Source organism: Parablautia muri (assembly GCF_009917485.1).
GTDB classification, from domain to species: Bacteria; Bacillota; Clostridia; order Lachnospirales; family Lachnospiraceae; genus Suilimivivens; species Suilimivivens muri.
The window spans coordinates 57,672-115,342 of record NZ_QZDT01000006.1; the positions used below are offsets into that span (position 1 = coordinate 57,672).

Annotated in this window: 46 protein-coding genes (2 of these 46 cut by a window edge); 5 read left to right on the forward strand and 41 right to left on the reverse strand. The window is 43.1% G+C overall.

What is annotated here, in order from left to right:
* The 27 genes from D5281_RS05865 to D5281_RS05995 form a co-directional block, all read right to left on the reverse strand.
* A protein-coding gene (locus D5281_RS05865; protein ID WP_160559202.1) for an NAD(P)/FAD-dependent oxidoreductase crosses the window boundary here: on the reverse strand, positions 1 to 1,059 show its 5' portion. 561 nt of this gene lie to the left of the window's left edge; only the first 1,059 of its 1,620 coding nucleotides appear in the window; its start codon is at positions 1,057 to 1,059; the stop codon falls past the left edge of the window.
* Positions 1,060 to 1,076: 17 nt separating this feature from the next.
* The gene (locus D5281_RS05870; RefSeq protein ID WP_160559203.1) at positions 1,077 to 2,330 is read right to left on the reverse strand and encodes a BaiN/RdsA family NAD(P)/FAD-dependent oxidoreductase; all 1,254 of its coding nucleotides are present in this window, start codon (positions 2,328 to 2,330) and stop codon (positions 1,077 to 1,079) included.
* A 110-nt stretch (positions 2,331 to 2,440) separates the two neighbouring features.
* Positions 2,441 to 3,202, reverse strand: a complete 762-nt coding sequence (locus tag D5281_RS05875; RefSeq protein WP_160559204.1) for a hypothetical protein — start codon at positions 3,200 to 3,202, stop codon at positions 2,441 to 2,443.
* Positions 3,203 to 3,256: 54 nt separating this feature from the next.
* Entirely contained in the window at positions 3,257 to 4,879 is a 1,623-nt protein-coding gene (locus tag D5281_RS05880; protein WP_160559205.1) for a polysaccharide biosynthesis C-terminal domain-containing protein, read from the reverse strand.
* Between the two features lie 71 nt (positions 4,880 to 4,950).
* Positions 4,951 to 5,463: an rRNA maturation RNase YbeY gene (ybeY, locus tag D5281_RS05885; protein WP_160559206.1), complete on the reverse strand. Its 513-nt coding sequence runs from the start codon at positions 5,461 to 5,463 to the stop codon at positions 4,951 to 4,953.
* Positions 5,447 to 6,682 carry a hypothetical protein gene (locus tag D5281_RS05890; protein WP_160559207.1) on the reverse strand — a complete coding sequence of 412 codons (1,236 nt, stop codon included), beginning with the start codon at positions 6,680 to 6,682 and terminating at the stop codon, positions 5,447 to 5,449. The genes ybeY and D5281_RS05890 overlap by 17 nt, the downstream gene beginning before the upstream one ends.
* The gene (locus D5281_RS05895; RefSeq protein ID WP_160559208.1) at positions 6,666 to 7,712 is read right to left on the reverse strand and encodes a PhoH family protein; all 1,047 of its coding nucleotides are present in this window, start codon (positions 7,710 to 7,712) and stop codon (positions 6,666 to 6,668) included. Before D5281_RS05895 ends, D5281_RS05890 begins: the two co-directional genes overlap by 17 nt.
* Positions 7,713 to 7,728: 16 nt before the next feature.
* Positions 7,729 to 8,979 carry a sporulation protein YqfD gene (locus tag D5281_RS05900; protein ID WP_160559209.1) on the reverse strand — a complete coding sequence of 417 codons (1,251 nt, stop codon included), beginning with the start codon at positions 8,977 to 8,979 and terminating at the stop codon, positions 7,729 to 7,731.
* 127 nt (positions 8,980 to 9,106) lie between these two features.
* The gene (locus tag D5281_RS05905) at positions 9,107 to 9,445 is read right to left on the reverse strand and encodes a YabP/YqfC family sporulation protein (protein WP_277935205.1); all 339 of its coding nucleotides are present in this window, start codon (positions 9,443 to 9,445) and stop codon (positions 9,107 to 9,109) included.
* Positions 9,446 to 9,664: 219 nt separating this feature from the next.
* Positions 9,665 to 10,144, reverse strand: a complete 480-nt coding sequence (rlmH, locus tag D5281_RS05910) for a 23S rRNA (pseudouridine(1915)-N(3))-methyltransferase RlmH (protein WP_160559210.1) — start codon at positions 10,142 to 10,144, stop codon at positions 9,665 to 9,667.
* Positions 10,141 to 10,878 carry a hypothetical protein gene (locus D5281_RS05915; protein WP_160559211.1) on the reverse strand — a complete coding sequence of 246 codons (738 nt, stop codon included), beginning with the start codon at positions 10,876 to 10,878 and terminating at the stop codon, positions 10,141 to 10,143. Before D5281_RS05915 ends, rlmH begins: the two co-directional genes overlap by 4 nt.
* Positions 10,879 to 10,978: 100 nt before the next feature.
* Positions 10,979 to 12,097, reverse strand: a complete 1,119-nt coding sequence (locus tag D5281_RS05920; RefSeq protein WP_160559212.1) for an MORN repeat-containing protein — start codon at positions 12,095 to 12,097, stop codon at positions 10,979 to 10,981.
* A gap of 286 nt (positions 12,098 to 12,383) precedes the next feature.
* The gene (gltA, locus tag D5281_RS05925; RefSeq protein ID WP_334296607.1) at positions 12,384 to 13,772 is read right to left on the reverse strand and encodes an NADPH-dependent glutamate synthase; all 1,389 of its coding nucleotides are present in this window, start codon (positions 13,770 to 13,772) and stop codon (positions 12,384 to 12,386) included.
* Positions 13,769 to 14,656 (reverse strand): sulfide/dihydroorotate dehydrogenase-like FAD/NAD-binding protein, encoded by an 888-nt coding sequence (locus D5281_RS05930; RefSeq protein WP_160559214.1) that lies wholly within the window; start codon positions 14,654 to 14,656, stop codon positions 13,769 to 13,771. The genes gltA and D5281_RS05930 overlap by 4 nt, the downstream gene beginning before the upstream one ends.
* 49 nt (positions 14,657 to 14,705) lie before the next feature.
* Positions 14,706 to 16,241: a chitobiase/beta-hexosaminidase C-terminal domain-containing protein gene (locus tag D5281_RS05935; protein ID WP_160559215.1), complete on the reverse strand. Its 1,536-nt coding sequence runs from the start codon at positions 16,239 to 16,241 to the stop codon at positions 14,706 to 14,708.
* Between the two features lie 20 nt (positions 16,242 to 16,261).
* Positions 16,262 to 17,107 carry a bifunctional methylenetetrahydrofolate dehydrogenase/methenyltetrahydrofolate cyclohydrolase FolD gene (gene folD / locus D5281_RS05940; protein WP_160559216.1) on the reverse strand — a complete coding sequence of 282 codons (846 nt, stop codon included), beginning with the start codon at positions 17,105 to 17,107 and terminating at the stop codon, positions 16,262 to 16,264.
* A 14-nt stretch (positions 17,108 to 17,121) separates the two neighbouring features.
* Positions 17,122 to 18,792, reverse strand: coding sequence for a formate--tetrahydrofolate ligase (locus tag D5281_RS05945; protein ID WP_160559217.1), 1,671 nt, complete (start codon positions 18,790 to 18,792; stop codon positions 17,122 to 17,124).
* Positions 18,793 to 18,871: 79 nt separating this feature from the next.
* Positions 18,872 to 21,568, reverse strand: a complete 2,697-nt coding sequence (locus D5281_RS05950; protein ID WP_160559218.1) for an FtsK/SpoIIIE family DNA translocase — start codon at positions 21,566 to 21,568, stop codon at positions 18,872 to 18,874.
* A gap of 213 nt (positions 21,569 to 21,781) precedes the next feature.
* Positions 21,782 to 22,474, reverse strand: a complete 693-nt coding sequence (locus D5281_RS05955) for a ClpP family protease (RefSeq protein WP_160559219.1) — start codon at positions 22,472 to 22,474, stop codon at positions 21,782 to 21,784.
* A 94-nt stretch (positions 22,475 to 22,568) separates the two neighbouring features.
* On the reverse strand, positions 22,569 to 23,345 hold the full coding sequence (locus D5281_RS05960; RefSeq protein WP_160559220.1) for an ABC transporter permease: 777 nt from the start codon (positions 23,343 to 23,345) through the stop codon (positions 22,569 to 22,571).
* 74 nt (positions 23,346 to 23,419) lie between these two features.
* On the reverse strand, positions 23,420 to 24,148 hold the full coding sequence (locus D5281_RS05965) for a YebC/PmpR family DNA-binding transcriptional regulator (protein ID WP_160559221.1): 729 nt from the start codon (positions 24,146 to 24,148) through the stop codon (positions 23,420 to 23,422).
* Between the two features lie 85 nt (positions 24,149 to 24,233).
* Entirely contained in the window at positions 24,234 to 25,643 is a 1,410-nt protein-coding gene (locus D5281_RS05970) for a hemolysin family protein (RefSeq protein ID WP_160559222.1), read from the reverse strand.
* A gap of 173 nt (positions 25,644 to 25,816) precedes the next feature.
* Positions 25,817 to 26,158 (reverse strand): type II toxin-antitoxin system PemK/MazF family toxin, encoded by a 342-nt coding sequence (locus D5281_RS05975; protein WP_330584863.1) that lies wholly within the window; start codon positions 26,156 to 26,158, stop codon positions 25,817 to 25,819.
* Positions 26,159 to 26,286: 128 nt separating this feature from the next.
* Positions 26,287 to 27,480 carry an alanine racemase gene (gene alr / locus D5281_RS05980; protein WP_160559223.1) on the reverse strand — a complete coding sequence of 398 codons (1,194 nt, stop codon included), beginning with the start codon at positions 27,478 to 27,480 and terminating at the stop codon, positions 26,287 to 26,289.
* A 50-nt stretch (positions 27,481 to 27,530) separates the two neighbouring features.
* Positions 27,531 to 29,054, reverse strand: a complete 1,524-nt coding sequence (locus tag D5281_RS05985; RefSeq protein ID WP_160559224.1) for an NAD(P)H-hydrate dehydratase — start codon at positions 29,052 to 29,054, stop codon at positions 27,531 to 27,533.
* A complete protein-coding gene (locus D5281_RS05990; RefSeq protein WP_160559225.1) occupies positions 29,051 to 29,674 on the reverse strand; it encodes a hypothetical protein in 624 nt (207 codons plus the stop codon). Before D5281_RS05990 ends, D5281_RS05985 begins: the two co-directional genes overlap by 4 nt.
* A 111-nt stretch (positions 29,675 to 29,785) precedes the next feature.
* On the reverse strand, positions 29,786 to 30,460 hold the full coding sequence (locus D5281_RS05995; protein WP_330584864.1) for a redox-sensing transcriptional repressor Rex: 675 nt from the start codon (positions 30,458 to 30,460) through the stop codon (positions 29,786 to 29,788).
* Positions 30,461 to 30,687: 227 nt separating this feature from the next.
* Between D5281_RS05995 and D5281_RS06000 the strand changes: the two genes are divergently transcribed.
* On the forward strand, positions 30,688 to 32,598 hold the full coding sequence (locus D5281_RS06000; RefSeq protein WP_160559342.1) for an ABC-F family ATP-binding cassette domain-containing protein: 1,911 nt from the start codon (positions 30,688 to 30,690) through the stop codon (positions 32,596 to 32,598).
* Between the two features lie 111 nt (positions 32,599 to 32,709).
* On the opposite strand, the gene D5281_RS06005 is transcribed toward D5281_RS06000, so the two are convergent.
* The 9 genes from D5281_RS06005 to D5281_RS06045 form a co-directional block, all read right to left on the reverse strand.
* Complete coding sequence (locus D5281_RS06005; RefSeq protein WP_160559227.1) at positions 32,710 to 33,918, reverse strand: NADP-dependent isocitrate dehydrogenase; 1,209 nt, start codon at positions 33,916 to 33,918, stop codon at positions 32,710 to 32,712.
* 22 nt (positions 33,919 to 33,940) lie between these two features.
* Positions 33,941 to 34,642 (reverse strand): GntR family transcriptional regulator, encoded by a 702-nt coding sequence (locus D5281_RS06010; protein WP_160559229.1) that lies wholly within the window; start codon positions 34,640 to 34,642, stop codon positions 33,941 to 33,943.
* A gap of 52 nt (positions 34,643 to 34,694) precedes the next feature.
* Positions 34,695 to 36,116, reverse strand: coding sequence for a beta/alpha barrel domain-containing protein (locus D5281_RS06015; RefSeq protein WP_160559231.1), 1,422 nt, complete (start codon positions 36,114 to 36,116; stop codon positions 34,695 to 34,697).
* 84 nt (positions 36,117 to 36,200) lie between these two features.
* A complete protein-coding gene (locus D5281_RS06020; protein WP_160559232.1) occupies positions 36,201 to 36,347 on the reverse strand; it encodes a hypothetical protein in 147 nt (48 codons plus the stop codon).
* A gap of 2 nt (positions 36,348 to 36,349) precedes the next feature.
* Positions 36,350 to 37,264 carry a S8 family peptidase gene (locus tag D5281_RS06025; RefSeq protein ID WP_160559233.1) on the reverse strand — a complete coding sequence of 305 codons (915 nt, stop codon included), beginning with the start codon at positions 37,262 to 37,264 and terminating at the stop codon, positions 36,350 to 36,352.
* A 131-nt stretch (positions 37,265 to 37,395) separates the two neighbouring features.
* Entirely contained in the window at positions 37,396 to 40,212 is a 2,817-nt protein-coding gene (locus tag D5281_RS06030) for a leucine-rich repeat domain-containing protein (RefSeq protein WP_160559234.1), read from the reverse strand.
* Positions 40,213 to 40,220: 8 nt separating this feature from the next.
* Positions 40,221 to 45,464, reverse strand: coding sequence for a leucine-rich repeat protein (locus D5281_RS06035; RefSeq protein ID WP_160559235.1), 5,244 nt, complete (start codon positions 45,462 to 45,464; stop codon positions 40,221 to 40,223).
* A 19-nt stretch (positions 45,465 to 45,483) separates the two neighbouring features.
* On the reverse strand, positions 45,484 to 46,755 hold the full coding sequence (srtB, locus tag D5281_RS06040) for a class B sortase (protein ID WP_160559236.1): 1,272 nt from the start codon (positions 46,753 to 46,755) through the stop codon (positions 45,484 to 45,486).
* Between the two features lie 406 nt (positions 46,756 to 47,161).
* Positions 47,162 to 47,374 carry a hypothetical protein gene (locus tag D5281_RS06045; protein WP_160559237.1) on the reverse strand — a complete coding sequence of 71 codons (213 nt, stop codon included), beginning with the start codon at positions 47,372 to 47,374 and terminating at the stop codon, positions 47,162 to 47,164.
* A 195-nt stretch (positions 47,375 to 47,569) separates the two neighbouring features.
* Between D5281_RS06045 and D5281_RS06050 the strand changes: the two genes are divergently transcribed.
* Complete coding sequence (locus D5281_RS06050) at positions 47,570 to 48,229, forward strand: helix-turn-helix domain-containing protein (protein WP_160559239.1); 660 nt, start codon at positions 47,570 to 47,572, stop codon at positions 48,227 to 48,229.
* 277 nt (positions 48,230 to 48,506) lie between these two features.
* Here D5281_RS06050 and D5281_RS06055 read toward each other — a convergent pair whose 3' ends face one another.
* Genes D5281_RS06055 through D5281_RS06065 form a run of 3 tightly spaced genes read right to left on the reverse strand, consistent with a single transcriptional unit; the run spans position 48,507 to position 52,294 of the window.
* The gene (locus tag D5281_RS06055; protein ID WP_160559240.1) at positions 48,507 to 50,084 is read right to left on the reverse strand and encodes a hypothetical protein; all 1,578 of its coding nucleotides are present in this window, start codon (positions 50,082 to 50,084) and stop codon (positions 48,507 to 48,509) included.
* Positions 50,029 to 50,934: a hypothetical protein gene (locus D5281_RS06060; RefSeq protein WP_160559241.1), complete on the reverse strand. Its 906-nt coding sequence runs from the start codon at positions 50,932 to 50,934 to the stop codon at positions 50,029 to 50,031. The genes D5281_RS06055 and D5281_RS06060 overlap by 56 nt, the downstream gene beginning before the upstream one ends.
* Entirely contained in the window at positions 50,876 to 52,294 is a 1,419-nt protein-coding gene (locus D5281_RS06065) for a hypothetical protein (RefSeq protein WP_160559243.1), read from the reverse strand. Before D5281_RS06065 ends, D5281_RS06060 begins: the two co-directional genes overlap by 59 nt.
* Before the next feature lie 322 nt (positions 52,295 to 52,616).
* Here D5281_RS06065 and D5281_RS06070 point away from each other — a divergent pair, with 322 nt between their 5' ends.
* The 3 genes from D5281_RS06070 to D5281_RS06080 all read left to right on the forward strand — a co-directional run bounded on the left by D5281_RS06070 (position 52,617) and on the right by D5281_RS06080 (position 53,926).
* Positions 52,617 to 52,856, forward strand: coding sequence for a chorion class high-cysteine HCB protein 13 (locus D5281_RS06070; protein ID WP_160559244.1), 240 nt, complete (start codon positions 52,617 to 52,619; stop codon positions 52,854 to 52,856).
* A gap of 118 nt (positions 52,857 to 52,974) precedes the next feature.
* Positions 52,975 to 53,667 (forward strand): hypothetical protein, encoded by a 693-nt coding sequence (locus D5281_RS06075; RefSeq protein WP_160559245.1) that lies wholly within the window; start codon positions 52,975 to 52,977, stop codon positions 53,665 to 53,667.
* Positions 53,657 to 53,926, forward strand: a complete 270-nt coding sequence (locus D5281_RS06080; protein WP_160559247.1) for a hypothetical protein — start codon at positions 53,657 to 53,659, stop codon at positions 53,924 to 53,926. Before D5281_RS06075 ends, D5281_RS06080 begins: the two co-directional genes overlap by 11 nt.
* A 151-nt stretch (positions 53,927 to 54,077) precedes the next feature.
* Here the strand turns inward: D5281_RS06080 and leuS are convergent, their stop codons facing one another.
* Together leuS and D5281_RS06090 are read right to left on the reverse strand one after the other, a co-directional pair.
* Positions 54,078 to 56,489 carry a leucine--tRNA ligase gene (gene leuS, locus D5281_RS06085; protein WP_160559248.1) on the reverse strand — a complete coding sequence of 804 codons (2,412 nt, stop codon included), beginning with the start codon at positions 56,487 to 56,489 and terminating at the stop codon, positions 54,078 to 54,080.
* A 207-nt stretch (positions 56,490 to 56,696) separates the two neighbouring features.
* A protein-coding gene (locus tag D5281_RS06090; RefSeq protein WP_160559250.1) for a CvpA family protein crosses the window boundary here: on the reverse strand, positions 56,697 to 57,671 show its 3' portion. It continues 672 nt past the right edge of the window; only the last 975 of its 1,647 coding nucleotides appear in the window; its start codon lies beyond the right edge, outside the window; the stop codon is at positions 56,697 to 56,699.

Sequence of the window (57,671 nt, forward strand, 5' to 3'; positions counted from 1 at the left end):
CATGCCATTCACCGCAAGACGCCCCTGTTGGGATGATGCATTTACCACATATCCCCCGGGACACATACAAAAAGAATAAACGCCCCTGCCATCTTTGGTCCTGGCCGTCACTTTATAAGGCGCATTTCCTAAATCCTTTACTTCCCTGCTGCCATACTGCGCAAGATTCATCAGCTCCTGGGGGTGCTCCACCCGCACTCCCACGGCAAAAGGCTTTGCTTCTAAGGCAATATCTTTTTCATATAGCATCCGGAAAACATCTCTTGCACTGTGTCCTGGCGCAAGAACAACATACTTGGCTTCCAGCCTTTCGCTTCCGTTTATTATAACGCCCGCTACACACCCTTCCCTGCATATAAGGTCTGTCACTTTGGCGCCGAAATGTACCTCACCGCCCATATGTATGATATCCTGACGCATATGTGCTACAATCTTACATAATTCATCCGTGCCGATATGCGGTTTGTGATCATAAAGAATTTCTTCCAAAGCCCCTGCCTCCACAAGCAAGGATAACACCTTTTGGTTTCTTCCATATTTATCCTTCACCAATGTGTTCAGCTTTCCATCTGAAAAGGTACCTGCGCCCCCTTCTCCAAACTGCACATTGGACTCCGGATTCAGTTTGCCGCTCTCCCAAAACTCCTGTACATCTTTCACCCGCTGCTCTACAGCTTCTCCCCGTTCAAGCAATATCGGCCGGAATCCAGCTTTTGCAAGCATATACCCACAAAAAAGCCCTGCCGGGCCGGTTCCTATCACAACCGGCCTTACGTTGCCTTTATAAGAAGTGACAGGAAAACGGTACGGCTTTTCCTTCCATACCGTCACCTGCTTTTTGTCACACCTGCCATAAACCGCCGCCTGGTCTTTTACCTGTATATTTAAAACATAATTAAAATAAAGCTCCGGTTTTTTTCTGGCATCTATGGAACGCCTGACTATGGTAATCTCCGGTTCGGCTTCTCTGTCCTTCCAGCGCAAAAGTTTCTTTACCCGCTCCATAAGCTCCGATGGGTTATGCCCCACCGGAAGCTTTAATTGATTTATTCTTAACATTTTATATTACCATGCCTTCAATCGCCCTCAAATGTGGAGCCTCCTGCCGCATTCCTGCCTGCTATGTAACCGCTGCTCCATGCCCACTGCAGATTGTAGCCGCCGCATTTTCCATCCACGTCTACCATCTCACCTGCAAAATACAGTCCCTTTACGATTTCTGATTCCAGTTCCTGATTCATCTGTCCAAAATCAACTCCTCCAGCGCAAACCTGTGCATTTTCCATTGCATTGACACCGCTTATGTGAATTGGAAAGGCTCTGCTTTTCTTCATAATCTCCCATATCGTTTTATACCCAACCTCCTGGGCCTTCATATCCGGCTTAAGTCCGGCCTGCTTTAACAGTACCATATTAATTTTCTTATTTAAGGTTCCTGTCAGATAATTTTCCACGGTCTTATCCAACAAAACATCATATCTGAGCCTGCTCATATAGGTAAATGCCTTATCGTCCTGATCAGGATAGAAATCTACCAGCACCGATACGTCCTTTCCCTCCTTCATGGCATAGGACACCTGACGACTGAACTGGAAAACCGGAATACCTGAAATTCCATAATCTGTAAACTGCAATTCCCCTTTCTCATCATCCACCTTTTCCCCATTCACCAAAAGGCTGATACCTGCCTGGCATCTTACGCCTGAAAGCGCTTTTATAAATGTCTCGTCACTCTTTAACTGAACCAGTCCGGGAACCACATCCTTCACCTTATGGCCAAGCATTTTTGCCAGCGCATAACCGGTCATTCCATCTCCCTTTTTTAGAGAAGCAGGACTTCCGCAGGCTATAATCACCTTCTCAAAGAAATAGCTGTTTCCTTTCGCATCCTTTAATACAAACAGATTCTCCCCATCCTCATGTTTCAAAGAAACAATCTCCGCTTCCGCAATCAGCTTCACCTTTTCTCTGTCCAGCTCCATGCGCAGAACATCCAAAACAGAGGATGCCTGTTCCGAATATGGATACAGATATCCATTTTTATCTTTCACCATAAGCCCCATATTTTCAAAAAAGGCCACTGCATCCCAGGTAGAAAATATACCAAACATTTTTTGAAGCTTGTCTTTATCCTCACAATAATACTGGTCCATAGAAAATTCCAGATTTCCAAGATTGCATTTTCCATTGCCTGTGGCAAGAATTTTCTTCCCCACTCTTTCGTTTTTTTCAAATAAGGTAACTTCCGCTCCCTGTTTTGCCGCTGTAATAGCCGCTGTCATTCCGGATGCCCCTGCTCCAATTACTGCGATCTTCATTTTGTTCTCCATTATAATCCTCCAAGTTCTTTTGTTTTGTCTCCCCGTTCCTAAAACGCATAAATTTAAGGACGAATTGCATCAAATGCCATTCGATATATTCCTCTGGTTATATAATATAATTAACTTGAGTAAGACTCAAGGAAATTATATAATTCTTTTTCACTCTCCACATATTTCATGCTTAGAATCTCTTTTTGCAGGCTCTCCGGCAAATTTTCTACCAAAATATCCGTATTCATGAAAATATTGGACAGGCTCTTGTCGTATACCACTACATAATGATTCTCATTGATCAGAAAAAAACCATCCTCCCACACTGGAGGTTCATAGCTTTTCCTCACCACCACTCTTGCCGGGGAAAAGGACACAAGCTCCATAAAGGAAAAACCCTCCTCTAAATCTGTCAGGGAGGGATTCTGGTTGTACTCCTGAATCTCCCTTACCAGTTTGTCTCTGTTAAGTCCCATAAACTTATCAGGCGCGGCTTCTTCATCCTCCACAGTCTCCTCCGTAACCGCATTATATTTTAAAATCACATATTGTGTATTTGCTGTCACAATCGGTTCATCCCGAAGCGATACCTCCATTGTTTCCTCTGCAGACTGCCCTACAGTCCCTCCCATGGAATTTCCTATGGCTCCGCCTATGGTTTCTCCATCTCCTGCTATGGATTCTCTTGCGGAATCCTCCGTAAGATCACCTGCATTTTCTCCGGCAGGCATTTTCTCAGAAGCTTCATCTGCAACGGCTTTCATCTGTATATTTTTATTCTCCCTGCCCGGATAAAAATATTCCATAAGCGCCATATTGGATGCAAATCCCAAGGAAAACATGCTGATCGGATAAATAAAAAACAAACTGATACGTTTTACAAATTTCATAGCATATACACCTTTACTATTTTTTATAAACAGTATCAGTCAAAAAATTTAAATTTATACAAAATGTAGCAAATCCGCCAACATCATAAGCAATCTGCCCCCTGCCATTTCCTCTAGTTCTCCACTTTCAAAGGCCCTTAGCACCACCAAAAGCACCATATAGACAGCCGCTCCCACCAAAATGCATATCACAAGCGATGGCACAGCTCCTAATAAGGATAGCAAAACTTTATTTAACAGAAGGGCTGCCAAGCCTGCAACGGCAGATGCAATTAAGGTAACTCCAAAGGTTCTAATCCATTCCTGACGATATTGATAAATACGGCTCACCGCCAAAAAACCCAGCACAGCCGCGGCTCCATAGAAAACAATAAGGGCAATTACAATTGCCAATATCCCCAGCTTTGCGATCTTTAAGAAAAGCAATGCGCTTCCCACGTGCAGAAGCAATGTAATCGCTCCAATTGCAGCTGCAATCTTTGCTTTTCTGCCACAAATGAATATTTCCATAAATGCGGATGCGAAAATCTCAAGCACAATTGCAACACACCAGACCTGCACCCACATAGCTGCCTGTCCATTGTTTCCTTTAAACAGTAAATCCAAAATATTTTCTGCCAGCACTGCCAGAATGACTGCCACAGGTATCGAAATCACGGCACACTGATGCAGCAAAATTCCAAGCCGTTCCTTTGCCAGCAACTGGTCTCCCCTCTCCATGCCTGCCACAATACGCTTCATCGGCGCAAGGCACACCATGTGGATTGCGCCGCACACAATACCGGTTACCACCAGACATCTGCCGTAATACGCTCCCCACTGGGTTATATATGCATCACTTCCGGAGGAAAAAAGTAAATACTGGTCTAATAAAGGCAGCACATGAAAGCCAAAAAAGTATATACCATAAACAAGTCCTGTTCCCATCAGCATGTACAAAATCCGGAAACCTGAATCCTGTCCTCTCTGCACCTCCCGGCCCTCCTGCGCCTGCTTACTTTGATTTCTCCTGAAAATAGAATACAAAATAAGCATATAAAAAAAACTAAGAACCGATGCCGCGAGCAGTCCAATGGACGCCCCCATAGCTCCATATGCCGCCGCGTAATCCTCATTTTGCAGCAACGCAGAAACCTTTACCCCGTATCTATGCAAAATTAACGTTCCAATCAGCCCGCCTAAAAATAGAAATATCATGTGAAGCAGCTCCGAATGCATGGCCGGAAGCTTAGAACCGTTTCCCTGAAAATATCCTTTCAAAACCCCTGTCAACACAGAAAAAAGCATTGCCGGAGCCATCAGCCTTACTGCCATACCGGAAAGAGGCACATGGAAAAGCTTCTCTGCAAGGCTCTGTCCTCCGAGTCCTACTATGAAGGTAAGTATCAGTCCAATGCCGCCCCCTATACACAGCGCGCTTCCTAATACCTTCCCTGCCCCCTTAATCTGTCCTCTCCTTAACCGGTACCGGACCAAAACCGAAACAGCTTCCGATAATCCATAGGAAAGCGCACCTGCCACCGCCAAATAAATTTCATTTGCCACTCCAAAATAAGCAATCCCTTTATCTCCCATCATACGCACTAAAGGAATCCTGAAAATCAATGTTCCTATAAGTGCAATCCATGTAATTGCCGTGTAGTAATCCTTTCTTGGTTTCCTCGCTGGTATCCTCATATATCTCTCCTGCCCTGAGCCTGTCTGAAAGCGCCTTCCTGCCAGGTGCATTTTTCAAACATACTCTTATCTTATGTCTGTTCTCTATCCCTTGTAATCCCTAGCGCTGATAACACCTTTTCCTGCTTTTCCTCCATCACACACGCCTCCTTTTTTGTCATATGGTCATATCCACAAAGATGAAGCATACTGTGCGCCACCAGAAAAGCAAATTCTCTCTTTTTAGAATGCCCGTATTTAAGGGCCTGCTCCGCCACCTTATCTACGGAAATAATAATGTCTCCCAAAAGAAGCTCTCCGCTGTCCGGATCAAAGTAATCCGCTTCCCTCTCCCCCACAATGGAAAAATCCGCCTCTTTTTCAAAGTCAATCATAGGAAAAGAAAGCACATCCGTAGGGGAATCCACCTGTCTGTACTGTCGATTCAATTCATGAATGCCCACATTGTCTGTCAACAGGAGATTTACCTGCGCTTCATAGGGACAGTTTTCTTCCGAAAGTACCTGCTCCATGATAAGGCTAAGTATTTTTTTTATATCAAATTCAAACGTAACATCTGTTTCATTTTCAACGCAGGAAGTCATAATAATTTTTTTCCTCTGCCAGTATATTTTTTATTTCTTCAATCTCTTTAAAGGATATATTGCTGGAAGCAATCAGACCGCTCTCCATTTTTTTATCCAGTATAGCACTGATGATTTGATGATAGTTCAATTCAATTTTAGCATCCTTAGAGAACAAATAGCTGATAGAGGACGCCACCGTATCACAGAAAAAAAGTACCACCGCTTCTTTTGATACAATTTTTTCCCGCTCATCCAAATATTCCTGCAGGATTTCCTGGACCTCCTTAGGAAAATTGTTTGCCAGCAAAATATCCTTTACTCTCTCCCAGCTGTTTTCTCCTCTGATGATACCAATCCTGTGATAATAACCGCATGCCTTGGCCAGCGCATCGTCCAGATTCAGACTTTTCGCTGCCTTTTCACACAAATATGCTGTATGAACCGCATGGAAATATTCATCCTTTGAATTTGCCATCAGTTCCAGCAAAAGCGGATGCTCAGGGTCATTTATGTCTGCATACCAATCCCGCTCCCGGTTCATAACAAAAATACGGAAAACTTTCAGCAGAATCATCAGCAAGATAAAATTAACCAGAATATTGATCTCCGGTATAAAAAACATCTGAAAGGAAAATACCTCATTGGCAAATAATACCTCCTGCAGAGAAAGGCATGTCATCTGTATCAGCAGGGAAATAAGCGTTGGCGTCCAGATTTTAAAAGCCTCGTCCAATACCGAAAATACCGCAATTCCAACCAGACCGCTGATAAAATAAATGAAAAACAGCCCGTCTTCTCCGCCTTGCAGTAATACCGATATCATCAGCAGGGTACATCCTGCACAAATCCCTGTCATCTGATTGCTAAAGAGCATAAGCCCAATAAAAATGACCTGATAGGGCCATCCTCCGGCTGGCAGCAGCGGAAATAGTACGCTTCCAATCAAAGAAATCAGGTATAAAAAGAAAAATCTGTTTATATGCCCTGCCCTGTCATATAAAAATTCTTTATCCTCTCTGCACTTTCCCAATAAAAACCATACAATTCCTGCACCCACGCCGGACATAACCGCAATACTGGCAATCTCATCAACCGGCTTTTGATACAAAAATGCGGCCAATACGCTTCCTGCAATTGTCAGAAAAAATATGCTTATTTGAAAGACTGTTTCGCTCTGTTCTTTTTTTGATTCTGAAAGCATCCAGTCATTTTGTTCTCTCTTACTGTTTCTTGCCATAGCCTGTCCCTTTGCCCCTGCGTTTATTTCTTTCACTTCCTTTGTTCACGGAGTAATCTACTAGACGATTCCTGGGATTACTTTCGTAATCCTCATATGCCTTCACAATCTTCTGAACCAAAGGATGCCTTACCACATCGCGGCTTGTCATTTTGCAAAATGCAATTCCTTCGATATTGTGGAGCACTTTAAGAGCCACATCAAGGCCGGATGCCACGCCGGGCGCCAAGTCCTTCTGCGAAGCGTCCCCGGTTATCATTACCTTAGAACCAAAACCAATTCTTGTGAGAAACATTTTCATCTGGGCCGGGGTGGTATTCTGCGCCTCGTCCAAAATAATATATGCGTTGTCAAGGGTACGCCCTCTCATATAAGCAAGAGGTGCCACCTCAATCAATCCCTTCTCCATATTTTTCATAAAGGTTTCCGCCCCCATAATCTGATGCAGCGCATCGTATAAGGGCCTTAGATAAGGGTCAACCTTACTTTGCAAATCTCCAGGAAGAAATCCCAGCTTTTCACCTGCTTCAATGGCCGGCCTTGTCAGTATGATTCTCTCCACTTCCTGATCTTTAAACGCAGTTATGGCCATAGCCATAGCCAGGTAGGTTTTCCCTGTACCGGCAGGGCCTAAACCAAATACAATCATATTGTCCCTGATTGCATCCACATACTGCTTCTGCCCTAAGGTCTTAGCCTTTACCGGCTTGCCCGACACCGTATGGCAGATACAGTCTTTATCTATTTCCAATAAAACATCATCATTTTCTTCCATACTCATTGCAATTGCATAATCCACGTTCTGTTCCTGGATTATATTTCCCCTCATTGAAAATTCCGTCAGCTCACGTATGATCGCTTTTGCCTTATTCACATGAGCTTTACTGCCGCTGATGCGCACCTCGCCATTCCGGTCCGCAATAGATACCTGAAGCTGCCGCTCCAGCTTCTTGATATGACTGTCAAACTGCCCGAAAATATTTTGCTCATCTTCCATTGGCACTTGCACTATTTCAGAGATTTCTTCCATGCATTACTCCTAATCATTATTCCTGATTTTCCTCCGGCACCGTATCTTCCTCCATCTGCATGAGTGTGGTTTTTCTTTCTGTCCCTGTCTTTTCCACTGCCAGAAAATCCACCTGCATCTTCCATACACCGGAAACTTTATTTATTGTAACATTTTTTTCTATAATTTGAACCCCCTTTTCCTGTAAACTTTCTAAAAATTTTTGTATTTTATCTTCAAACAGCCTTTTTACTTCATCCTTTTCATATATTTTTTCTTCTGTGACGTATTCCCTGACGTAATCGCATCCAAAATATAAGGGCAGATAATAATTTTCAAACACCTTAAGCTGGCTTTTTTCCTCCACAACATCAAATTCCCCATATTCCCCTCCAAAAGCAGGTATACTCAGCTTTTTCGTTCCCAACATGACAAAGGGGCGCTTTTTTTCCTTTCCCGTATACTGCTTTTGCTCATATTTTTCATCAAGATCCTCTGTCAGCCGATAAACACACCTTAACATAATGTCTGCATCTGCCCTGCAATATTCATACCTTCTTATCGTTCCATCCTCGTTCATAATCGGAACGCCACCCTCCACAAGCACATCGCCTTCCTGAACCATGGTTCCGGCGCTTACCTTTGGAACGCCGCTTCGCGTTACAATACTGACAATTTCCCCTTCCTTTCCGGCCACCAGATCAAGCCCTTCTCCTTCTTCCATTTCCTGGGGCACCTGTTCCTGCACCGAAATCAAATCATTCTCCTTTACCTGAATCAACAGTCTTGTGCCCTCTATCCGGGCGGATGTCCAAGTAACAATATCAAACTCACTTCTGATGCTCTTTTCCAGCTGTTCAATCACTACTTCATCCTTTTTCATTCCCACCTGAAATCCATTTTCATTTAAGAAATCCTGAAAAATATCTGTGGTCACATAATAGTTTCCTTCCACCTCAATGGCCCAGATATATCTTGACATCCACATCCAAAAGAAAAGACTCCCCAAAAGCCCAAAAAGAAAAATCCTGCGTCTCCACATCCGCAGAGAAAGAAAGGGTAGTCCATAACGCTTTGCTATGACTACCCTTGTACCTGTTTTCCTCGTAATACCCTTAATCTGGTAAAATCCCTTAAGGCTGATTTTCATTGTATAATATTCACCATGATTTTCTATATCCCAAAGAAATATGTTATGGTTACTGCAAAGATTCATAAATCTTTCCGGAGAAAAGCCACAAACCCTTATGAGCAGGTAACCCTTCATAAAACGAATGACTTCTATCATACTAATCCCTCATTCTTGCCAGTGCCCTCAAATTCGGGCGTAAGCACAAATTTGTTGATTGAAAAATCGAAGATTTTTCAATCTAACCTCCACGTTTCCAAAAGCCCCATACTTCCAGCAACCTTTGTTATGCCAAATAATGGACCGCTTCCACGCATCCGCTTATCTTCATATCCTCATTCGTATAATAAACAATGTTCAACCGTTTTCCACAAATCTTTATTTTACAGGTCTTTCCCTGAAGCAAAATAACCTGGCTGGTATATTCTATAATCCCTTTATAATTCTCCACAAACACATCCGCGTTACCCGTTATGGTAACGATAGATGCTCCCAGCAGAGAATCCTTGGGAAGATGCAGGGATTCCACCACCAGCTCCTTACCTGAAGTGCGTTCATCTTCTTTCCTTTCATCTCTGGTTCTGTTCCAGTTATTTCTAAATTTTCGATATCCTTTTTTCATCATAATCCTCTATGTTTCCATAGCCTTCCAATTTGGGCGTAAGCGCCGGCAACACAAATCCTGACGGAGAATGCCTGTATTTTGAACATTCTCTGAAACATTTCGCAACTCTTAGGCGGCGTTTTTCGTCCCCTTAGCGTTTCTTAATGTTTTCTCCACACTACTATATGATGAAAAAATAACTACTATACCTATTTTATAATCCCAATGATAACCGGATCCTTATTTATGGTAGGGCTCTCCCTTATTAATCCGATAACCTCTGTATATCTGCTCAAGTAAAATAACTCTCATTAATTGATGTGGAAAAGTCATATTGGAAAAGCTTATCGCCTGATTTGCCGCTTTTGATACGCTCTTATGAAGCCCAAGGGAACCGCCTATCACAAACGTAATATGGCTTTTCCCCTGAACTGCCAATTGGTTTAATTGATTTGCAAAAGATACCGAATCCGGATTTTTTCCCTGAATTTCCAGCGTAAAAACATAGGCATCCTCTTTTATGAATTTCAAAATACGGGCTGCTTCCTTTTCTTTGATAAGTTCCTCCTCGGCCGAGCCTATATGATCAGGCGTCTTTTCATCCGCCACCTCTATCATCTCCAGTCTGCAGTATCTGCCAAGGCGCTTTACATATTCCGAAACAGCCTTTCTGTAAAAGTCTTCTTTTATTTTACCAACACAAATAAGGGTGATTTTCATTCCCCGTCTTCCTCAAAAATACCTGAATAGGTTTCCTCTATCAATCTGTCCAGATATCCCTCGTCCAAATTTAAAAACTGCTTTTTAATTGCTTTTTTTATGTAATCAAAACGTTGAAAATATTTCAATTCCTCCTGCTGGCCCTCTAACCCTAATATCTCATCGATGGTATCCCTTTTCAGGTTTTCTATGCACCAGTTTTGAACTTCTTTTGTCAAATTATTTTCACTGGTGGCCTTTTTCTTCAATACCTTAAAGTTCTTCATGGAGATGATTCCCATGATAAGAAACAAAACAAATAAAACCCCCATTACCCCGGTTATCATATATTTGTTTATGAGAGATACCTTGATGTCAATTATCCCCAAAAAGAATAAAATGACCAGAATAATACCCAGGCCCCCTACAATCAGCAGTGTATAGGCCGAAGTTCTATTTTCTTCTGCTTTTTCCTCATTATTGATGTAAACCGGACGATACTGGTATGGTTCATCCTCCTCGTCAAAAGAAAATGGTTCATCCTCTGCTTCCCCCGAAACTTTTTCGGAATGCACTGTATCATCTTCCTTTCTATTCATCGAATTTTCCATCAAGGCAGATCTTTCACTTCCAAAAAGCTCAAAAGTATCATCCTCTTTCTGCTCTTTCAGCTCGTCCACCAGTTCACAGCCACAATCTGCACATACCGTTATCCCTGATACATATTCGCTTTTGCACTTTGGGCACCATCCCATAACCTATACCTCCTTTAACCCCTTCGTTTATTTTACTACGGATTGGCATAGGTTTCCACTACTTTATCCAAATTATATCTCTCATTCGGGCCGAAAAAGGTTAGCTTGCCGTAGGGGTTTTTGACTCAGGAACGATTAAACAGGGCACACCTATTCCCACATTTTTCTTTGGATGGAGCCAGACATAATTGTTGGGGTCTTGTATCTCCACGTACACGGTTCTGTTTCCTTTTTTGTCCTTGTTTTCATTTTGGTAAACCCATGTACCATGATCAGCTTCTGCATTCCATTCTTTGATACTGTTATCCTCATAAATTGTAATGATATAAAATTCTCCATTTACAAGCCCTGCATCATAGCTTCCAATACGGTTTGTCACATATCCATCATTGCCTGTAATAAGATTCATGTCATAGTCATAATGCTCGGAGCCTTCTCCCTGTGGAAGGTCGTTCACCCATTCCCCCGTATAATGGTGATAGGTGTATAAATCATTTGAATTTGTGGTTTGATGAATATGAAAATGCATCCAGGTTCCCTTTCCGCTTCTCATACCATTTGCCCAATCGCCATAATAATACTGGTTATCTGCATATACGGCAACCCCTTTTCCATTGGGTTGCCCATTTCCATTGGTGTCACCATAGTAATAAAAGTTTTTGGTACCCTTAAGGCTCCAGGACATAGCAAGGTAATGATCTAAATAGACAAGGTCATTTATTGCTTTTTGATTGTTGTCGCTCCAATAAGCCATCATATCCTTAAGCTGTTCCGGGGTATGGAACGAAACTTTACTGTAATCCTTCTGCGCCTTCATAGCCTCCTGGTAAGGCGTGGGAGAGGCGCCGGCGCTTATGTCTTCTTCGCCTGCATCATTTCCATGATTTTCCCCATTATCATCCCCATCTTGCTGCGTCTGCCCAGCCGGCATATTCTCGCCGGACCTGTCCTGATCAGAATCGTCTTTTTGATTTACTACGGAGGAGGAAGATGTCTGCTGCGAAGATTCCTCTGTCCGGGCTTCCTGATTTTCATCGGTGTATTCCATGATATTCTTCTGTAAATCATCAAGGTCATCCCCTTTCTTCTTTATACTATTGACAATCAGTGTAATAGCAAGAATGATAATAATCAGGATAAAGGGAAGCACCGTCACCAAAATCTTTGCTCTGTCAACACCCGAATATTCATTGTCATCTTCCTCAAATAACTTTTTCATACGAATCCCCCATTCTTGCCAGCAATCCGCAAGCATTGCCTGCGGTACCGGACCATATGTAAAATCGTCTTTCTCTTTTTGCTTATGATATGACTATACCGTAAACAATTTAATTTCCCCTATAAAATTTATTAATATTTTCTTATTTTATACTTCAAATGCAAAACTTTCCGCAAAACAGGCTTTACCGGCGGAAAAAGGTGTAAAGTCATGTTCTACAGACTTTACACCTCTTATCGTCATTTTATTTTTACGGGGTTTTTGACTTTATCCTTCACACGGCCTGTTAGGCTTTTGTCAAATAAGCATCAATTCCCTTTGCTCCTGCGCGTCCCGCGCCCATTGCAAGAATAACAGTGGCAGCGCCGGTGACAGCGTCCCCTCCTGCATAAACTCCTTCTTTTGTGGTCTTGCCAAATTCTTCATCTGCAATAATACATTTCCACTTATTCACCTCTAATCCTTCCGTGGTAGAAGAAATAAGAGGATTGGGGGATGTTCCGAGGGACATGATGACCGTGTCCACTTCTATCTCAAATTCAGAACCCGGAACTTCAATAGGACGTCTGCGCCCTGATGCATCCGGCTCTCCTAATTCCATTTTGATACACTTAATTCCGTGTACCCAGCCCTTTTCGTCTGCAAGAATTTCCACCGGATTGGTGAGAAGGTTAAATATAATTCCCTCCTCCTTTGCATGGTGCACTTCTTCCACACGGGCTGGTAGTTCTTCCTCGCTTCTTCTGTATACAATATGTACCTCTGCACCCAGACGCAGGGCAGTTCTCGCAGCGTCCATGGCCACATTTCCGCCGCCTACTACCGCTACCTTTTTGCCCCGCATAATCGGTGTTGCGGATTCTTCATCAAACGCTTTCATCAGATTGCTTCTGGTCAGATATTCATTGGCGGAAAAAACGCCGTTTGCCTGTTCGCCGGGGATTCCCATGAACTTTGGAAGTCCCGCACCAGAGCCGATAAACACGGCGTCAAAGCCTTCCTCTCCTAAAAGCTCATCAATGGTAACAGATTTCCCCACTACCACGTTTGTCTCAATTTTTACCCCAAGAGATTTCACATTTTCAATTTCCTTCGTCACCACCTTTGACTTGGGAAGACGGAATTCCGGAATACCATATACCAAAACACCGCCCGGTTCATGGAGAGCCTCAAAAATGGTCACATCATAGCCCATCTTTGCAAGGTCCCCCGCACAGGTAAGTCCGGCCGGCCCGGAACCGATTACGGCTACCTTCTTTCCGTTTTTACGCTCTGCTCCCTGCGGCTTAATTCCATTTTCGCCTGCCCAGTCTGCAGCAAAACGTTCCAACTTGCCTATGGAAATTGGCTCGCCCTTAATACCTCTGATACATTTTCCTTCGCATTGACTCTCCTGAGGACAGACACGTCCGCAGACTGCCGGAAGGGAGGAAGACGCACTGATTACCTGATAAGCCGCCTCTATATCTCCTTCCTTTATCTTTTCAATAAAGCCCGGAATATCAATGGACACCGGACAGCCCTTGATGCACTGTGCATTTTTACAGTTAATGCATCTTGCCGCTTCCTCCATTGCTTCCTCTTTCTTATATCCTAAGCAGACCTCCTCAAAGTTGGCCGCCCGCTCCTTTGCATCCTGCTCTCTTACCGGAACTTTTTTTAATACATCCATTATTTGTCACCTCCGCAATTTCCACATCCGCCATGATGGGTATCCCCTTCCTTCGCTTTGAGGAATGCTCTGCCTTCTTCTGTCTTGTAAATCTGCTGACGCTGCATTGCTTCATCAAAATTCACCTGATGTCCGTCAAATTCAGGGCCGTCCACACAGGCAAATTTCACCTTGCCGCCTACCGTCACACGGCATGCACCGCACATTCCTGTTCCGTCCACCATGATAGGATTCAGGCTGACAATGGTGGGCAGTTCTAATTCTTTTGTGAGCTTGCAGACAAATTTCATCATAATCATAGGGCCGATTGCAACACAGACATCATAACGCTTTCCTTCTCCCACCAGATCGCTGATGGTCTGTGTCACCATACCGCTTCTCCCATAAGAGCCGTCATCTGTGGTTATGTACAAATTGCCGGCTACCGCTTTCATTTCTTCTTCTAAAATAAGCAGCTCTTTGGTTTTGGCGCCCACAATCACATCTGCATCAATCCCTCTCTCATGAAGCCATTTTACCTGAGGATATACAGGTGCCGTACCCACACCGCCTGCCACAAACAACATTTTTTTCTGCTTTAAGGTTTCTAAGTCTTCCGACACAAACTCGGAAGGACAGCCCAGGGGCCCTACGAAATCATGAAATGCATCCCCTGCTTTTAAGGCTGCCATCATCTGTGTCCCTGCCCCTACAATCTGAAATACAATGGTTACCGTTCCCTTTTCTCTGTCATAATCACAAATTGTCAGCGGAATACGCTCCGCATCCTTATCCGCCCTGACAATCACAAACTGTCCGGGCTTACACGCTTTTGCCACTCGTTTTGCTTCCACTACCATATAATAAATACTGGCAGCAAGCTCTTTTACTTCTAAAATCTTGTACATTTCTGATTCCTTTCCTGCATTGATTGATAATTTATTTTCCTATCATATTTTATTGTAAAGAAATAAGCCCCATCTGCCCATTTTCATCGTAAATCAGACGATTGGGCGCCCCTGTATAAACCTCCACAGCATACATACGCTCTGTTTTGGTTCGAACGCCATTATCACCGTCAACATATTCACTCAAAACATAATAATAACCCAAATTGGGGATTTCCACAATAGTATCATACTGAAATACATATTTTCCCTTAATTTCCGTAGAATGCCCCTGTAAATCCGTAAGCACCTTCCTTGCATAAAGGGCCTGCACCACATTGTCTATGGCCTTCCCCACAGTTACATCCGTTTTCAGGGTAAAATCAAAGCTTCTGCTTACCACTTCGCTGGAAACCCCTTCCTCTGAGATTGTCACAAATTTAAAGTTTGACCTTCCAAGAGGCATTGTTATAGGCCCTGTATATTGCAGACTGTCTTTCCCAGGGTTGCTGCCATCCATTGTATAATAGACTGTTCCTGTCTCAGTGCCGCCCACCTCAATCATGGTGGGAACATCATAATCTCCGCTTGCCAAAAATACCTCCGGCGGATCCGGCGCTGTCAGGTTAATCATATACCAGCTTCTGACAACATCGCTTTTAACCCCATAGTCATTCACAAACACTGCCGCCACCTGATATTCCCCCGACTCTAAAAATAAGGGCGCGGTATAAACATCGCTTTTTTCATCCGGATTGCTGCCATCTAAAGTATAGTAAATCTTACCCGCAGTATTCGCGCTCATCTTTAGCAAAATTACCTCATCGTAATTTCCTGACGCGTACCCAAACTCTGGTGCAAAAGCCAAGTATTTTTGGAAATGATTCACAATATCCGCATTCTCACAAAAAGAAAGCAGCTTCGCTATATCCTCATATCTTTCCTCCTCGTCAAAGATCGCAATTATATTTTCATAAGCCCTTTCCTCATCCTCAAAGGTAAGATGCCTATTTCGGATTGACTTAATCAGCACATCAACTGCCTTCTGCTTCTCTCCTATTTGATCATAATAGCCTGCTTCCAATAAAACAATTTCAAAGGAATCGCCCTCCAGCATCCTGGCCTTCTCCAAAAAAGCAATTGCTTCTTCGTAATCGCCTCTTAGTGCAGATGCTCTGGCCTGTTCTATTTGATAGTTTGCCGAAAACCTGTGATACAGTGCCACTGTCACGAAAACGGCCGCCAGAGTGATTACAATAAAACTGATAAGGCTTAATGCAAACCGGCCTTTTCTCTGTTCTTTTTCAAAAAAAATCTGGGATAATTTATTTTTTTGCAGGTCCCGGTCGTTCTCATCCTGTTTATCCTTTTGAGGAACACTGTCACTTTGATGCATTGCATCATTTTGATGGATAGTATCATCATCATCCACCGTTTCTTTAACGGAGGCAGTTCCTTCTATTTCTTCAGCAACTGTGGATAAGACTTCCGTGATACTATTTTCAATTTCCGGCTCAAAGTCGGGTACCATCTGAATTTCTGCCCCGCACTTTTCGCAATACAAATGGCCTTCCGCCATTTCACATCCACAATTGTAACACCTCATATTTTTTTAATCCTCAAATCTCAGGCACGAAGTCCAATCGACTCAACACAATTATAAAGAAGCATCGCCACCGTCATAGGGCCTACTCCTCCCGGAACCGGCGTAATTGCACTGCATATCGGAGCCACATCATCAAAATCCACATCTCCGCACAGCTTATTATTTTCATCTCTGTTTATACCCACATCAATTACCACTGCCCCTTCTTTCACATAGTCCCTGGTAATCATTTTAGGCCGGCCTACTGCCGCAATCAGAATATCTGCTCTGCCTGTCACTTCTTTTAAATTCTTTGTCCGCGAATGGGCAATGGTAACGGTGGCATTTTCCCGCAAAAGCAAAATTGACATAGGCTTACCTACAATATTACTCCTGCCAAGTACCACGCATTCCTTTCCTTCTATTTCAATACCGCTTCTTTTCAGGAGCTGAATCACACCTGCCGGTGTACAGGATACAAAACCCGGCTGACTAATGCACAGCGCCCCTACGCTCTGGGGGTGAAAGCCATCCACATCCTTTTTCGGGTCAATTGCCTGAATCACCGTATCTTCATCAATATGGGACGGCAATGGAAGCTGTACCAGAATACCGTTTACATCCTCCCTCTCATTTAATTCCTGAATCAGGGCAAGCAGCTCCTCCTGTTTTGTCTCCTCCGAAAGTTCATAAGACAAGGAACCAATTCCTATGTATTCACAGCCTTTCTTCTTATTCCGCACGTAAACAGCAGACGCAGGATTTTCTCCCACCTGAATAACTGCCAGATGAATCTGTATCCCTTTTTCCTTAAGCTCCTCAACCTTTTTCTTAAGTTCATCTTTTATCGCAAGAGAAATTACTTTCCCATCTATTATCGCCGCCATATAGCTTCTCCTTTCTAAAACAGGCCGGTAATCACACCATCTTCATTTACATCAATGGAAAATGCCACCGGCTTTTTGGGAAGACCCGGCATCGTCATAACTGCCCCCGTAAGAACCACCACAAAACCGGCCCCTGCTGAAACATAAACCTCCCTGACATCCATTTTAAAATGTTCGGGACGCCCTAAAAGCGCCGGATTATCAGAAAGGGAATACTGCGTTTTGGCCATACAAACAGGTAAATTCCCGAACCCCAGCTTTTCAAGTCTTTGCAGCTGGGTTTTCGCCTGGGCAGAATAATGAACGCCCTCCGCTCCATAAATTTCCCCTGCAACCTTCTCTATTTTTTCTTCCAGGCTTAATGTATCTTCATACAATACCCGAAAGCTGCTTTCTTTCTTTTCTAATGTATCCAAAACCACATTAGCAAGCGCTATACCGCCTTCACCGCCCTTTTCCCAAACCTGCGAAAGGGCAAAGGCGCAGCCTCTCTTTTCGCAGAACTGCTTCACATAAGCCACTTCTTCTTCCGTATCGGTCACAAAGCTGTTCAGCGTCACTACCACAGGTACCCCGTACTTTTGCAGATTTTCCATATGCTTTTCCAAGTTGACAATTCCCGCCTTAAGGGCAGATAAATTTTCTTTGTTAAGCTCTGTCTTGGGAACACCGCCATTATATTTCAGAGCCCGAATCGTGGCGACAAGCACTACCGCATCCGGCTTAAGGCCTCCAATTCTGCATTTGATATCAAAAAATTTCTCAGCCCCAAGATCGGCTCCAAAGCCTGCCTCCGTCACCACATAATCCGCCATTTTCAGGGCCGCCTTTGTTGCCCTTAAGGAATTACAGCCGTGGGCGATATTGGCAAAAGGCCCTCCATGGACAAGCGCCGGTGTATGCTCCAATGTCTGAATTAAATTAGGCTTCATGGCATCCTTAAGAAGCGCCGCCATAGCCCCTACCGCATTTAAGTCTGCAGCTGTTACCGGATCTCCCTGGTCGTTATAGGCAACTACCATTCTTCCCAGTCTATCCTTTAAATCCTTTAAATCGCAGGCAAGACAAAGCACAGCCATAATTTCGGAAGCCACCGTAATGACAAAATGATCCTCCCGCACGGTTCCGTCTGCCTTTGCGCCAAGCCCCACCACCACGTTTCGGAGCACTCTGTCATTCATATCAAGACATCTTTTCCATACCACCTGGCGGGTATCAATGCCAAGCTCATTTCCCTGCTGGATATGATTATCCAGAATTGCTGCTAACAGATTGTTTGCAGAGGTAATTGCATGAAAGTCACCGGTAAAATGCAGATTTAAATCCTCCATAGGAACCACCTGGGCATAACCGCCTCCGGCGGCGCCTCCCTTTATCCCAAAACAGGGGCCTAAAGAAGGCTCTCTAAGGGCAATCACAGCCCTTTTCCCAAGTTTTCCAAAAGCCTGTCCTAGTCCTACGCTGGTAGTGGTTTTCCCCTCCCCTGCCGGAGTTGGATTAATAGCCGTAACCAAAATCAGTTTTCCATCCGGACGGGCAGCGATTTTTTCCAGATACGCATCCGATATTTTTGCCTTGTATTTTCCAAACAATTCCAATTCATCCCCGCTCATGCCAAGAGACTTTGCCACTTCCACAATCGGGTCAAGCTTTGCTTCCTGTGCAATTTGAATATCTGTTTTCATCCTGCTAAACCTCCATCCTTACAATTAACCGCTAATTTTAACCACCCCTGCAACCCGGGGCGTAAGCGCCAACGCTCTGCTATAGCGACTCCTCTATAAACTGTTCGAACTGTTCCTCACTCATAAGTACCTTGCGCGGCTTGGTCCCTTCTTCTTCCCCAACCACGCCGGCCTCACAGAGCTGATCCATAATTCTGGCCGCCCTGTTAAATCCGATTTTGAACATACGCTGCAGCATTCCGATAGATGCCTTATCCTTTTCAATGATAAATCTGGCGGCTTCCACAAAGTACTGATCCCGGTCTGTGCCTTCACCGGATCCGGACGCTCCCCCCAGGCTGCTTCCATAGGTAGAAATTTTTTCCTGCACATCCGTATCATATATATTTCCAAGGGTCTGATTTTTCAGAAACTCTACTACATCCGACACTTCTTTATCCGATACAAAGGCGCCCTGCACTCTGGCAGGCTTACTGTACCCCTGCGGATAAAAAAGCATATCTCCTTTACCCAACAGCTTTTCCGCTCCATTCATATCTAATATGGTACGGGAATCCACGCCGCTTGAAACGCTGAATGCCACGCGGCTGGGCATATTTGCTTTGATAAGTCCCGTAATGACATCTACGGAAGGTCTTTGGGTTGCAATGATTAAGTGAAGCCCTGCCGCTCTCGCCAGCTGGGCCAGACGGCAGATAGATTCCTCCACCTCCCCGGGGCAAACCATCATAAGGTCCGCAAGCTCGTCCACAATAATCACAATCTGAGGCAGCTTCTTTAAATCTCCCGCCTCCCCCTTTTCCTGCATAGATTCTATCTTTTTATTATAGCCCTTTAAATCCCTTACATTAAAATCTGCAAACTTTTGATATCTGTCGTTCATCTCCGCTACGCTCCACTGCAGTGCAGAGGAAGCTTTCTTGGGATCTGTCACCACTGGAATTAGCAGGTGTGGAATACCATTATAGACACTGAGCTCCACTACCTTAGGGTCAACCATAATCAGTTTAACATCTTCCGGATGCGCCTTATATAAAATACTCATAATGAGGGTATTAATACAGACCGATTTACCGGAACCGGTTGCACCGGCAATGAGCATGTGCGGCATTTTGGCGATGTCCGCCACAACCACCTTACCGCCGATGTCCTTCCCCACCGCAAAGGCAAGCTTAGATGGAAAGCTTTGAAACTCCTTGCTTTCCAACAAATCCCGCAGCGCCACCATCATATTTTCCTTGTTAGGCACCTCAATTCCCACAGCCGCTTTCCCCGGAATCGGCGCTTCGATCCGAATATCCGTAGCTGCCAGATTTAATTTAATATCATCGGAAAGACCTACAATCTTACTTACCTTAACTCCCTGCTCCGGCTGTAATTCAAATCTGGTAACAGATGGCCCTTGGCTGATATCCGTGATTGTAACACGTACACCAAAGGTCTGCAAGGTCTGCTGCAGTCTTAAGGCGGTTTCCTTTAATTCTTTTGCGGAATCGCCTCCCTTTCCTTTCCCTTTTACCAGCTTGTTAAGCGGTGGAAATATGTACTTTTTAGGGATTGGATCTTTTTTGGGCATCTGCAATACTTTATCGCGTTCCCCCTGCCCATCATCTGTTTTGCCCTCAGAACCGCTGTATGAGGAGGGTCTTGCAACAGCAGGTCTTTCTTTTGCTGTGCCTGCCAGTTCCCCTTCCCTGATGTCAGCCGTATTTTGCATGGTTCCCTGAACAGACATATCTGCAGGTGTATATTCGGACATATCCTCAGACTCCTGCGATGCAAACAAATCCGTTATCTCCGCAAGCTCATCGTTCCCATTCTCATACTCCTCCGAATAGGCGCTGTTAATCCGGATTTTATCAAAATCAAAGGCAGGATTTTCTCCTGTGGTCTGTTCTTCGGCTTCTTCCATCTGATCTTCAAAATCAGTCAGATTAATCTCATGGATATCATCCCTTTCCTTTGTCCATTCTTCTTTCGCCGTAAGAGAAGTATCCAACATGACGCCGCTGACCTTTTTATCCATACGCAGAATCTTTTCATTTTCACGTTCCTCAGCCCGAATCCGCTTTTCTTCCTCTCTGCGTTTTCTTCCTTCCTCCTGCTGTTGTCTGCGCTCTTTGGCCCGTTCCCTGCGATAGGCCGCATCCTCTGCGGAACGCTCATAAACCTTCCTGCCGCCGGATTTCACACTCGACACGAAGGATTTATCTGTCAGAACCACAATAGAGATAATCGCTCCCACGGTCAAAATAAGGATTGTACCTGCCAGCCCCAGAAAATGATAACTGAAATAAGCGAGGGAACCGGCTAACACGCCGCCCCCGCTGTGAGCCTGTGCGCAGCTTTTATAAATCTCTCCAATTTCGTACTCCTTCGCTTCCTGCGGCGCTCCTGTAAAAAGCTCAAACACGATTCCCAACAAAAAGAGCATCACAACTCCTGCCACCAGCTTACGGACCGCTATAGAACTGCCGCTGTTTACCATACCAAAGGCAATCATCAAAAACAGGATCGGAGGCATCACATAAGCCGTCAATCCGAAAATTCCAAATTGAACATCGCTGACCGCCTTCCCCATTACCCCTACTATACCAAAATTACATAAAAATAAAAATACAGCTGCCGCAAATAGTACAATCAAAATAATTTCATTACGGAGCGCCACATCCAAAGGCTCCGTCTGCCTGCTGTTTTTTGTTGTTCTTCCTTTAGAAGACCTGCTTTTTGCGCTCTTTTTCCCATTGCCTGCGCTGCTTCTCCTCGTCTGTGCCATACTAATCCCCCATTCTTTCCAACACCCCGCAAATTTGGGCGTAAGCACAAATTTGTTAATTGAAAAATCGGAGATTTTTCAATCTAATCTCCCATACTCCCGATAGACCGCAAATAAAAATCTTATATAGTATAGCATCTTCCTCAAATCTTGTCATCAACAAACATTTTTTCGTCACATATAATTTGTTTTAATAATTATCATGTGATAATTTTATTTTGTTTTCTTGTTCTTTCCTATCAATGTATGCAGTTTTTCCATCGCTTCTTTAATTCCGCCGGTTGCATTTATGATACCTTCCGAAACCGCTTCCTCTCCTACTAAAATCGTCCCCACGTCTTTCGTAAGGACACCTGTTTCCATCATCAATTCTTCCAATCTGCTTTTTGTAATCCTGCAATGATTGCACACAAACCCGGTTATTCTGTTTTGAATCTGTCTGAAATAATCAAAGGTCTGCGGAACCCCAATTACCATCCCATTCATTCTAACCGGATGAATTACCATGGTTCCGGTAGGGACTATATAAGAATAGTCTGTGCTGACGGCAATCGGCACGCCAATGGAATGGCTTCCTCCCAGCACAAGGGACACTGTAGGCTTACTTAAGGATGCTATCATTTCCGCAATAGCCAGTCCCGCTTCCACATCCCCTCCCATGGTATTTAATAAAATCAGGACACCGTCTATATCCTTGCTGTCCTCAATCGCCGCCAGTTCCGGAAGGATATGCTCATATTTCGTGGTTTTTGAGCTGTTATTCAGATTATCGTGGCCTTCCACCTCGCCGATCACAGAAATCAAGTGAATGCTGTGGGATTTTCCATTTTTATCTAGTGTGACCTGTCCGGTCTCCTCAATTCGCTCGTCCCTATGCTTTTCTTCCTCTATCTTTTTTCCTGCCATATGCAAAAACTCCTTATAAAATTATTGTAATTGACTATTAAAAAAAGGACTGTAAAACAGTCCTTCTTAGTATATTACTTCTGAAATTTTTTATTCAGACATCAAAATCATCTCTGTCTTCAACCTGATAATCAAAATCATCTTTTGAGACTTTGAAATCAAATCCCATGTTTTTCTTCACATGCTTAGGCGGAAGCGGAAGCGGATTGTCAAAAAGCTTCACCCTTCTGCCGTCTTCTGTGATCACATAACCTTCTTCTTTCTCTACCGCTTGCTGCAACTGTTCTTGTCCTTCCTGCGTTGTTTCTTTGTTCTTACCGGCTTCTTTATTCTCTGTGGCGGCTTTATCACTTCCTGTCTCAGGCAAACGCTCCATCTTTTTATTCTCGCTGCCAGCTGCCGTCATCTCTGTTACCCTGTGATTTTTTTTCTTGCTGCAAAAAGCGCCTAAAATCACTAGAAACAACGAAAAATGCAGCATATAATAATTTTCAGGCGATACCACAAAAATCGTTGGCATGCTCCATGGAAGAATCATCAAAACACCGCTGAGCAAAAATCCTGCCCTTCTTCCAAGCAGCATACTGGCGCCCGCAAACAATAAGATCAGCCACAGAATCTGGAGCGTGAGCTGGTAAACACCCACTAATTCAATCCGGTCCCCCATAAGCCGAAACAGCCATGAGAGCGTCCATATATAGGCATCGCCAAGCCCTGCCCATGAAACAGTCCCATTTTCCCAGGCTCTTTCCACGGCCTGTTCAAAATACCCGTATGTATCCGCCACTGTTTTTCCTGCATTCCAAAAATATAATACCCTGCTCCCTCCAAGGATGCAGATCCAAAGCAGGTTAAGCAGCCATTTTCTCATTTCAATCCCCCATTTTTGCCGATGACCCGCAAATTTGTGATTGATAAAATCAGCTGTCAAGCTGATTTTTCAATCTATTCATCCCAATTATGATACACCGCCTGCACGTCATCATCCTCGTCCAATAAATCCAATATCTTTTGCAGGCTCTTTACCGCTGCTTCCTCCTTAAGCTCCACATAATTTTGGGGAATCATGGTAACCTCCGCAGAGGCCAGCGGAATTCCTCCATCCTGAAGGGCCTTTAGCATTTCGTCAAAATCATCCGGATCCGTAAGCACCTCAAAGCTGTCCTCCTCCTCGGAAAAATCCTCAGCCCCGGCATCTAAAACCGTCATCATCAGTTCATCTGGATCCCCCTCATATTCTTCCTTGTCAATGATCATCTGCCCCTTTTTGTCAAACATAAAAGACACACATCCCGGTGTTCCTACATTTCCGTTTCCTTTTGTAAATGCATTCCTCACATTGGCCGCCGTTCTGTTCTGGTTATCCGTAAGAGCATCCACAATAATTGCAATACCGCTGGGGCCATAGCCTTCATAGGTAACATATTTATAATTTACGTTCCCGGCATCCCCCGCCGCCTTCTTAATTCCTCTTTCAATCGTATCGTTTGGCATATTGTTAGATTTCGCCTTTGCGATTACCTGCGCTAACTTGGAATTATTGGCCGGGTCCGGGCCGCCCTCTTTCACTGCTACCGCAATCTCCCTGCCAAGAATTGTAAAAATTTTTCCTTTGGCAGCATCATTTTTTTCTTTCTTATGTTTAATATTTGCAAATTTTGAATGTCCTGACATTTTTCCCTCATTTCTGTGCGGCTTTCGCTTCGTTGGGTTCGTGGATGCCGCACCGACACAAACCTTTCAACCGAAAATTTGAATTTCAATCTTTTTCTTTCTTTTCCTGTTTCCTTTCAGTTTCTTCTTCTGTGGACACAACCTTCTCTCCTGCTAATTTCGTCACAAGAACACTCTGTATCATTCTATTTTTTACCTGTAAAATCTTAAAGCAGTATCCGTCCACATCAATGGAAAATTCTTCGTCTTCCTCCGGAATTTTATCCATCTTGGAAATCATAAATCCATTTAAAGTTTCAAACGCACCCTCCTTAAAAGAAATACCCAGCCGTTCTTCCAGTTCTTCAAGAGGTGTTATTCCTTCTATAATATACTCGTTGGCATTTCCTGTCTCCTCGATGTGTTCTTCCTCCTCATCATATTCGTCCATGATATTGCCAACGATTTCCTCTAAAATATCCTCCATAGCCACAAGTCCTGATGTCTGTCCATACTCGTCCACCACAATTACCATCTGGGTCTTTGTATGCTGCATATTTTGGAACAGCACGTCAATATTTTTGGTTTCAGGAACAAACGTAGCATCCCGTACCAGACCCTCTATGTCCCCCACGCTCACCGTCATATCCACCGCCTCCCTGTGGGAACGCATGGCATCCCTTAAATGAAGAATGCCAATGAGGTGGTCTATATTTTCATCGTAAACCGGAAACCGGCTCTTGCTCTCACTGAGCATGTAATCAAGTGCATCTCCCAAGGTCATATTCCGATCAATGGCAAGAATATTGGTCCGGTGGGTCATAATATCTTTGGCTTCCTTGTCGCCTAACTCAAAAATATTGGAAATCATCTCCGCCTCTGTGGCAAGAAGCACTCCCTGCTCATGGCCCTCATTGACCATAGATAAAATTTCTTCCTCTGTGACATCCTCCCCATTTTCCTCACAGCGAATACCAAAAATCCGCAAAATCCCTTTCGCCGTTACAGATACAAGTCCTGTCACCGGGCTGATAATCTTTGTAATATAATAGATAGGATTGATGCAGGCATAGGCCCACTTAGAAGCATACTTAGCTCCCAGCCTCTTGGGTATCATCACCCCAAAGGTTAACAATATGTATAAAAGCACCGCCACCGAAAGGACCAGCGCCACCGCTGAAAGAATCTTTGGAGGCAGCATCATATCTACCACATTTTGCGGCACACCTTTTTCAATCAGGTTTCCGGCCACCCTGCTGAAAACTTGTAGGAAAAAACCTCCCATCATCAGATTAATCAAGGTTACAACCAGCTGGACCGTGCTGATATATTGCTCCGGATTCACGGCAATCGTATATAACCGCTTCGCCTTTTTATTTTTTGTGTCCTTAAATTCTTCGGAAAGCTCCTTTACACTCAACTCCCTGGCTGCCGCGCCAAATCCATAAAAAAGCATATCGATCAGCAGTAACACAAAAAAAATAATATAACTGGCCGTAGGCCCGCCATCATCCATTTTTCCATCTCCTTTTTGTAAGTGCAAATTGCCTCTATGCGAATTGCATATATGTAATTTGCATATATTTACATAAATTTTCAATCTAAACTATACCATCTCCTGTCCTTACCGTCAAGGGCCGGATTTGGCTGTGCTTTTCATGGATGTTTGCCAGGGGCAAAAGCTCTTTACTATGTAACCAGTTCCAGGCTGATCATAAGCCCGTGGTTTACCTGCCCCATAATATCTTCATCCAGATGACACACTTTATCCTTCAATCGTTTTTTATCTATGGTCCTGAGCTGTTCCAGCAAAATCACCGAATCTTTCACCATATCATATCTGCCCGCACTCAGCTCAATGTGGGTAGGCAGCTTTGCCTTATTAAGCTTGGAGGTGATAGCCGCACAGATAACCGTTGGGCTATGTCTGTTTCCCACGTCATTTTGTATAATCAGTACCGGTCTTATTCCTCCCTGTTCTGAGCCCACTACCGGGCGCAAATCCGCATAATAAATATCCCCTCGTCTCACCTTTTCACACACCCTTCATTCCAATAGGATATTTTTGTTAACATAAGGATGGCTAGCGAAGCTTGGCATCCGTTGTTATGTTTCTATCAAGTAGTATAACCGTATTGTCAGAAGGTATTCAGCGGCAGCTAAAAATCCTGGCAGCCATCGCTGATGCTCAAAACCTTTCCTTCTTTTATATAAATCCTTGGTACACGCTTTCCCAGACCACAGGCAAACTCATAATGAAATCTGCCGGATAAATCGCCTAAAAGCTCCATGGTAATCTGCTCCCTGCCATCCCTGCCAATGAGCGTTACCTGCTCTCCTTCAAGCGCCTGTGGGATATCCGTCACATCAATCATAAGCTGATCCATACACACCCTTCCCAAAATGGGCGCCTTTTTCCCACATACCAAAACAAATCCTTTGCCGGAAAGACCTCTGGGGTATCCGTCCCCATAGCCAACCGGCACAGTTGCAATCCGCATCCGCTCCGGGGCCACAAAGGTTCCCCCGTAGCTGACCGCCGTACCTGCCTCAATTTCCTTTACATACACGATAGTGCTGTAAAGGGAAAGCACTGGCATAAGACATACCGTATCCCGCTTCATCTCTCCGGAGGGCCATAGCCCATAAATGGCAATACCGGCCCTGACCAAATCAAAATCAGCTTCCGGCAGCTCTAAAATGCCGGCACTATTAGAGCAGTGCCTGACTGGTATTCTCCGGCCGGTTTCTTCCTCTATCCGCCTTAGGAAATCGCTGAATAGCGCAATCTGCTTTTTGGCCGCCGATTTATCCTCTTCATCCGCCCTTGCCATATGGGTAAAGATACCCTCTACCAAAATTCCTTCTGTCTCCAAAGCCTTCTTTACAAAGTCAAGTCCCTCCCCATCCGCTCTTACGCCAATGCGGCTCATCCCCGTATCTACTTTAATATGTACCCTGGCCTTCTTGAAAGTGCCCTCCCCTGCCAGATCGGATGTGATTTTCGAAAGTGCTTCAAGGGTATCATAGCGAAACACGGTAAACCTAATTTCCTCCCGGATCATTCTTTCATAGCTGCAGGGAAAGGTATGGCCCAGCACCAGAATTGGCTTTTTGATTCTGGCATCACGCAGTATAAACGCCTCCTGCGCCGTGGCAACCGCAAAGCCTGCTATCTCCGTTAACGGCTCTAATTCCCTGGCAATGGGCACCGCTCCGTGTCCATAGCCATCCGCCTTAACCACCGCCATTATTTCAGTCCCTGGAGTGAGATTTGCTTTCATATTTTTCACATTATGTCTGACCGCATCCAAATCAACTTTGGCGCAAATTCTTTGAAATTTGTCTGTCATCTTTACACCCTCCGCATACCGCAATTATTCTCCATACTTCCAGCAGCCCTCTAATTTGGACCATAAAATGTCATCACAAAGGGAAGCTCCTTAACCAGGTCCAATGCGGTCATGCCGTAGCGTCCTTTCTTTCCGGCCGCTTCCTCCCCTGCAAGCCCATGTAAATATACCCCAAGGCAGGCTCCAAAAAAGCAGTCCATCCCCTGGGCAAGCAGTCCGCCAATGATACCCGCAAGCGCATCTCCGCTGCCTGCCGTAGCCATACCATCATTTCCTGAGGTGTTCATATAAATCTCCTCCCTGCCATTTTCCGCTACAAGGGTTACAGCATCCTTTGCCGCCACAACACAATGCAGCCCCTTTGCAAGTGTAAAAATAAGCTTCTCTCTGTCTTCCTTATATACCTCCATATCCATCTTCATAAGGCGTAATAGCTCTCCCGGATGGGGCGTAATCACCAGTTTGCCCTCCCCCCGCTCTGCGGCCAGTTCAAAAAGATCCTGGTGGGCAGCAAGAAGATTCAGCCCATCGGCATCTATCACCATGGGACATCTTTTATCTTTTAATAAATATTCCATCAGTTCCTTAGTCCCATTCCCCATCCCAATGCCTGGCCCGGCTACCACAACATCCGCCCAATCCAGCGAATTTTTTACCTTCTCCATGTGAGGCTTATCTTCAAAGGTATACAGCATTGCTTCCGGAAAAGTCTCTTGCAAAATAATGCGATTGCAGGAGGGGGTTATGATTTTCACCATGCCAGCCCCGGCTCTTAAAATACTCTTTCCGCATAAAACACAAGCGCCGCACATATCATAACTACCTGCCACAAGCAATACCTTTCCGAAAGTCCCCTTATTTCCCCAGGGCTTCCGCTTTGGAAGGAGTCTATGCAAATCCTCTTTCTCATAACAAAAGGCTCCCGGTCTTCCCTTTAAAAAGGAACTTTCCGTAATGCCAATATCTTTCACCATCAATTTCCCTGTATATTCCCTGCCAGGATACAGAAAATGCCCCCTCTTGGCGTAAGCAAATGTCACTGTAAGATTCGCCTGCACCGCCTCTCCCAAAATCCTGCCTGTATCCGCACAGACTCCGGAGGGGATATCCAGCGACAAAAGGAAGGCTCCCTTTTTCCCAAGCCTGTTCATCTCTCTTATCAGCGTAAGATATTCTCCCTCCACATTTCTGGATAAACCAATTCCAAAAAGTGCATCCACTACCATATCATATTCTGCTAATTCTAATTTGCTCTGTATGGAAAACCCCAAATTCTTTAAAATGAAAAGCTGACGCCTTGTTTCCTCAGTCATTTTATCCGGATTTCCCGCCATATAAAAGGCAACCTCCGCGCCTTTTTCGGCAAGAAGTCTTCCAACCGCCAAGCCATCGCCTCCATTATTCCCCATTCCTGCCACCACTAATACCTTCTGCGGCATAAGGTTTCGCTCACTTAAACTCTCTATCACGCTAAGAGCCGCTCTTTCCATCAATACCATAGAAGGGATACCAATTCTTTCAATGGTATCCCCGTCATACATTTTCATTTCATATGCTTTTAAAATATATCTCATTTTTCTTTTTTTCCCGACTGATTCTCTAAATATTTCATGTCAAATATATCAATCACTTCCGCTCCGAAAATATCATGCATGTAGGAATAGAGCTCATGGTTAATCTCCTCCATCTCCTCCTTGCGGATCACATTTTCCTTTAGTTCTTCCCTGACCCGTGCAATCCATTCCGAAAGCTCCGCAATTTCCCGCCCATTTGTTTTCAGCCTGTCGTAGCAAATCTGCATTGTAAGCAGCATCAACTCTTTATTGGCCTTATCGATTTCCCTGGGAACCTCAAAAAGCTCATCCTCATAGCCTGCGATCTTCTCATTGCATTCCTCTAAAAGGCGCTTGTTCTCCTCCGCCTTTTTGATTGCCTTTTCATTGCCGGATGAAGATGCCGTTGCATTCTCCATAATCTCCTGCATCAGCGTTTTCTTAAGCCTTTTGATCTTTTTAATTTCGGTATTTGCGATACTTTGCTTTTTCAGCAATTCGCCGATTTCCTTCTCCAACCGCTGAAGGCGCTTATCCGGCTGCGTTTGTGTAAACAGTCTGTGCCACTTATTATCCAGCGTAAGAGGAGGTATTTTTTTGCCTGCCAGAGCGCTTTTAAATTTGTTGTCTAACTCAGACATTTCCTCACCTCCGTAATTTGAAAAACTCCCTTTTACTTTTATAATACCCCCGCACATAAAAAGCCGTGCCTTAGAATACCGCACCAACGTTTGTTTGGAGGTTTCTTTCTCTTACTTTTCATCCATAAGCTGACTTTCGAAACCTGGCAGCATCTGGTTCTCAGACCTGTTAATATTGTAAGCCAGCTTCATCAGGCTGTCCGACAAATGGACATTCTCCACCTGAATCCCATCCGGCACATCCAGGTCCACATGCGCAAAATTCCAGATGCCTCTGATCCCGGTATGGGATAGCCGCCTGGCCACTTGTGCCGCACTTGCCTTTGGAATGGTAAGTACTGCCATATCTATTTCATTTTCCTTCACAAAATCCTCCAGCTCCTCCATAGGCCTTATTTCCATACTGCGTATCTTTTTCCCATAGAGGGATGGATCGCAGTCAAAAATTCCTTTAAAAAGAAATCCTCTCCTATCAAAATTCGTGTAATTGGCCAGTGCCTGGCCCAGATTTCCCGCCCCAATGATAATCAGTTTATGGGTTTTATCAAGGCCCAAAATTCTGCCGATTTCTTCGTAAAGATATGCAACGTTATAACCATAGCCCTGTTGCCCAAAACCGCCAAAATTGTTAAAGTCCTGACGTATCTGGGACGCTGTCACATTCATGATATCACTTAGCTCCTGGGAAGATATCCTCTCGACCCCTTCGTCCTTAAGCTCCCCCAAAAATCTGAAATACCTTGGCAGACGTCCGATTACGGCCTGTGAAATTTCCTTATTATCCACGAACATTCCTCCGTTAGAAACCAAAAATCAATTCAAGCAAACCTTATAAAATAATATATAACACTGGTAAAATATTGTCAATTCATTGACATTCCCTTTTATCGCCTGTAAACTTATAATGTTACGGTCAAGGCCAGACGGCGGCCCATAACCATAAATCACACAATGTTTGTGCCGCAAGGCGGCATGTAGGAAATTTGGGAAGTAAATATGCAGGGGGTGTAATGATGATTTTATCCTGTCAAAATATATCAAAGGCTTTTAACGCCGAGCCTGTGCTATGCAATGTTTCATTTCATATAGAAGACCATGAAAAGGCCGCCATTGTAGGAATTAACGGGGCCGGGAAAACCACTTTGCTCCGTATTATTGTGGGAGAACAGGCATCGGATACGGGTATTGTCACGCTTTCAAAGGGCAAAACCCTTGGATACCTTGCGCAAAATCAGGTTGTAGACAGTGAAAATACCATTTATGATGAGCTCCTCTTAGTGAAAGCGGATGTGATTGCCATGGAGCATCAAATCCGGCAGATGGAGCATGACATGAAACAGGCAGCCGGCAGCCAGCTTGAAAGCCTTATGGAGGCCTATACCCGTTTAACCCATGCCTTCGAGCTTGCCAATGGCTATGCCTGCCAGAGCGAGGTTACAGGCGTCTTAAAGGGATTGGGCTTTACAGAGGAAGAATTTTCTAAAAAAATATCCACCCTCTCCGGAGGGCAGAAAACCCGCGTGGCATTAGGACGCCTTCTTCTCCTTAACCCTGATCTGATTCTTTTAGATGAGCCTACCAACCATTTGGACTTGCATTCTATTACGTGGCTGGAGACCTATCTTTTAAATTATAAAGGGGCCGTCTTAATTGTGTCCCATGACCGGTATTTCCTTGACCGGATTGCCGGGAAAATTATTGAAATCGATCAGACAAAGGCTACCTCCTTTCTGGGGAATTATTCTGATTATGCCGTCAAAAAAGAGCAGCTTCGCACGGCCGCCCTCCATGCCTACTTAAAGCAGCAGCAGGAAATCAAGCATCAGGAGGCGGTAATTGAAAAATTAAAATCCTTCAACCGGGAAAAGTCTATCAGGCGGGCTGAAAGCCGTGAAAAAATGTTAGATAAGATGGAGGTTTTAGATAAGCCCACTATGGCCCGCGCGGACATTCATATGACCCTTTCCCCCAGAATCACCAGCGGAAAGGATGTGCTGCACATAGAAGCCCTAGCCAAGTCTTTCGGTAAACAGACACTTTTTTCGCAGCTTGATATGGATATAAAGCGGGGAGAGCATGTTGCGATTATCGGCGACAACGGCACTGGCAAGACCACTATCCTTAAGATTATCAACGGCCTGTTAAAAGCCGATGAAGGGACCATAACCTTAGGCAGCAATGTGCAGATTGGTTATTACGATCAGGAACATCATGTACTGCACATGGAAAAAACCCTGTTTGAGGAAATCTCCGATACCTATCCTTACCTGAATAACACAGAAATCAGAAACACTCTGGCAGCTTTTCTCTTTACGGGAGATGATGTCTATAAACAGGTTAAGGATTTAAGCGGCGGCGAGCGGGGGCGCCTTTCTCTGGCTAAGCTGATGCTCTCCGAATCCAATTTCCTGATTTTGGATGAGCCTACCAACCATCTGGACATTACCTCCAAGGAGATTTTGGAGGATGCTTTAAATTCCTATGAAGGAACCTTGCTTTATGTATCCCATGACCGCTATTTTATCAACCGGACAGCCAGCCGCATTTTAGACCTTGAGGCGGGTAAGCTTACCGGATATCTGGGTAATTACGATTATTATCTGGAAAAAAGGGATACCCTTGCCAAATCTCTTTCTTTAGATGATTCATCAATTCCAAAAGAAGATGCGCCTTCCGAAAATAAGCTAAGCTGGCAGGCCCAAAAGGAAATGCAGGCAAGAGCCCGCAAAAAAGAAAACGACCTGAAAAAATGCGAAGAAGCCATCACAGATATAGAGCGGAAACTTTCGGAAATTGAATCTACTATGAGTCTTCCCGAAGTTGCTACCAATGTGGCGCGGCTGCAGGAACTGACAAAGGAGCAGGAAGAAATGAACCAAAAGCTTTCGGCCCTATACGAACAATGGGAAGCACTAGAAGCTTAAGCCTTATACCAACAAACGCTGTTACGCTTTACGAAGCGCAGCAGCGTTTGTTTCATCCACTCATCTGTTATGTAAATCTGAATAAGCCGGCCCATTATAGCCTTTGACTGCTTAAGTTAACGCATCAAAAGTTTCCCTGATTGCCCGGATAAAATCAAGACTGTTTAAAATCACAGGACTTTCGCAGGTGGAAATCAGGGACAGACTTTTGGTCATCTTTCCATCTTCTACCGTCTTAATGCAGGCTTTTTCCAGCTTATCCGCAAAGGCTGTCAATTCAGGTATGTTATCTAATTCTCCCCGCTTACGGATCGCCCCTGTCCAGGCAAAAATAGTTGCGATGGAATTAGTTGAGGTCTCCTCTCCTTTTAAATGCTTGTAATAATGGCGTTGTACCGTTCCATGGGCCGCCTCATATTCGTAAACGCCGTCAGGGGATACCAGAACAGACGTCATCATGGAAAGGTCTCCATAAGCGGTAGCCACCATATCGGACATAACATCGCCGTCATAATTCTTGCAGGCCCATATGAAACCGCCCTCAGAACGGATAACCCGTGCAACTGCATCGTCAATTAAAGTATAAAAATACTCTATGCCCAGTTTTTTAAATTTATCCTTGTATTCTCCCTCATAAATTTCCTGAAAAATGTCCTTAAAGGTATGATCATACTTTTTGGAAATTGTATCCTTTGTGGCAAACCACAAATCCTGCTTTGTATCAATGGCATAATTAAAGCAGGCTCTTGCAAAACTGGAAATGGATTTTTCCGTATTATGGATACCCTGCAGTATCCCTGCCCCGTCAAAATGATGTATCAATTCTCTTGTTACGGTGCCATCCTCCGCCGTAAATACCAGTTCTGCCTTACCCTTACCGGGAACTTTGATCTCCGCATTTTTATATACATCCCCATAAGCGTGACGGGCAATGGTGATTGGCTTTGTCCAGTTTTTCACATAAGGAACAATCCCCTTTATCAAAATAGGTGCACGGAATACCGTACCGTCTAAGATAGCGCGGATGGTACCATTGGGGCTCTTCCACATTTCCTTCAAATCATACTCTGTCATACGGGCAGCGTTAGGCGTGATTGTAGCACATTTTACCGCCACCCCATATTTCTGCGTAGCATGCGCGCTGTCCACCGTTACCTGGTCGTTCGTTTCATTCCTATGTTCCAGTCCAAGATCATAATACTCTGTCTTCAAGTCAATATATGGCAGCAGCAGCTCATCCTTAATCATCTGCCAAAGTATTCTGGTCATTTCATCTCCGTCCATCTCCACAAGGGGAGTCGTCATCTTAATTTTTTCCATTTTTCCTCCATTCCGAACTGTTTTATGTTAGCGACTTGTCCGGGCTAAATATGCCGTACAGACCGTTCTTTACAATATTATCATAGGCATTGACCATGTGGCAAGTAGCGAAACGCTCCGCTTCGTTTGGCTTTCCCGCTTTGATTGCCTCCATAATCTGACGGTGCTCCTCATTAGAGGCCATTCCCCTTTCCTTGGTGGAAAGCGTTTTTTTCCGGATTCTGATTACATACTGATGAAAATCCTGCAAAAGATTTTCAAGCATTTTAGAATCACAGGCCTCGTAAAGAATGTGATGGAATCGGTTGTCCAGCTCCGCCATCTGCTCCATATGCCCTTTGGACGCGTGAAAACTGGCTAAATATATATTTTCCTCCATCTCCTCAAGCTGTTCCTTTGTAATATGCTCCGTTGCCAGCCGCGCGCACATACCTTCCAGAGAAGAACGTATCATATAAATATCCTTCACATCCTTAGCCGTAATGCCAGTCACATAAGCGCCCTTGTTCGGCACAATCTGTATCAGCCCTTCCAGCTCTAACTGCCTGAAAGCTTCTCTGACCGGCGTCCGGCTTACGCCCAGCTCCTCTCCTATTGCAACCTCCTTTAATTCCTCATGTTCTTCATACTTTCCATTTAAAATATCTTCCCGCAGCTTGTGAAATACTCTGCCCCGCAGGGAATACTTGTCTGTCACTTCCTGTTTTAAATCATATTTGCCCATGGCATATACGCTTACCTTTCCTCCATTTCTTTTACAGGCTTCCAGAATCTCTTTACACCTGTTTTTTTAAAGTCATGTGAAGCTGTCTGCAAACATCCTCTATCTGCTCCACCAACTCATCATCCGTCATAACCGTTACACGGCCATCCCCATACTGTTGATCCACCCACTTTTTTACCTCAGCCACAATCGGGCTTGTCTTATCTAGCTGCTCATCTTCCGCCAGCTTAAAATAGGTGTTGATCCAATGGGCGATGCCAGCCAGTCCTGACGTGTTGCTGACCGCACACAACACCGGCCTGTTTAAGAATTTTTCCGTATCAAATATATTGTAAATCTCCTCATTTTTCAGAAGACCATCCGCATGAATTCCAGCCCTTGTAACGTTAAAATTCTTTCCCACAAAGGGCGTTCTCTCCGGAATATGATAGCCGATTTCCTTCTCATAATATTCGGCCAGCTCCGTAATCACTGTGGTATCCATACCGTTTAATTCGCCCTTTAACTGGGCATATTCAAACACCATAGCCTCCAAAGGTGTATTTCCGGTTCTTTCCCCAATGCCAAAAAGAGAAGTATTCACACCGCAGCATCCATACAGCCATGCCGTAGTGGAATTCACCACCGACTTATAAAAATCATTATGTCCATGCCATTCAATCAATTCATGAGGCACACCTGCATGGGTATACAGCGCGTAAATGATTCCCTGGACGCTTCTTGGAATAACCGCGCCCGGATAATTCACTCCGTATCCCATAGTGTCGCAGGCCCGCACCTTAACAGGAATCCCATATTCCTCCATAAGCTTCATAAGTTCTAGACAGAAAGGCACTACATAACCATAAATATCAGCTCTGGTAATATCCTCCAAGTGACATCTGACACTGATTCCTTCCTCTAAACAGTCCCGGACAACACTTAAATAATGCTCCATGGCCTGTCTCCTGGTCATCTTAAGCTTCAGGAAAATATGGTAATCGGAACAGCTTACCAAAATACCGGTTTCCTTCATGCCAATCTCTTTTACAAGCTTAAAATCTTCCTTGCTGGCGCGAATCCAGCTTGTGACCTCCGGGAACGCATAGCCTCTCTCCATACATTTATAAACCGCATCCCTGTCCTTCTTGCTGTAAAGGAAAAATTCACTGGCACGAATCATGCCCTTTGGCCCGCCCAGCCGATGCAGATAATCATAAATCTTCACAATCTGCTCTGTGGTATAGGGCGCCCTGGACTGCTGTCCGTCACGGAAAGTCGTGTCGGTAATCCAGATATTTTTCGGCATATTATGTGGCACTATCCTGTCGTTAAAAGGAATCTTAGGCACCTCCGAGTAAGGGAACATATTCCTGAACACATTGGGCTTTTTCACATCATCCAATATGTACATATGCTCCTCAATTTCAAGTAAATTGTTATTTTCATTCAGCGACACCGGTCGTTCTAAAAAATAATTATTTTCAGCCATCATACATCCCTCCAATCCATGTATTATTGTATACAATCTAGCTTCTTATGTCAATGCCGAAATATGACTATACGCAGAAGTCAATTTCTAAGCATTTCCTACATCGCCTAAATCTATTTTATTTCCCGCAAAAAAGGACGTAAGCCATATATCATAAACTTGCGCCCTGGTCTGCTTACTCCTTCCTGATTTCTTTTGATACCTGCTCTCTATCTGTCTCTCATTTTCAGCCATAGTCAACCGGCCACAAGCCGGTCAATCTGTATCATTCCCCATCCTTGCTTACTCCAGGGCTCTTTTAAATCCCTGGCCGTGTACAAAAGTTTCTGCTTCGCCTGTTCATTCGTATAAAAGGGATATTTCTGGAGTAAAAGTGCAAGCCCGCCTGAAACAATAGGTGTTGCCATGGAGGTACCGCTTTTGGCAACATAGGCATTCCTGTAATACCGTCCGCGCCGTGCAATTCCTGCATTACAGGAAACAATGTCTGTGCCCGGTGCCACCACATCCGGTTTTTTCATTGCATAAGGGCTAGGACCGCGGCTGGAATAATCCTCACATAAATGTCCGCTGTCCCCAAAATAACCTCCTTCGTGGCACCCTACCGTTATCACATCCCGCCTTGCACCAAGGGGAGAAATTGTCATTGGCTCCGGCCCCATATTTCCTGCGGCGCATACCACAATAAGGCCACATCTCCAGGCTTCATCCACCAGCTTAACCAGCTTTTCCATTCTCTCTTTTTCTGTGTTTTCGCCCATCCCAATCGAAATATTCAGAATCCGGATATCATATTCCTTCTGTTTGTCAAGCACCCATTCAAGCCCCCGGGCCATAACATCCACATTACCATCGCCCTTATCATCCAGTACCTTTCCCACTACAAGGTTACTGTAAGGCGCAATTCCTTTGTATTTTCCCCTTGATACCCAGCCGCTGCCGCAAATGCATCCTGCCACATGGGTTCCATGTCCGCTGTCGTCATAGTTCCACTTTTTCCCATTTACAAAATCATGAAAAGCGATAATTCTATTATCAAAATCAGGGTGTGAAGACACCCCGGTATCCAACATTGCTATTGTCACGCCCCTGCTTCCACAGGAAAAGACGATTTCATCACTACATCTAACTTGTTGCCTTACCCGAAGCATAAAAAACTCCCGGCTTTTTCTATTATCATATGCCGGGAGCCTTGAACAGTTCTATATTATTTTCACAATTCAGCTGCTGCACATAAAAAGCTCCCGGCTTTTTATCATACTGCGCCGGAAGCTTCTATCATTTATTTCGTATTTTTTATTCTTTTTGGTTTCTCTTTATAGAAAAATAAAGCTATTGCACAGGCGAAAAATCCTAATGCCAAAAACCACTTGGGATGAAGGAAATCTCCTGTATCAGGCGTATCATCTTTATTCCCAGATAAGCTGGTAATCACTGCATTGCCATCTGTCACAACAGCCTGACCATTAATGTTAGTAGAACGGTAAATGCCAAAGGGTGAAAAATGGCTTGTGGTAAATTGAATATAATCCCCGTCTTCCAACGTCTCCGTGCGATGCTCCACTGCCTCTAACTGACCGTCCTGGTCTAAAGTAACAACATGCAGGTCATCGGCTGCATTAAGTCCGGAAGGCAGCTTAACCTGTACCATAACAGACTGCCTGCCGAGTCTTCCAATCGGTATATTTCCCGATGCTTCAAAAAGAGATACATCATAAGCGTTAAGACCGGAAGGAGATCTGCCTCCATAAAGTTCACCATAGGCTGCCGAAATCTTTTCAGCGGCCGTTTCCGAATCATTTATTTTAAGAACATAGCTGCCCTCATTTCCCGGTATTTCTGCTCTTGCGTTTGTCCCCTCTGGTATGGTATCACTGTTTACCTGCAATGCAATCCCACTTTCTTCTATCTTAGAAACGCCCTGGCTGTTGTCTGCTATTTGATTGCCAGACTCTCCGCAAATAACACCATTAAATCCATAAGTATCCGCCTGCAGCACTGTCCCATCAAAGTCATCTATTCCATCCGGAACAATTGCATTTTTTATGTTTGCAAATGCATAGGTACGATATTCCTCATTGGCAATTCTACCCGCCGTTTTTCCCACGGAAAGCACCGGCAATTCACTTCCCTCAAAAACTACCGTATCGGTTCCGTTTAAAAGAGCGTAAGACCCAAGTCCAACCTCCTTCATAGAAGACGGAATTACTACTTTGGACAAAGGACAATTCATAAAAGCTCTGTCCTTTACTGTTACCAGATTTTCCCCGCCATTGACAGTCTTTAAATTCCGACAGTTCATGAAAGCTTCTTCTCCTATCACTTCCACCGTATCAGGGAGATTCACCGCCGTAATTCCTGCATGTTCCTTAAATACGCCAGGTCCAATCTGCTTTACCCCTGCCGGTATATTTACTACACTGTCAGACCCGTGATAGGCAATCAAAATTCCATCGCCAGCCACCAAAAACGGCTCCGAAGCATTTTCCACCCAAGGTGTCTTTTCGAAAGCATAAGGCTCTATCTCTACTATAGAATCCGGCAATGTCACATCCGTCAAATCATCACAATGATAAAAAGCGCCATACTCAATTTTCGTTACGCCTTCGGGAATGGCTACGGAAGTAAGACCTGACCTTGCAAAGGCAAACTCTCCAATCTCCACAATCCCTTCCTCGATCTCATATTCCTTAAGCTCGCTGTCCTGATAAAAGGCCTGGGATGCAATTTTGGTATCATTTACAATGGTATATTTGGGGAAATTCTTTCCTTTTTGCGCATTATCCACCAAACGATTTTCGATTGTTTCGCTCTGAGCTGATGTATCCTGCTGATTGGCTCCTTCACCTTCCGTGTCTTCAGAAGCGTCTTCCATACCGGATAAATCAATTCTTCCGGAAGGCTGATTGCCATCTAGTACCTTGGACTGTCTATTATCAATAAAAATAACCGCTCTGCCAGAAACAATGCTGGATTGCCCTAATAATGTTTTGTTACTGATGGTTTCCGTAACAGATTTCATAGAGGGTTCCGGCGTTGGCGAAAGCTCTGTTCCATCATCTTCCATTCCTTCGTTGGCCTCATCCTCCACACTTTCCTCAGAAACCGGTGATGGCGTTGGCTCTGCAGTCTGTTCTCCGTTGTCCCCGCCTGTCTGCTCTGTTACAGCATCGGCATCTATCACCTCTGCATCCTGTACATCCTCGTATTCTACTTCTTCTACCTCTGAAGTCTTACGGGCTGCTGCAAATTCCGCACCATAGGTCCCCGGCGTAGCTGTAAATTCCACATTAGGACAGCCATCAAACGCCGAATCGCTGATTTGTGCCATCGAATCCGGTAAGGTTACTCTGTTCAGATTCACACAATCCTCAAAAGCTTTTGCGCCAATTCCTCTGATTGTAAAGGGAATTTCCACTTCTCTTAGATTTGCACAATTTGAAAAAGCATAAGCTGGCACCTCATTCAGGCCGCTCCCCAAACTAACCTTTTCCAAATATGGATTTCCCCAAAAGGCATATCCTGCTATTTCCGTAACCGTGCTGGGCAATGTATAAGCCCCTTTTTCATAGCCTGGAAGCAATAAATAAACTTTTGTTTCTTCACTATCGTATAAAATACCATTGGATAAATGTAAAAAATTGTTATCCTCCGACAAAGACAAATCCTTTAATTGGCTGTCACCGGCAAAAACACCAGTCCCCAGCTTCTTAACGCCTGCCCCCAAGCTTACATTTACCAGCTCTTTATTGTTGCTGAAAGCCGCAGTTTCTATTTCTTCCACTCCGTCTCCCACCACAATCGTCCGTAAATTGTCACAATCAGCAAAAGCTCTGTAACCAACCGATTTAACATCTCCTTCGATATTGACCTTAATTAGATTGTCATTTCCGGCAAAAGCTTCTTCCCCTATCTCCCTGATACCATCAGGAATAGACACGACATCCGCCGTGCCTGAATATTTCATTAATTTACTTCCATCCATTTCAAAATCAGACGCGATCGCTACTGCTTCCACATCTGACACAGGTACCTGGGTTATTGCTACTGCTAAAAGCAGTAGCAAAACACCCAGAGATTTTGCAATTTTTCTGTTCATAGGAGCACCTATGCCACTCTCTTCTTAACTACAACTGCCTGGTCTCTCTTAAAGAACAGTACCAGAGCAAGACACGCCATACCAAGAGATAAGAACCACTTCGGGTGAATCGGATCGCCAGTCTTAGGCGTTGCGTCTATCGTTGCCTCCGTCAGGTTCGCTGTATCCACATAAATCACATAAGGTGAGAAATGTGTTGCCGTAAAGTTCACACAAGGTACACCGCCTACAGTGGTAAATCTTACATTTAGATCCTCCAGCTGTCCATTGGAAATGGCTGCAACCCTATTGTTGCCTGCATACTGCACCAGATCATCCGGTAACGGTAAAGTCAGGTTAACGGAAATACCCGATGTATCTGCTATTTTGTTCCGTCCTGTGGAATCATACAAGCTGATATCCATAGGAAGGTATTTGATTCTGTCAAGACTTCCATATCTTGCCTGTAAAGCTGCGGTTGCCGCATCAGTAGCACTCTGATCCTCCGTCACTTTCACAACAAAATTATCCGTTGAACCGCTTACCGTAGCGCCGGCAAGATTTGTGTTGGAAAATCCCGGTCTGGTTACATCCACAGTCGTTCCGCTGCTATTGCTTACGGTTCCGGCACTTCCACTGCCGCCACCTGCACTACTGGCATTAGTTGCAGCCGTTCCGCTGCCGCCTGTTTTATAAGTTGCCGTTACAGCTACATTGGCTGCCGGCATGGTAAAGGTAGTTGATGACGCATTCGGATTGGCAAATCCCACTCCTGCCGTAGATGAAGTCCATTTATCGAACACCTGACCTTCACCCATATAATATGCATTAATTGAAACTACCTGACCGGCCGCATAGCTACCGCTGCCACTGCCGCCCGATACACTGACTGTATACTTCCTTACTTCATCGCCTGGACTTGCAGTGGGCGTAGGTGAAGCGGAAGACCTGCCTCTCCTGTCAGGGGTCGGCGTTGCATTGGAACCACCCGGAATGTTGCTTGGCGTTGCATTTGGATTCGTACCTGGATCACCATTGCTTCCGCCACTTGGACTGGCATTCGGGTCAATGGTCGGTGTAGGACCAACCTGTATATCACTATACCGGGCATAAAATGTCACATCATCATAAATTCTGTCTCTGATTGAAATATCTGCACTGGCATCTGCACTCCATCCAATAAAGTGCTCCGGATCCGCAGGTTCCGGTATCTGTTCATCCGTCAATCTGGTACCTGACGGCACTTTAATACTTACCATACCCTGTGTCGTATTTTTAACATCTACGAAATTAACAGTGCACTCTTCCTCCACTCTCATATAAACCGCATATGTTTCAAGGTATCCGTCCGAAGTTCTTTCATACTCGCTCCAGTTCTGGAAAATATAACCTGGATACTGGTACTCAGGATAACGCGCCGCATTACTTAAATCAGGCTCATAATCCACCTTTTTCTCCGCCCATTTTACGGGGTCCTCCAAAATATTAACAGGTATGGATACCGGCTGACCCACCAGAACCGGCCGTGCATTATCAACTCCCTGCGGTGTTACATAATACCTTACCTGGACTACCTCCACCGTTTCTATGTAGTAAATATCCTTTGCATAATTGCTGGCCACCGAATCATTACTGCAGATAAAGCTGATCTCATTGTCCTTTCTGGCATTTGGATCTCCTTTCGGATAAACCTGAGGTCTTCCGTCAACCAATTTAATGTCGCCGTCTTCTTCTTCAACCAAAGCGAACGCATCCGCTGCAATTGTCATTCTGTCGTTTGTAATGGTTACTTCATATAAATCCGGCGTATTCCAAAAAGCGCCTTCGCTTATGTTGGTTGCAGTTGATGGTAATCTGACAATTCCCAGCCTATCCATTTGTGAAAAAGCCTGCCGTGGTATGGTTGCAATCGATGTTTCGGTCAGATCAACGCTTCTTACATTATCACAATTTTTAAAAGCTTCTTCCTGGATAGAGCCTACTCCCTCAAATTCCTCTGTTCCAATGGCGCCTCCTCTGGTTTCGAGACACTCGACTATACTTGTCTTGGCTCCTCCATTGGCAGTACCAAAAATAATCTGTTTGTCACAGGTAAAATTAGGGTTGTTTACAAACTGCACATCTGGTAAATTCGCACATCCTCCAAAGGGCCTTATTCCTATTGACGCCACACCGGGACCAATTTCAACATTTGTAAGCTTTTCACAACCTTTAAAGGCATAATCCCCAATAGAGCCTGTGCCTACCAAACCGTTTCCGTCATAATAAAATCTTTCAAGACTCTCACAGCCTACAAAGGCATAGGGTTCTACCTCATTGACTGTATTTAACGTAACAGATCTGATATCCTTGTCAGGGCTCGAATTTTCATTTAACGGCTCACCATTTCTTTTCTTACCGGAAAACAAACCTGTTTTAACAGCAGTAACACCGGCCGGAACATTTACATTTTTTCCTGCATCCAAAATACTTTGGTAATAGCCTGAAACACCTCCGCTTTGCTCCTGACTGACTGCTTCCTGCGCATCCTTTATCATTTCATCCGTAAGATATGGATATTCACCTGACTTATACCCTATTCTAATATGCTCATAAGTAGGATAGCTAATCAGCTCGTTTCTCTGTCCTTCCGGATTGCCCGGATTATACTTTACAGCCAGATTCGTAGGCCATCCGCTGTAATAAGTAATATAGCTCAGCGCCTGACTCTCATTGTTATAATTATTGTTCGCCTTCATTGCATAGGTAAATGCGCCAAAGGTAGGTGAAATTGCTCCTGTAAACGCTAATTTGGGTTCATATTCCAACCGGCCATCACCGTTGACCGCATTCCCGGACACACTCTGACACCCTTCCTGGTGTCCATTCGTCATATCCTGTGTGTTAAACGCTTTATCACTTATTTCTAATGCATCCTCGGCGCTATGTTCAAATACAACATTTTTCAAACGATGGCATCCTTGGAAGGCATTTGCGCCAATAAATGACACACTTGATGGAATTGTCACGATTTCCAAATTACAATAACCTGCAAAGCACCCATCGTCAATTGCCGTAATCAAATGATTTCCTATGTTGGAAGGAATATTAATTATTTTACATTCCTTATCCAAAATAGGCTTTGATAAAGATTCCTGCCCATTTTCCACCCGAATTATGTATGAAATAGGATGGGGTACCGCAATATCTTCCGTACAGTACTCTACCTTTTCATAATATTCTGCATTTCCAATTATATACTTATATGATATAGAATGAACCTTGGCGGTATCATATATCGCTGCTCTTGTTTTTTCAGATGGACCTTCAAAATAAAAACTATCCCAGTTCAAAGCATCTATAAATGTATTAATATCACATTTTTCAGCGCCAGTATGATTCTCATGATTATCATCTTCTTTCTCCGGATCCTCACCGTCAATTAAATCGCAATCTAAATTTTGAATTTTTATATATTGAAGATTGATACATCCTTCAAAATAGCTAATAGGAAGCTTCTCTACATATCTCTCTGGGAACGTCAAAGAGCCTAAACTTGAACAGCCTACAAACGCATTATAACCAATATAGGAAAGGTCATTGTCAAATGTGATTGTCTCCAAACCGTTACACCCCATAAAGCAGTAATCGCCGATCGCCTTTACGCCTGTAGGTAATTCGAAACTTTTCAAGTTTGTGCATCTTAAAAAAGTATCCATGCCAAGCACCTGCAAACTGCCTGCCGCAGCCAAATCACATGATGCTAATGCTGTACAGTAAGCAAAAGCCCCATTCCCAATCATGGCTAAACCATTATTGACACCTTTGTTTACAGTGATACTTTTCAAACCGGAACAGTTGAAAAAAGCATAATCCCCAATACCAATCAGATTTTGACCTGTCCGCAGCTCACTGATATTTCCTCGTCCCGCAAATACCCCCCGCTTGTTTTCGCTCGTTACCTCATCAACAATTCTCTTTTCTCCTGTACCTGGCACATCTTCCAAATATTGTTGTCCTATATATCTCACCGAAACCGTCAGATATGTATTAATATCACTTACCGCCTGATAATGTTCTGGTTTAAGTACTACATCAGGATCCAAATATTCTCGTCTAACCGGTCCCTTATCGAAGGATACTGTCTTTTGTTCAACAGATACTTTATGATTAGCTCTGATGGAATCATCCATGGTATAAGTATAAACCCATGGCGTCAAATCTTCTTCCTCATCAACCGCTTCATCCGATGAATCATCTGATGCGGAGGTAGGCTGTTCTTCCGGTGTCTGAGTCGGTTCCTGCGTTGGCTCCTCAGTCGGCAATGTTGTCGGTTCTTCTGTCGGCTCCTGCGTTGGCAATGTTGTCGGTTCCTGCGTTGGTTCTTGTGTCGGTATTACTTCCGGTTCTTCTGTCGGGCTCGGAATTGGCTCTTGCTGCTCTGTCGATACATCTGCAGGTGTTTCCGTTGGCGCAAAAGTTGGTTCCTCCGTTGGCATATCCGTAGGCTCCGCATCTTCGACTTTATCATCCGATGATAAGGAATAGGTTGTAGGAGTATAATTTTCATTATAGCGGTATAAAGTCTTCTCTTTCCACTCCTCAAAATTATCTCGAAAACATGGATAATATGGGGCAATATTTTCCGTAAGCAGTATTGCCGTTAAATGCTTTGATGCAGGCATTCCATTTTCATCTGTATAATTATAATTATAATACCCGGTTCTGTCTCCAGGATGTTCTGTAACAATACTGGACCTTGGGAAAAGCCCATCTAGGCCTTCAACCGTAAACATGTCTTCGCTTCTTTGAAAGTATAAAAAATCATTATCAATATTTACCGCACAATAATCCCCACTTTCATTATAAGCCTGGCATGTAACCACTTCCTCCGGTATTTGCAGATAATTACCATTACTATCTGACGGTAAAGTAGTCGTGTCCGCACCTAAAATAACAGCGCTATCATTCCCTGAAACTGCAAAATAAAAAACTGCATTATTGGAAAGGGTCGTTGGGTCTGCAAATATTTGAGTATTTTTAGGTAAAATAGGGACTTGATTTTTCCATGTTGCATTTTCATCTGTATCTATATATATTTTCTTTCCATCTTTGTGCAATTCAAGTCCCGCATAATCGAAATCATCATCCGCTAACGCCACAGGATCATCCGCCCTTGCGTCCGGAACAGGGATTGCGGCAATTGCAATAGCGGATGCCATTGCCAGTGCGCCAACCGTCTTGCGAATTTGTCGCCTTAACTTTCTATTCTTTTTCTTTTTTACTTTGACCATTTGTGACACTCCTTTTACACTACTTAATTCTTTTCGCTACCACTACAAACCTTCCGTCCGTTTGTGAATTATCACAGGTCGACAGGGTGAGCAGGCTGTCTCCATAGCTGGCCGTAACGCCTGTATCATACAGGCTCATAGCCGCCATTTCTTCCATATAAGAATTAAATTCTTCTTCTGAATTGGCCTGAATAAACCGATAATATTTAAAAACAAGGTCATCCTCATTGTAGACTTGAGAGCGGAAAACATACATCACCTCATATGTCCCCTCTTCATATATACTGTCAAACTGAATGATGGAATGCTTCTTGCCGTAGGATTCCTTGGCGTACATTTGAAGCTGTCCGAACATCTGTCCCGACTTCATGTGATGTCCATAAATAATCAGATTCGTTGAGCTGGGATAAATACTGCAGTCATAATCTAAAAAGAGGCTGCCGTTTTTATCATACTCCTGATTAAAATTGTGATCCAGATAATACTCATTGTCTGAAGTCTGCATTACAGGATAATCTATTATTGTATCGTCAATTTTAAGCCATCCGATTAGCTTTTTATTTTTTTCATATAAAGTTTTATATTCGTCCAGCACATCCGGCAGTGCAAGGGACTGCTTATGTAAGAATAATCCGTTTTTCTCCTGATTCCCGGCGGCGAGTACATCACTTCCTTTTAAAGATGCCAGACTTTCATACTCCATACTTGTTCGTGCGCTGAAGAAAGAATAAACACCAAAATATCCAAAGCTGGCAATCGCTATGATTGATGCTATCGCGATAATCCACTTTCTTCGTTTCTCCCTTTTACGGAGCTCATTTAAGATCTGCTGCTGCATTTCCTTGTCATATTCTTCCAGTCGATTCCCATCACCTGAACTTTCTTTTTCCCCTGCAGTTTTTCCTGGACTTTCGTCCATGGAAACTACCGGAACTTTCGCCTTCGAAGCTTTCGCTGCCTTTAGTGCGCCCGTTGCCGGGCCCTTATTGCGATTTAACTTCCCCTTTTGCTTATTTTCTGAAAAGCCTCCGGCATTTGCAGCGGTAATTCCCCGCTTCTTCATTTTTTCAATTTCTTCATAGATTGCATCATCAAAGTCAGTGCCCACCGCAGTCTCAAAGCGGTACGCACCACTTTGTAATGCGCTAAAGAGCTTATATAACTGTCTTGGATCGTCTAAATCCATCTTGGCTTTGATGGTGTCAATTTTTTTCTGGTCGCGCTGAGCAGCTTCATAATCCGTGCGGGTACGGAAACGTCTTCCGGCAACCATCAAATCATCTGCCGCCATGGCATACCTCTCCTTCATCACATATACTATTTTATTTTACTATATATTGAAATAAATTCAAGTGTTTTATCAAGATATTGCACATTTTTAATGTTCCAAAGCTATCCATTCTTTCCGCCCAAAACATATGTAACTCCGAACATATTTTCTCTTTCAGAAAAGAAATGGCGGAAATCCAACTTATTTTCCCACTCTCCAAACGTGTTTCAAATATATATTCTCGGTTGATTTCAAATGCATCTTTGGAAAAATCAGCATAGAAATGTAAAAATTACTAATTGAAACCTCTGTATTTGAAACCGGGAAATGTTATCATCAAAAAAACAAGCAATTACCTTTCTATAAAAGTCAATCACTTGTTCTTTGAAATATATTTCATTTTCACCCAATTAAACTCTATCACAATTCATCTTCCAAGCAACGGGTACTTCTCATTTAAATCAGCCGCATAACTGTTCTCTGTCCCCTTCTCATAACCCTTAATCAAATAATCAGCAACCGGATCAAATTCAGAAAAGCTATAGTTTTTGTCCGATTCAACATACGGAGCGGCTATGTTGGGTGCATCTTTATGGATTTCTAACAAAGAATCCCTATTATCCTCCACGTATAATACCATATCCAACCCTCCACTCTTTTATTTAATAAGTAATATTAGTAGAATACTACTGTAACATTACTTGACATGCTTATCAATGTTTTAGTATAATGTAATTAACTTCAATTTTGAAAATTTATTCAAATCACATCCCATTTTGCAATAAATTTAATCGTTTTACTTTTAAAAATGACTCAACATTACAGGAGGTTCTATATGGATACTAGCGTATTGCTTAACAACATACGTGCGCTTTGCAAAAAGAATAAAATATCCATTTCCCGTCTGGAATCAGATTTATTTTATTCCCCAGGCCTGATTTCACGCTGGAGCAAAAACACGCCTTCTCTAGACCGGGTTTTAGATATTGCCAATTATTTTGGTGTCTCTCTTGATGAACTTGTCAGTCATTCTACTAATCATGACACTGACAACAAACGGCTTATTTTAACCCTCCTAAACAGAGCCAAGACGGATGAAATTAACTGGGAGATTTTAAATTTTCAAAATCCTCCCATACCCTTAGCTGATATTTCATCCCAAAGCTTCTTTCCTTTTGGCGAATGCGACTGTTATTATACCACCTTTAAAGAAGGCTTTTTCTTTCTTGCATCTACCCGTATAGGCGGTAGTTTGCTGCTTGCATTATACGTTCTTCCTAATGCATATTCTCAGCTTGAATTAATATGCGAAAATGTTCCTGAGCTAAAAGATCTTCATGAATGTCTTAGCCGCCGTTTAGGAAAACGACTAAATAAAATTAAAACTGACAATTTTATCAATGCCTTTTTGAGCTCTAGCAGCACGAATGGTGAAGCCTCCTCTCATGAAAAAGTAACGCCATTACAAAGCAAAATTGAGGCCATTAATTTTTAACTTCGGAACATATCCAGAATATAATTTAATGGCATATCTTATTATAGTATATGCAAATTGTCAAAAAAATTACTTCTTACACTTTTAAAATAAACTTTAAATTCGTGTAAGAAGTAATTTTTTAATTTTCTTTTTATGTTTAGGCCTGGCAGAGACGTTTGCCCACATTGGCATCTTACAGGCTGCTCGTCCACAGGAAAGAAATCTCTCCTATCCGATTAAGCTGTCCTGGAGGCAAGTTTGAAAAAAGCTCTGGGAAGTATGGCGGCACATGATTTTACAGATTTTGCAAATCATCAATGGTTTTTCCGTTTAATATTTCAAAGATATCTAAATTTTTTACGATATCGCGGAATCTGTTAAACTTACTATCCTTATCGCCTAGAATTTCCCAGAGTTTTCCGCTGCACATCTTCATTATTCTTTCCAGCCACTTTAAATCATCTTCCAAAATAGAGATTCTGTCATTCTGTTTCCTGATTAAGTCCGCGTCTTCCTTCCCCTTTTCCCCTTTTTCCCTTCGCTTTCTAAAATCATTTTCTTTGCTGTATTTTTCCCATTCTTCTTTATAACTTATGCCAGTACATCTACTGACTGCGTGTGCCACAACATGAATCCGCAAAGCCCGTACGGTTTCCGGATCTGATATATCTTTTGATATTGTGAGTTCCGAATTCTTGAATACTCCTTTATACTCCTCCGGCGATATTCCTATTGTAAGAATACAGGCAACATCTGCATATGCCTCTCTATAAACCGACATATACAATGATACATATTCCGCCACAAGATTGCCGGATATTATCTCTACCAGATTGTTATGTATAGCCCATTCTATCTCCTTGATGCATGTAAACAGAACTCTTTCCTCTCTATACTTAAATGTTTTTCCACTAATCGCCACAAGAATATCTTCGCCCAGGGATACAAAAATATTGCTTAACATATCATTCCAGCCATCACATATATTCTGGGATATATTTTTCCTATAGAAAAAACGCTCATCTGTTATTGTCTCATATTTTTCTATCCGTCTATCAATTGGAAACCACCGTTCCACCAGTTCCTTCTTAATGATATCATCTACTTTTGTATCGCCAAATAATTTTTCTGTAACAATACAATCAAAATTTACATTTCTGAATAATCGCTGGGAAATGGCATTCAGCACATGAGTTTCCATACGCCGGGCACGATCAACCCTGCACCGTTCCTCCTTCGTCAGCACATGATATACTTCATGCAGGAGATATATCGGTGTCTGATGGATTTTTTCAATTTCCGTCTCAGGAATATAGATTAATACGACTTTTCCTTCTTTTTCCCGCATATTAAAAAGATTTTCTGTTTCAATATTACTTTTCAGGGAAGGATGCAATAAAAAAGCATATTTATCCTGTTTATGGAATAAACGAACAAGCGTTGTCAGAATTGCAGAATACGTTATAAATAATTTGGGCGATAAATCATAAATATTTGTTTCTACTGCCTGACTTGTAAGCATTTGTCGGTCAGAATTAGCGGTGCCGTCAATAACATTTTTATACACATTGGATATCTTACTGATTGCATACTCTATATCTTCAATAATATCCTTCTTCTCTTTTGCCCTAACTTTGTCTGATAAAGCTTTATTAACCTGCTCTATATAGTAAATAAAAAATAATCTCATGGCTTCTTCCAGAATCTGAAGCTCATAATCATAAAACTGACTGCTGGACATCTGTGACAAACCGTTTAATATTCTGAGCAAATACACAGAAAATGCCTCCAGAACCGGCTGTTTTCCCTTACATTGATTATATATCGTTATCAGTTCCTTCCTCTGAGTTGCTATCCACCCCAGCATCATCATCTTCCTCCTGTGTTAAGATTTCAGATTCCACATTAAAAAATGCTTCATTATAAATTTCATTGGCATGAGTTAATAATCTTTTCATTTTATAATGTTCTAATATGCTATATATCGAAATCTGATCCACTTCCATCAGCCAGTCATATCCACCAAAAGTTTCAAACTTACGTATTTTTATCTTTCTCCCATTTCGTTGGGATAAGCCATCTTCCAACTTTTTTTTAAATATTCCGGCTTTTTGGTAGTCCTTCACCATGCAGTGTAATCTGATGGAAACCTTCTCATCTTCAATTGCATTTTCAATTTTTTCATAGGATGCCAGGATATCTTCCTTCATTGCAAAGACCGTATACATTTTCAGTGCGCTGCATACCTCGCGGAGCTCCATCACTTTCCGTATCCCATCGCTATACTTTTTTGTTTTTGTGACCACAATAATCTCACTATGGTCATAAGACCAGTAACTAATGCTCTTTTCCGCCTCATCCAGTTTCTTCTTGATTTTTTCCTGTTCCTTAAAACATATGTTTTCCTTCTTTAATCTTATCATTGTAATGAAAAATAAGGCTTCTTCCTGTGCTTCCCAAAATTTTCTGTCTTTTTCGCTATCTTCCGTAAAACAAATCAGCATACGGCAGTTAACATTCCCAGCCAATTCTGAAGTCAATTTTCCAAGGCATTTCCATGAGTTGAAATTTCTTTCATCTACCGCCTCCTCTTTTGATATAGCAAATGCGTCAAAATAGCCTATTACGCAATACGGTCCCAACGGTTCCTTATTTGGATTTATATCATCTCGCAGAAAGTTGTTTTTTAATTGCAGTATTCTTATTGACATGTTTTTTTCCATAAGCTACTCCCTCAGTTTCTTCTGTTCTCTTTGCCGATATCAGCATCCCAAATATTATATTTGACGAATTCCTCCTGCCGCTCATTGTATCTATGGCAGCTCCAAAATGTCTTATTTTTTCAGTATCCGATATTGTACACAAATTAGTCCATACTTCCCATGAATATGATAAAAAAGGAATATCTTCTGTCCGAACCTGCCTCCAATAACACATTTTTTCTATTTTTTTACATTTAAAAGAAATATCGGAATTGATAACTGATTGCAATTCCAGAAAAAGGACAAACAATTGTAATTGGCGTGTGAAAATTTCATCAGGCAGAATATCTGCTAAGTCGGAAAAAATTGTATCACAAATTTTCCAACTTCTTTCCGCATTACTGGCAATCATTCCATTCATAACACCTGAAATTACCATATGATATACTTGTTCTATTACCGATAGCTGTTTCCCGTCTGCAATATCATTCATTTTCATCTCAGTTGACAGGTGCATGATAAAGTCACTAATGTCTTTATATAACTGATTTCGCTCCATATCGTTTTCATCTTCGTTAAAATTCCGGAAAGAAAAGAATATATTAAAAAAATAGAACTCATAGATTCTCTCCTGCTTCTTAAATTCCTTATATTCCTGCTCAATCCAATTTTCATTCATTTTCTTTCCTTCCTTCTGGCTGATAGGAATTCTCAGGAAATCTGCCAAAAGTTCTTTTTTATCCGAAATAAATTCATCACTTTGAATTGCCCGCTCCAAATGCCCTAAAAAATAGAACCATTCATTGTCATAATTTTCTTCCAATTTAAGGCCCGCCATATATTTTTTTCGTTCAACTTTGCAAATAACTTTTTTGCAATGTCTAAAAGACGTTGACATAAGAATTTGTATCATTACAAAAGTCTGTACCACCAAAACATACAGCATAACTGCATACACCGTATATCTCAACTCCAAATAATGAAGCACATATGTACTTAGGGATAATATCCAATTCACCACAAACATAATGGGAATTGTACGCGACCCTATCGTATAAGCAGCCAGACGCCTATAAGGTATCCCCAGCCTCCGGTTATCAATTACCCCATAAAAAAACAAAACAACCGCAGCAAGCATTGTACCATAAGTTATAACATTTCCACACATTTCCGCCGATGCATTCCATAATGCGTGTTTAATTTTGAACGCCAAATCCGGCTTAATCAGCATTTCCAATTTATAATACCAAAACCAGTTTAAATCCACACCCAATGCCAAGATAATACAAATCCATCCCAACACAAGAAAGGAAAACCAAACCCAATTTTTCCTTGTCTCAGAGTTGTCATCTAATATATTTTTTATCTTTCTATCCTTCATAATCTCCCATCATATTATCAGAATTTGCCTTCACACACCATCCAACAGGAAACTTATTCCATTCTACATCAAATATTTATTAATTGGAATAAAATTTCACAAAATATTTAATATTTTCACGTTTTTCTGCAAAATAAGAACAATAATTCATTTTAAATACTGCTATAAGTATATTTCGTATTACCATATTACATACGACTGTCTCCTGCTAAAAATTTTGCATCATAAAATAAGATGCAAAAAAAATTTTGCAATGGTTGAAACACATACAAGCCATACACATATGATAAACCATAAAACAAAAAAATTTTGGAGGCTATATATGAGTGATTTAACAGCTACCGGATGTGGATGCGCAAGCACCAACAATAACAATGGATTTGGATGCAGTTCTTTAATCTGGATTATCCTCTTACTGTCCTGCTGTGGCGGATGCGGCGGCAATGGCGGTTTCTTCAGCGGAAATTCTGACAATGGCTGCGGATGCGACCTCATCTGGATTATCCTCTTGCTGTCCTGCTGTGGCAACAACGGTGGCAATGGCTGCGGCTGTGGTTGCTAATTAAAGCAAGCATTTCTTTTCATCATGTCTGAAAAGTAGGCTCTGAAAAGAGCCTATTTTTCTGCATACACAATGAATCCACATCATAAAATATGGAAACAGGTGGGAAGGAGCAGGTATGGATTCAAATGAGCACAACAAGGTAATTGCATTTGACACTCTCTTTTGCACCAACCATATACAAATGTTAAAAATCATACTTTCTTATATGGATAATCAGACGCAAAAGTCAATGGCTATTTTTATTAAATTTCTGGAATTAAACTACACGATTGACTATTTCAAAAAGCATCCTCATCGCCTGTACAGCTGCGCCCCAAAGGAGTCATCCTTTGATATTTTCAAAATGTGTGCGGAACTGTTCCCCTTTTGTACCGAAAGCGAACGCAGGCAGCTAGAGCAAATTAAAGGCGTCTTTCAGGGTATAGAAATGTATAAGGAAATATCCAAAACCATGGATATGATGAAGGATTTCATGCCTGACATGGCCGATTTTATGGGGGATTCATCTATGAATAACGCTTTTAGCGCCTTTTTTGGGGGAGATGGCTTGAGCAATTCGGGCAATCGCAATGACTTTTCTTTTGATGGCGCTAAGCAGGATGATAGTAGTCACTTTTCCCCAAACGGCTCCGATAAGGATGATAATGACAGAGGAAATGATAATAGCAGCGACAATGACGATAGTGTCAACAGCACCCCTCCGCCTGAAACCGGAGGATTTAATATGATGAACATGCTGATGAATATGCTCACACCGGAGCAAAAACAAATGTATGAAATGTTTGGAGGTAATCAACATGCAGAATAATTGGATGCAGGATGAATCTTTAAAAAATATCGAACCATACAAGCTTGAATTTCTACAGGCGCTTGTCTTTGAAAGCAGCAATCTGAAAAAGGAACAGATGCTCCCCTTTCTCATGGCCGTTGCCAAACGCGGACAGGAAAAGAAGGTATCCTTCTCAGATGATGAAATAAATGCCATTGTGGCAGTGTTAAGAAAATATGCCTCTCCTGACGAGCTTTCTAAAATCGAGAAGGTTATGGCCCTGCGCTCTCGCAAATAGCTGCATTCCTTAAAATTTGTAGTAAAAATATCAGGAAAAGGAAACAACAAACTGCCGCGCTTTGTGCCCCCTTTATTATAAAAAAAGAAGAAACTCCGGTCCCATATCTGCCTATCAGGACTTTTGTTTCTTCTTTTTTACTTTCCAGCTACTATTTCATTACAATATTCACAATTCTGCCTGGCACATAAATCTCTTTTATAATGTTTCCGGTCAATTTATCTGCAATAACTTCCTTTGCCCCTGCGATTACAGCATCCTTCTCCTCATCCCTTGCAATCGCCAAAGTGGCTCTTGTCTTTCCATTAATCTGAACTGCTATCTCTATGGTGGATTCCTTTGTTTTTTCTTCCTCAAATTCAGGCCATGTCATCTGATAAATCCGTCCCTCATAGCCCATCCTCTGCCAGATTTCCTCCGTGATATGAGGCGCTACAGGATTAAGCAGGGTAAGCAGGGTTTTAAATTCTCCTCTGGTAACTGCATTTTTCCTGTAAAATTCATTAATCAAAGCCATCATAGCGGCAATCGCCGTATTATATTTCAGGCTTTCAAAATCATTGCTGACCTTTTTGATGGTTTGATGCATTTTTACTTCCAAATCCTTTGAATATGCATCCTCCCCCGTCACAATCTCCTGCAGTTTCCAAACTCTCTCTAAGAATCTGCGGCAGCCTTTAACACCATCCTCGCTCCATGCTGCGCTCAGTTCAAACGCTCCGATGAACATTTCGTAGGTGCGCAGGGTATCCGCCCCGTAATCCCTCACGATATCATCAGGATTTACCACATTTCCACGGGATTTGCTCATTTTCTCTCCATTAGAGCCCAAAATCATTCCGTGGGAAGTTCTTTTTTTGTAAGGCTCCGGGCAGGGAACTACTTTCTCATCATACAAAAATCTATGCCAAAAGCGAGAGTAAAGCAGATGCAGCGTTGTATGCTCCATTCCTCCGTTGTACCAGTCAACAGGCATCCAATAATTCAATGCCTCTTTGCTCGCTAACTCCTTATCATTATTGGGATCCGTATACCGGAGGAAATACCAGGAAGAACCTGCCCACTGAGGCATGGTGTCCGTTTCTCTCATTGCGGGACCTTTACAACATGGACAGGTAGTCTTTACCCATTCTGTCATGTGGGCGAGAGGTGACTCCCCGTTGTCCGTAGGTATATAGCTTTCCACTTCCGGCAGCTCTAACGGAAGCTCACTTTCCGGAATCGGCACATAGCCGCATTTTTCACATTTTACGATTGGAATAGGCTCACCCCAATAGCGCTGCCTGGAAAACACCCAATCCCGAAGCTTAAAGTTGGTCTTTTTATGTCCGATTCCTTTTTCTACTAAAAATGAAACGATTCTCTCTTTTGCCTCCTCCACAGAAAGACCATTCAGAAAATCAGAATTCACAAGGGTTCCGGTGGCCACATCCGTAAAAACAGCCTCATTTACATCCACAGGACTCCCCGCCACCACTTCAATAATCGGCATATCAAATTTCTTGGCAAATTCCCAGTCTCTCTCGTCATGGGCCGGCACTGCCATAATAGCGCCTGTTCCGTAGGACATTAATACATAATCGGAAATCCATACAGGAACTTCCTTCCCGTTGACAGGATTCACTGCCGAAAGGCCATCCAGCATAACACCAGTCTTATCCTTGGCCAGCTCCGTACGCTCAAAATCTGACTTTCTGGATGCCATTTCTCTATATGAGACTACATCCTCCCAGTTTTTAATATCCTCTTTGTATTTATCAATAAAAGGATGCTCCGGGCTCATAACCATATAGGTTACGCCAAACAGGGTATCCGGCCTTGTGGTGTAAATGGTCATTTTATCCTCTTTACCTTTCAGAATAAAATCAACCTCAGCTCCGGTAGATTTGCCAATCCAGTTCTTCTGGGAAACCTTTACGCGCTCCACATAGTCCACACTGTCAAGGCCTTCTAACAGCTTATCCGCATATTCGGTGATTTTCAGCATCCACTGGCTCTTAACCCTGCGGACCACCTCGCTGCCGCAGCGCTCGCACACACCATTTACTACCTCCTCATTGGCAAGCCCTACCTTACAGGAGGTACACCAGTTAATCGGCATCTCCGCCTTATAAGCTAACCCCGCCTTAAATAATTTCAGGAAAATCCACTGTGTCCATTTATAGTATCCCACATCTGTGGTATTAATTTCTCTGTCCCAATCAAAAGAATAACCCAGGGCATGAAGCTGCCCTTTAAAACGCTCCACATTATTTTTGGTTACGATCTTTGGATGTATGTGATTGTTGATTGCATAATTTTCCGTAGGGAGACCAAATGCATCCCATCCCATAGGGAATAGTACATTATAGCCCTGCATTCTTCTCTTACGGGAAACAATATCCAGTGCCGTATAAGGCCTTGGATGCCCTACATGTAATCCCTGCCCTGAGGGGTAAGGGAATTCTACCAAAGCATAATATTTCGGTTTCGAATAATCATCAGAGGTTTTAAATGCCCTTTCCTCATCCCAAATCCTCTGCCATTTTGTTTCTACTTCTCTGTGATTATATGGTGCCACCATCTGAATCCTCCATTCTTGCAGGTACCGCCCTCTCTGGTACCGATATAAGGTTATATATAAAACCAGTCCTAATTTTACCTATATTATGGGAAAAAGTCAACTGTGCGGGGAAATCATTCATGACACTGTGCCAGTAAATCATTCATGAAAGTCGTAACAGTCCGGCCCGTGCCATTTGCAAAGGCGTCTGTGAACTATCATTGAAAGTTATTTTATGCCCCGCACCTCGTTCAGACCATAGCCTTCCAGGTATTCTATTGTTATGGCATCTCCCACCTGATATCGTATGATTTGAATCAAATCAGTGTCAGACATATCTATATCAAAAATGTCTTTCTTATTTTCCAGGCAAATGTAATAATGGGTATTTCCTTCTAATACAATCGGTGAGATGCTTTCAATCTTCCCTGTGATGCTCTTGCTCAAATCCTGGGAGATGCTTACTATGCCATTGGTATTCAAAAGCTCCGTATAATTTTTTTCACACTCCTGCACGGTGTCCCCAATGGCTACCCACTGATATTTTTGGACATTTACCATAGCATATTTTTTAACCAGCCCTGCTCCATCCTTAAGCGCCATGAAATAGGTGGGTTCATCCGCAATGTTTAAAAGTAGCGGGAAGGTTGCACGGTATCCTAAATTCTGAACCTGTCCCTCTGCGGAAGACATAGCAGAGTCTTCAATTGCGCCCTCCACCTTATAGGAACGGGTTTCCATAGTACGCTGGTTCATCAAAACAAATCCCACATTGGACTGGTCGCCACTGACGCTTGTAATGCCGGTGTAAACCCACACATCATCCTCAAGAGCAATGTAATTATAGCCATTGGTTGACTGCAGGCAGTCCTTCTGTCCTAATACCGAATTCCAGAAGCCATGCTTTAATATTCCTGAATAATCGTACAATTGTACCAAAAGCTCTGCCGAATATACTTTATCAATCCAGGCCGGTACATCCTCAACTGCATAGTCAACGCACTCTCCCGTCTGGGCATTGCAGAGCACCACCCTTCCTATGGTTTGTCCGCCGAAAAGACCAATATTAAACTTTTTGACAGGGCACACCCAGTAGGGTGTTCCCTCCTCGTCTATCTCAAAGAAAATCTGTTCATCAAAGATATAAGTTGGATATCTGAACCGCAAATGCCTGTAAATATTTCTATTAAAGTATTCCCCCTT

Bases quoted from the DNA above. Each gene is read 5' to 3' on its own strand.
- D5281_RS05970 (WP_160559222.1), bottom strand. From the start codon at position 25,643: ATGGATGATGGCGGGCCTACGGCCAGTTATATTATTTTTTTTGTGTTA.
- D5281_RS05945 (WP_160559217.1), bottom strand. From the start codon at position 18,792: ATGAAAACAGATATTCAAATTGCACAGGAAGCAAAGCTTGACCCGATT.
- D5281_RS05875 (WP_160559204.1), bottom strand. From the start codon at position 3,202: ATGAAATTTGTAAAACGTATCAGTTTGTTTTTTATTTATCCGATCAGC.
- D5281_RS05955 (WP_160559219.1), bottom strand. From the start codon at position 22,474: ATGGCAGGAAAAAAGATAGAGGAAGAAAAGCATAGGGACGAGCGAATT.
- D5281_RS05900 (WP_160559209.1), bottom strand. From the start codon at position 8,979: ATGATAGAAGTCATTCGTTTTATGAAGGGTTACCTGCTCATAAGGGTT.
- D5281_RS06015 (WP_160559231.1), bottom strand. From the start codon at position 36,116: ATGATGGCTGAAAATAATTATTTTTTAGAACGACCGGTGTCGCTGAAT.
- D5281_RS05960 (WP_160559220.1), bottom strand. From the start codon at position 23,345: ATGAGAAAATGGCTGCTTAACCTGCTTTGGATCTGCATCCTTGGAGGG.
- D5281_RS05935 (WP_160559215.1), bottom strand. From the start codon at position 16,241: ATGAGGTGTTACAATTGTGGATGTGAAATGGCGGAAGGCCATTTGTAT.
- D5281_RS05950 (WP_160559218.1), bottom strand. From the start codon at position 21,568: ATGGCACAGACGAGGAGAAGCAGCGCAGGCAATGGGAAAAAGAGCGCA.
- D5281_RS05990 (WP_160559225.1), bottom strand. From the start codon at position 29,674: ATGTCTGAGTTAGACAACAAATTTAAAAGCGCTCTGGCAGGCAAAAAA.
- D5281_RS06080 (WP_160559247.1), top strand. From the start codon at position 53,657: ATGCAGAATAATTGGATGCAGGATGAATCTTTAAAAAATATCGAACCA.
- leuS (WP_160559248.1), bottom strand. From the start codon at position 56,489: ATGGTGGCACCATATAATCACAGAGAAGTAGAAACAAAATGGCAGAGG.
- D5281_RS06055 (WP_160559240.1), bottom strand. From the start codon at position 50,084: ATGATGATGCTGGGGTGGATAGCAACTCAGAGGAAGGAACTGATAACG.
- D5281_RS06035 (WP_160559235.1), bottom strand. From the start codon at position 45,464: ATGGTCAAAGTAAAAAAGAAAAAGAATAGAAAGTTAAGGCGACAAATT.
- D5281_RS06045 (WP_160559237.1), bottom strand. From the start codon at position 47,374: ATGGTATTATACGTGGAGGATAATAGGGATTCTTTGTTAGAAATCCAT.
- D5281_RS05985 (WP_160559224.1), bottom strand. From the start codon at position 29,054: ATGAGATATATTTTAAAAGCATATGAAATGAAAATGTATGACGGGGAT.
- srtB (WP_160559236.1), bottom strand. From the start codon at position 46,755: ATGGCGGCAGATGATTTGATGGTTGCCGGAAGACGTTTCCGTACCCGC.
- D5281_RS06030 (WP_160559234.1), bottom strand. From the start codon at position 40,212: ATGAACAGAAAAATTGCAAAATCTCTGGGTGTTTTGCTACTGCTTTTA.
- D5281_RS06000 (WP_160559342.1), top strand. From the start codon at position 30,688: ATGATTTTATCCTGTCAAAATATATCAAAGGCTTTTAACGCCGAGCCT.
- D5281_RS06070 (WP_160559244.1), top strand. From the start codon at position 52,617: ATGAGTGATTTAACAGCTACCGGATGTGGATGCGCAAGCACCAACAAT.
- D5281_RS06065 (WP_160559243.1), bottom strand. From the start codon at position 52,294: ATGAAGGATAGAAAGATAAAAAATATATTAGATGACAACTCTGAGACA.
- D5281_RS06025 (WP_160559233.1), bottom strand. From the start codon at position 37,264: ATGCTTCGGGTAAGGCAACAAGTTAGATGTAGTGATGAAATCGTCTTT.
- D5281_RS05920 (WP_160559212.1), bottom strand. From the start codon at position 12,097: ATGAAAAAGTTATTTGAGGAAGATGACAATGAATATTCGGGTGTTGAC.
- D5281_RS06075 (WP_160559245.1), top strand. From the start codon at position 52,975: ATGGATTCAAATGAGCACAACAAGGTAATTGCATTTGACACTCTCTTT.
- D5281_RS06060 (WP_160559241.1), bottom strand. From the start codon at position 50,934: ATGGAAAAAAACATGTCAATAAGAATACTGCAATTAAAAAACAACTTT.
- D5281_RS05915 (WP_160559211.1), bottom strand. From the start codon at position 10,878: ATGGGATGGTGCCCAAAGTGCAAAAGCGAATATGTATCAGGGATAACG.
- D5281_RS05965 (WP_160559221.1), bottom strand. From the start codon at position 24,148: ATGTCAGGACATTCAAAATTTGCAAATATTAAACATAAGAAAGAAAAA.
- ybeY (WP_160559206.1), bottom strand. From the start codon at position 5,463: ATGACTTCCTGCGTTGAAAATGAAACAGATGTTACGTTTGAATTTGAT.
- D5281_RS05880 (WP_160559205.1), bottom strand. From the start codon at position 4,879: ATGAGGATACCAGCGAGGAAACCAAGAAAGGATTACTACACGGCAATT.
- folD (WP_160559216.1), bottom strand. From the start codon at position 17,107: ATGGCGGCGATAATAGATGGGAAAGTAATTTCTCTTGCGATAAAAGAT.
- D5281_RS05895 (WP_160559208.1), bottom strand. From the start codon at position 7,712: ATGGAAGAAATCTCTGAAATAGTGCAAGTGCCAATGGAAGATGAGCAA.
- D5281_RS05870 (WP_160559203.1), bottom strand. From the start codon at position 2,330: ATGGAGAACAAAATGAAGATCGCAGTAATTGGAGCAGGGGCATCCGGA.
- D5281_RS06050 (WP_160559239.1), top strand. From the start codon at position 47,570: ATGGATACTAGCGTATTGCTTAACAACATACGTGCGCTTTGCAAAAAG.
- rlmH (WP_160559210.1), bottom strand. From the start codon at position 10,144: ATGAAAATCACCCTTATTTGTGTTGGTAAAATAAAAGAAGACTTTTAC.
- D5281_RS05905 (WP_277935205.1), bottom strand. From the start codon at position 9,445: ATGATGAAAAAAGGATATCGAAAATTTAGAAATAACTGGAACAGAACC.
- D5281_RS06010 (WP_160559229.1), bottom strand. From the start codon at position 34,642: ATGGGCAAATATGATTTAAAACAGGAAGTGACAGACAAGTATTCCCTG.
- D5281_RS05930 (WP_160559214.1), bottom strand. From the start codon at position 14,656: ATGTACAAGATTTTAGAAGTAAAAGAGCTTGCTGCCAGTATTTATTAT.
- D5281_RS05890 (WP_160559207.1), bottom strand. From the start codon at position 6,682: ATGGCAAGAAACAGTAAGAGAGAACAAAATGACTGGATGCTTTCAGAA.
- alr (WP_160559223.1), bottom strand. From the start codon at position 27,480: ATGACAGACAAATTTCAAAGAATTTGCGCCAAAGTTGATTTGGATGCG.
- D5281_RS06020 (WP_160559232.1), bottom strand. From the start codon at position 36,347: ATGGCTGAAAATGAGAGACAGATAGAGAGCAGGTATCAAAAGAAATCA.
- D5281_RS06005 (WP_160559227.1), bottom strand. From the start codon at position 33,918: ATGGAAAAAATTAAGATGACGACTCCCCTTGTGGAGATGGACGGAGAT.